Origin of the sequence: Streptomyces sp. NPDC014623, from assembly GCF_043088245.1 — a bacterium.
Classification (GTDB): Bacteria; Actinomycetota; Actinomycetes; order Streptomycetales; family Streptomycetaceae; genus Streptomyces.
On the sequence record NZ_JBIBZU010000006.1, the window covers coordinates 1 to 55,465 of the forward strand.

The following is a 55,465-nucleotide window of genomic DNA, read 5'->3' on the forward strand; positions in this document are numbered from 1 at the left end:
AGGGGGGACCCTGTGGGAGAGTAGGACGCCGCCGAACAATTATTCCGGGAAAGCCCCGTGCCCTTGTGGCACGGGGCTTTTCTGCGTTCTGAGCGTCTAGGCTCGAACCATGCGCTACGAACTGGTCATCTTCGACAACGACGGCGTGCTCGTCGACAGTGAGCCGATCTCCAACACGGTCCTGGCCGGCTACCTCACGGAGCTCGGCCACCCCACCTCGTACGAGGAGTCCCTCCGTGACTACATGGGGGCCGCCGTCCACCGGGTGCACGACCTGGTGGACGAGCGGACAAGCCGGAAACTGCCCGCAGACTTCGACGAGGAGCTGCACCGTCGCACCCTCGCCGCCTTCCAGGAGGAGCAGCTGGCAGCGGTCGACGGGGTCGAGGAACTGCTGGGCGAGCTCGTCGCCGACGGGGTCGCGTACTGCGTCGCCTCGTCGGGAAGCCACCAGAAGATCGCGGCCGGACACCGGAAGGCCGGGCTCGACCAGTGGTTCGAGGAGGAGTGGATCTTCAGCTCCGAGGACGTGGGGCGAGGGAAGCCGGCCCCGGACCTGTTCCTCCACGCCGCCGAGAGGATGGGCGTCGCTCCCGGACGGTGTGTCGTGATCGAGGACAGCCCGCTCGGTGTCGAGGCAGCCCTGGCGGCCGGGATGGAGGTCTACGGATTCACCTCGATGATGCCGGCGGACCGGCTCGTCGGGGTCACCGGGCACTTCTCCGACATGTCGCAGCTCCTCAAACTGCTTGCCTGAGCTTGATCTACCCACCGGTGGGCCGGGGGCTCTACGCTCGCGGCCATGACGGATGCGCGGTTGCGGCACGGCAGAGCCTCCCTCGCCTTGAGCTTCCTGGTGCAAGGGGTGACCTTCGCCCTCCTCGTGACGCGGATTCCCGCCATCCAGGACCGCTACGGGATATCCGACGGACTGTTGCCCCTCTTCCTGGCCGCAGTGCCTGTTCTGGCGGGAGCCGGCAGTGTGGCCACCGAGAAGGTGGTCGCACGGGTGCGGCCGGGGACCGTGCTCAGGTGGGCGCAGCCCGTCGTGCTGCTGGCCCTGCTCGGGGCGGGCGCGGGCAGCGAAGTCTGGCAGGCGGTGTTCGCGCTCGGCGTTTTCGGCCTGGCGGTCGGTGCTCTGGACGCCTCCATGAACATGATGGGCGTCAGTCTTCAGCGGGCGTACGGGCGCAGCATCATGCTGGGGTTCCACGCCGCGTACAGCCTGGGCGGCATCGCCGGCGCGTCGATGGCCTGGGCGGGAGCGCACTGGGACCTGCCCCTGCCGGTGTCCTATCTGCCGGCGGTCGTCGTCCTGCTGCCCGCGGCTCTGATCGGAAGCCGCTGGTACGCGGAGGGGAAGACCGGCGGGGAGCCGGTGACGGCGGTGCCCGGCCAGGACGCGGCCGTGTCGTTCAGGATGCTGCTGCCGCTCTGCCTGGTGATGGCGTTCGCCTACATCGGGGACTCGACGGTCTCGAACTGGAGCGCGAAGTACCTGCAGGACGTGCTGGGCGGCTCGGAGCAGCTGGCGACGGTTCCGTACAACGTCTACATGGTGACGACGCTGCTGGGCCGGGCCGTCGGTGACCTCGGGGTGCGGCGGTTCGGGGCGGTGGCGGTGGTGCGGGGCGGCAGTGTGCTGGCCGCGGCGGGGTTCGCCGTGGTGGCGGTGGCGCCCGGGGCCTGGTGGGGAATGCTCGGCTTCACGTTGCTGGGACTGGGGCTCTGTGTGATCGTGCCGCAGACCTTCGCGGCCGCGGGGAGGATGTTCCCCGCGGCGAGTGATGTGGCGGTGGCCCGGCTGAACGTCTTCAACTACGTGGGCTTCCTCGTCGGGTCGCCGCTCGTGGGGGTGCTCGGCGACGCGTGGAGCTACCGCGGCGCGATGCTCGTGCCCATGGTCCTGGTCCTCGCGACCCTCGCGTACGCCCGGTCGTTCGGCGCGGAACCCGCCCGATACGGTGGCGGGCATGAGCGGGCGCGCGCGGCTGATGTGGGATGAGGCAGTAACGGGATACGACTTCGGGGCCAGTCACCCCATGGACCCGGTCAGACTCGCCCTGACGATGGGGCTGGTGCGGGCGTTCGGGCTGGACGGGTCGGTGGACGTGCGGTCCGCCAGGCCGGCGGGGGACTCCACGCTGCGGCTCGTCCACCGTGAGGACTATGTGGCGGCCGTCCGGGCGGCGTCCGCGGACCCGAGGGCCGCCGACCAGGCCTACGGCCTCGGGACCGTCGACGACCCCGCTTTCGCGGGGATGCACGAGGCGTCCGCGCTCATCGCCGGGCTTTCGGTGGGGGCCGCGGAGGCGGTGTGGCGCGGGGAGAGTGCGCACGCCGTGAATTTCACCGGCGGGCTGCACCACGCGATGCCGGGGGCCGCGTCGGGCTTCTGCGTGTACAACGATCCGGCGCTCGCCGTCGCCAGGCTGCTGGAACTGGGCGCGGAGCGGGTGGCGTACATCGATGTGGACGTCCACCACGGGGACGGGGTGCAGGCCGCCTTCTGGGAGGACCCCAGGGTGCTGACGGTGTCGCTGCACGAGCACCCGCGCACGCTGTTCCCGCAGACAGGGTGGCCGGAGGAGACGGGTGCCGGGGCGGGCGAGGGCGGTGCGGTGAACGTGGCGCTGCCGGCGGGGACGGGTGACGCCGGATGGCTGCGGGCGTTCCATGCTGTGGTCCCGGAGTTGTTGGAGGACTTCCGGCCGCAGGTGCTGGTGACCCAGCACGGTGCCGACACGCACTTCGAGGACCCGCTGGCGCATCTCGCGGTGTCGCTGGACGCCCAGCGGGCCGTCATGACGGCCTGTCACGAGCTTGCCCACGCCTACGTGGAGGGCGGGCGCTGGGTGGCGCTGGGCGGGGGCGGTTATGCGGTGGTGGACGTGGTGCCGCGGTCCTGGACCCATCTCGTGGGGATCGCCGCGCACGCGCCGGTGGACCCGGAATCGGTCATCCCGTCGTCGTGGCGGGACGAGGTCTACGCCCGGACGCGGCAGTCGGGCCCGGCTCGGATGACGGACGGCCGCGCGCCGTCGTGGAAGCCGTGGGAGGACGGGTACGACCCGGCGGACCGGTTGGACCAGGCGGTGCTGGCGACCCGGCGGTCGGCGTTCCCGCTGCGGGGGCTGCTGGCCTGAGGAAGGGTTACGCCAACGGTGGAGTGGTCTCCGGGTTCCGGCCCGGGGGCGCTGCCGGTGCGGGAGCATCGGAGGGTGTTGAGCACCGGAGCGCTGCGCGCTCATCTGCTGGCGGCCCGGCTCGCCGGGCCCGTGGCCACGCCGCGGGAGACCAGTCTGCGGAGTTATCGGCTTTTCGCGGCGAGGGACCCCCGTGTACTGCTCGGACTCGACCCGGACCGGGTGTGGAGAGAGCGTGACCTGCTGCGTCTGATGGCCGACAAATGCGGGGTATCAGACGATCCTGGCCACGTGTCAGGTCCGGATGTGATCGATCCGGAGCGGACCCTGACCGCTCTGGGCGTGTTCGCGGAACGGCTCGCCGGGGCTGCGGAGAGACGGGCTCCGGTGCTGTTCGGCACCGGGCACCCGCACCGGCTGATCGGGTTCTACGCCGGTCTGGCAGACGCTTTGTCGGCGGCCGGGTGCATGGTGCTCACCCCCGCGCAGGGTCGGCGTGTCGACATAACGACCCGGTTCGGCGTACGCACGCACCACCTCGATTACGTACGGCGTGTCGCGCTGGTGCGCGAACCGGGCGTGCGGGCTCCCGGGGATGCGACCGGCGCACACACCCACTCGCCGCTGCCGGTGCGGGCCGTTCTGGAGGAGGCCGTGAAGGCCGGTGGGGCGCTTCCCGAGTTGGTGGTCGGGGACCACGGGTGGGTCTGCGGGGCAGGTCAGCTGGGTATCGAGGCCATCGGGCTGGCGGATACGGATGACCCCGCGTTGTTCGTGGGAGAAGCGGAGGGGCGGGTGTCCGTCGCCGTTCCGCTCGATGACGGCGTGCACTCGGACCACTACCGGCCGCTCGCTCGGTATGTACTCAATCGGGCGCGTCTGTCACGGTAGGCGGCCGATCGCCTCACCTCTTCCCCACTCGCATCACCCGCACCTAATCTGGGGAGTGAGCGCACAACGACGAAGAGTCACCGGAGGGGAAGCCGGTGCGCGTCTCGTGCGGAAGGTACAGGTGGGTCATGGCTGCTGGCAGTGAGAGGCCTCTCAACGAGGTCAAGTTTCTGACCGTGGCGGAAGTCGCCTCGGTCATGAGGGTGTCGAAGATGACCGTGTACCGCTTGGTACACAGCGGTCATCTGCCGGCGATCAGGGTGGGAAGGTCCTTCCGGGTCCCGGAGCAAGCGGTTCACGAGTATCTTCGAGAGTCCTTCGTGGGGGTGGAGTCAGCCTGAGGTTGCCCTCGGATTACGTCCCTCACCCGGTGGCGGGTAGGCTAGGCCGACGTAGGTCGTGTGGGCCCAGACGCCCCGCACCAGTGAAGAAGAAGTGAGCGAGGGTAGTCGTGGGCTCTGTTATCAAGAAGCGGCGTAAGCGGATGGCCAAGAAGAAGCACCGCAAGCTGCTCAAGCGCACGCGCGTTCAGCGTCGCAACAAGAAGTAAGCGAACGCGGTTCGTGAGTCCGAGGCCCTCCCGCCGTCCTGGCGGGAGGGCCTCGGTGCATTTGGGTAAAGCCCGCCAGGGGCCAGCACAGGGCGGCGTTCACCGACTACGGTGACGGCCAGGGGAAGACCCCGTTCGGTGAACGATCGACGGAAGGCGCTGATCTTGGGGAAGATCGTGCTCGTCACAGGTGCGGCCCGGCAGCTGGGTGGCCGTTTCGTGCGGCGTGTCCAGCGCGACCCCGGCGTGGAGCGGGTGATCGCCGTGGACGCGGTCGAGCCCGCCCATGAGCTGGGCGACGCCGAATTCGTCCTGGCGGACATCAGGCAGTCGGCGATCGCCAGGGTCCTCGCCGAGTACTCCGTCGACACGGTCGTCCATCTGGACGTCTCCGCGAAGGCGGCCGGCCCGGGTGGCCGGACGACGGTCAAGGAGACCAACGTCATCGGCACGATGCAGTTGCTCGGTGCCTGCCAGAAGTCTCCGGCCGTGCAGCGGCTCGTGGTCAAGTCCAGTACGAACGTGTACGGCTCCGCGCCCCGCGACCCCGCGGTCTTCACCGAGACGACGCCCCCCAAGTCCCTGTCCAGCGGTGGCTTCGCCAAGGACGCGGTGGAGGTCGAGGGATACGTCCGCGGGTTCGCGCGCCGCAGGCCCGATGTGGCCGTGTGCGTGCTGCGGTTCGCGAACATCCTGGGGCCCGAGCCGGATTCGCCGCTGGCCGACTACCTGTCGCTGCCGGTCCTGCCGACGGTCCTCGGGTACGACCCCCGGTTGCAGTTCGTCCATGAGGACGACGTCGTCGACGTACTGGAGATCGCCTCCCGCGAACCCAGACGCGGCACGTTGAACAGCGGCACGTTCAACATCGCGGGTGACGGTGTCCTGCTGCTCTCGCAGTGCTCGCGCAGGCTGGGGCGGCCGACCGTGCCGTTGTTGCTGCCCGCCGTCACCTGGGTGGGTTCGGCACTCCGTACGATCGGTATGACGGACTTCTCGCCGGAGCAGATCCGGCTCCTCACCCACGGACGGGTCGTCTCGACCGTGCAGATGCGCGAGACGCTGGGTTTCCGGCCGAAGTTCACGACGGCCGAGACGTTCGCGGAGTTCGCGCGGAGCCGGGGGCCGGGGCTGCTGCCTCCCGAGCGGGTGGGCAGGGCGGTCGGGAGGCTGGCCGAGCTGTCGCTCGGCACGGGGCCGGCGGATACGACACATTCGAATCACAGCGCCAGGTAGAGGAGCGCGACCGACGATGGCGGACGCCAAGGTCATTCCCTTCGACGACGACCGTTCGCGCTCCGGTGCGGGGCGGCGCAGAGGTGTGCTGCCGGGCGGGCGGGGCCAGGCGCCCGTACCGGCCGGTCCCGCGCCCGTGAGCGCCCTGCCGGGCGGCCAGGTGCCGGAAGGGGCTGCCGAGGCCCCCGGTGCCCCTCCCCAGGGGGACGGGGGCGGCCCGGGGAGCGGCTGGGACCGGCGGATCGCCGGCGGACTGGCGTTCCTGCGGCGCAGGCTCACGGGCGACTACGACGTCGACGAGTTCGGGTACGACGAGGAGCTGACCGACCAGGTCCTCATGTCGGCGCTCAGGCCGCTCGCGGACAAGTACTTCCGTGTCGAGGTGAAGGGCATCGAGAACGTCCCGTCCGAAGGCGGGGCGCTCGTCGTGGCCAACCACTCCGGGACGCTGCCGCTGGACGGGCTGATGCTCCAGGTCGCGGTGCACGACAACCACCCGGCCCGACGTCACCTGCGGCTGCTCGCGGCCGATCTCGTCTTCATGCTCCCGGTGGTCAACGAGCTGGCGAGGAAGGCCGGTCACACCCTGGCGTGCGCGGAGGACGCGGAGCGGCTGCTGCAGGGCGGTGAGATCGTCGGGGTGATGCCGGAAGGCTTCAAGGGCCTCGGGAAACCGTTCGGCGAGCGGTACAAGCTGCAGCGCTTCGGGCGGGGCGGGTTCGTGTCGACGGCGCTGCGAGCCGGAGTGCCGATCGTCCCGTGCTCGATCGTGGGCGCGGAGGAGATCTACCCGATGATCGGCAACTCGAAGACGCTGGCGAGGATCCTGGGGGTCCCGTACTTCCCGGTCACGCCGACTTTTCCGTGGCTGGGGCCGCTGGGGATGCTGCCGTTGCCGACGAAGTGGACGATCCAGTTCGGGGAGCCCATCCCCACGGACGGGTATCCGCCGGAGGCGGCGGAGGACCCGATGCTGATGTTCAACCTGACGGACCAGGTGCGGGAGCAGATCCAGCACACGCTGTACAAGCTGCTGGTGCAGCGCAGGTCGGTCTTCTTCTGAAGCGTACGGTCACCCGCACGGGGCTCACGGGGGGAGGGGCGCGGTCCGGACCGCGCCCCTCCCCCCGTGAGCCTGCCGTCAGGGCTCGAGGTTCTCGCTGTCGATTCCCAGGCCGGGCAGCAGGCCCGGGAGCAGCGGCGGCAGGGTGACGTCCGGTGCGGCGGGCGCGCCGGAGGCGCCGCCCGGGGACGACGGGGTGGCGCCGTCCCTCGGGAGGTCTTCCAGCAGGCCGTCCGCACCGCCGTTGAGCAGACCGCCGGCCGGGCCGCTGCCGGAGGGCTCCGGTGCGGTGCTGGCGGACGCGCTGCCGTCGGGGGCCGCGGAGGAGGAGGGAGCCTCGCGGCCCGGGGCGGAGGAACCCCGGTTCTCCTGTGTGGAGCCGGCGGTCGGTGTGCCCTGCCCGGTGCCCGGGGTGCGGGGGAGCAGGGACTTCAGCGGTGCGACGTCCTGTTCCATGGCTTCGAAGACGGAGCTGACCTTGTCGCTGATGTCGGTCAGCTGGACGGGCAGCCGGTCGCGGAGACTGCTCCAGCTCGCGCGGTGGGAGCGGGAGAAGGAGTCCAGTGCCTGGATGGGGCCGAGGGCTCCGTCGCGCTGGTAGGCGGTGTGGAGCAGACGGTGGCCCTCGGTGGCGTCGTGCGTCATGCCGTCGAGGGCGCGTTTGACCTCGCCGATCGACTCATGGTCCAGCTCGCCCGAGCGGCCCCGCTCCATCAGCCGGCGGGCTTCGCTGAGGCGGGTGGACGCCTGGTCGAGGTAGACCTCGCCCCGGTCGGCGTCGCTGTCGGCCATGCTGAGACTGATGTCCTCCATGCCGCGCTTGAACGGGTAGAGGGAATCACCCGGCAGGGCGTCGGAACTGGCAGCGGCCACTCCGCCGAATGCTCCCGCGGCCACACCCACGGTGAGCCCGCCCGCGGTGAGGCCCTTCGCCCAGCGGGAGCGGGGACGGAGCCTCTTGATCGGGGAGGCCCGGTGGGCTCCCTTGTTCCGCTGTTCGGGCACCGTAGGGCCCGTGGACGCACCACCTTCGGCGAACAGGGTCTCCATGGCCGCGACGAGCTGGGCTCGCTGCACCACTTTGACCTCGGGATCGAATTCAGGATCCGGTAGCTCGCCGAGGCCGTTCGCCAGGGCCAACAGCGTTCCGTGGTCGGCCGGATGGGCCGGGTCCTCGGGCTGTACGGCCGCCGCGTCCTGGGGGGACTGTTCCTCCAGGGCCTGGGCGAAGGCGTTCGCCCGCCGGTGTGCCGAAACGTTTGCGATCACTGGCGGCACCTCCTCTCGTCATGACGGTCGACTCCCCTGAGGGTCCGGAAGGTTGCCCACCGGAGACGTTTCCACACGATCGAGCGAGTGGAAACGGTCAGGTGTGGCGACAGGGGGCCTGCATCCGGCACAACGAGGGGCGCGGCAGTTGGGTTACGGAAGGAGGATGTTCCGAACGGCATGTCACGAACACGTCACTTATGGTGACCTCAGCGGGCATCGTCCGGCAGAAGTCGTGCGAGTGTTCGCACGGCTCGGTACTGCAAGGTTTTGATCGCGCCCTCGTTCTTTCCCATGACCCGGGCGGTCTCGGCGACCGAGAGCCCCTGCAGGAATCTCAGGGTCACGCACTCCTGCTGCTGCGGGTTGAGCCGGCGTACGGCTTGCAGCAGCGCGGCGTTGGAGAGGGATTCGAGGACGGAGTCCTCCGGGCTCCGCGCGACCTCATTGGCGTCGAGCATTTCGCCCGTGGTCACTTCCAGTCGGAAACGACTGGATTTGAAATGGTCGGCGACCAGGTTCCGGGCGATCGTGACCAGCCAGGCGCCGAAGTCGCGGCCCTGCCAGGTGAAGGTGGAGATGCGGCGGAGTGCGCGCAGGAACGTCTCGCTCGTGAGGTCCTCCGCTGTCGCCTTTCCTCCCACGCGGTAGTAGATGTACCGGTACACGGTGTCGCTGTACTGGTCGTACAGGCGGCCGAAGGCCTCGGCCTCACCGGCCTGGGCGCGTTCGACGAGATCCATCATGCGCGCGCTGTCGCTGTCGGCCGTCGGCCGGCGGACGGCAGGTGTGGTCGCGGCGCCGCGGTTGCTGCGTCTTCCGACGGCCGCGCTGCGTTCGGCCAGTGCGTAGCAAGGTCCGGCAGGTGCAGGGGTGGCGAATTGGGGGACGGCGTACGAGGTGGGGACGAAGCCGCGCAAGTGGTCGAGGACCGTTGCGCGCAGCGTAGCCAGGCCCGAGGTGTCAACCCCGACGTGTGGGTACACGGGACTCCCAGAGGCAGAGCTTCCATCACGTGCAGTTCGAAAACCGTCACTCGTGGTAGCGGGTGGCGGGCTCCTTGTGCGTCTGAGGAGAATAACGCTTCGTACAGACTGCGCTACACCCAGTTGCTAAAATCACCGGTTGCGTCGCTTCCGCATCCTCTAAGTGGCGATTCGAGCAGTGTTTCGCGACTGGTTATTGATCGAATCGTTTCGGGATCTGCCTGCGACCACAGCGGGTTGTGGTCGTGGGGACGCCATGCGGCAGGCCGGAGCGAGGGGTGTCCCCACCCGGCGCTCCGCTCCTGCTCGGGCGTACTTCTCCGGGCGTGCCGTTCCGCCCTCCTCGCGGGGGAGGGGGCGTGGGAAGCCGGGGGGAGGGGTCAGCGGCGGCGGCGGTGGAGCGCCACGGCGGCAGCCGTGCCCCCGGCCAGGGCGCCGACGCCCGCCGCTGCCGGGATGCCGACCTTGGCCGCCTTGCGGCCGGTGCGGTAGTCGCGCAGCCGCCAGTCCAGGGCGCGGGCGTGCTTGCGCAGTTTGGAGTCGGGGTTGATCGCGTACGGGTGGCCGACCAGGGAGAGCATCGGGATGTCGTTGTGCGAGTCGCTGTACGCCGCGCAGCGCTCCAGGTCCAGCCCTTCGGCCGCGGCCAGCGCGCGTACGGCCTCGGCCTTCGCGGGGCCGTGCAGGGGCTCTCCGACCAGCCGGCCGGTGTAGACGCCGTCGACCGACTCGGCGACCGTGCCCAGGGCGCCGGTGAGGCCCAGGCGGCGGGCGATGATCGTGGCCGTCTCCACCGGGGCGGCGGTGACCAGCCAGACCCTCTGGCCCGCGTCGATGTGGGCCTGGGCGAGGGCGCGGGTGCCGGGCCAGATGCGGTCGGCCATGTACTCGTCGTAGATCTCCTCGCCGATGGACATCAGCTCGGAGACGCGGTGGCCCTTGACGATGGACAGGGCACTGTCGCGGGCGTCCTGCATGTGTTCCGGATCCTCGACGCCCGCCAGCCTGAACCAGGCCTGCTGCCAGGCGAACCTGGTCAGCTCCCGGCGCTGGAAGAACTTCCGCTTGTACAGGCCGCGGCCGAAGTGGAAGATCGCGGCGCCCTGCATCACGGTGTTGTCGAGGTCGAAGAAGGCTGCTGCCCGAAGGTCCCCGGCCACCGGGAACACGGGCTCCCGGACCTCTTCGGAGAGAGCGGGCAGCCCGTCGGCGCCGGCCGGGAGGGCCGACTTCCGTGCCGCTTCGGCCGCGGCCTCGCCTGCGAGCACGCTGCGCGCCGTGGCGGGGCGCCTGCGGGGGGTGAGCCATCCAAGAGCGGCCATGTCGTGAGCATAGCCATTTCGTCCGGCTCTTCCCGACGCGGCGGGAGGCGGCGGCGTGAACTCTCCGGGGCCGGGGCGTTGAACGGGTGATTCCGTTCCTTCGCCGCTCCCTCGCCGTTCCGGGGAGGGAGCGGGAGCAGGCGCAGAATGAAGGTATGAGTGTTCTGCTGCGTCGTAGGAAGAAGAAGCCCGCGGACCGGGTGGTGACTCTCGTGGGGAAGCCGGGGTGTCATCTCTGTGAGGACGCCCGGCTGGTGGTGAGCGCGGTCTGCGAGGAGACCGGCGCGTCCTGGGTGGAGAAGGACATCACGCGGGACGAGGCGCTGCACAGGGAGTACTGGGAGCAGATCCCGGTGGTCCTGATCGATGACGAGCAGCACACCTTCTGGCGGGTGGACCCGGAGAGGCTGCGCAGGGCATTGCGTACGTGAGGGGGCTTCGCCGGTGAAACCCGGTTAACATCGTGGGCGTTTTGAGTGGCCTCGGGGGCATGGACATGAGGAGTGTGTACCGTCTTGCCCCCTTCGGGCCCGCAACGGGCTGATGGTGTCCCGGGTTCCGGGATCGCGCAGGGAATATGCGTGACCCCGGTCACTTTGACCGGACAAAACGGACACTATCTTTGTGCACGCGTTCACAAAGACATAGCCTGCTGTCGACGGGGCGGTCATAGGACATACGGCCGCCTGCAGCCCCGCTCATCCCGCAGGAGCACCGTGGCAACTGGCCGAACTCACCGACCGGCGACCCGTAGCCGAGGAATTCCCGAGGCCACCGTCGCCCGGCTTCCGCTGTATCTCCGCGCGCTGACAGCGCTCTCCGAGCGCTCGGTTCCCACGGTCTCCTCCGAGGAACTCGCCGCGGCGGCGGGAGTCAATTCCGCCAAGCTGCGCAAGGACTTCAGCTACCTGGGCTCCTACGGCACACGCGGTGTCGGGTACGACGTCGAGTATCTCGTCTACCAGATCTCCCGCGAGCTCGGGCTCACCCAGGACTGGCCGGTCGCCATCGTCGGCATCGGTAACCTCGGGGCCGCGCTCGCCAACTACGGCGGTTTCGCCTCCCGTGGTTTCCGGGTCGCCGCGCTGATAGACGCCGACCCCGGCATGACAGGTACGCCGGTGGCCGGGATCGCCGTCCAGCACACCGACGAACTGGACCGGATCATCAGTGAGAACGGTGTGTCCATCGGCGTCATCACCACCCCGCCCGGCGCCGCGCAGCAGGTCTGCGACCGGCTCGTCGCGGCGGGCGTGACCTCCATCCTGAACTTCGCGCCGACGGTGCTTTCCGTGCCCGACGGTGTGGACGTGCGCAAGGTCGATCTCTCGATCGAGCTGCAGATCCTCGCCTTCCACGAGCAGCGCAAGGCCGGCGAGGAGGCCGCTGCCGACGGCAGGGCGGGCGCGGTCGACGGTTCCGGCGCCGACGAGGCGCCGCCGGTCCGTGCCACCCCCGCCAGCCGGAAGGGACCTGACGGGGACATGCCCGCCGTGATGCCGGCATGAGTCTCCTGGTCGTAGGACTGAGTCACCGCAGCGCCCCCGTCTCCGTGCTGGAGCGGGCGGCCCTGCCGGCCGATGCCCGGGCGAAGCTGCTCCAGGACACCCTCGCCGCGGAGCCCGCGACCGAGGCCACCGTCCTGGCCACGTGCAACCGCATCGAGCTGTACGCGGACGTGGACAAGTTCCACGCGGGTGTCGCCGAGCTGTCCACCCTGCTCGCGCAGCACAGCGGGGTCGGGCTGGACGAGCTCACTCCTTATCTTTATGTGCACTACGAGGACCGTGCCGTGCACCACCTCTTCTCGGTGGCGTGCGGGCTGGACTCGATGGTCGTCGGCGAGGGCCAGATCCTCGGCCAGATCAAGGACGCGCTGGCGCTGGGGCAGGAGCTCCACACGGCGGGGCGTCTGCTGAACGACCTCTTCCAGCAGGCCCTGCGGGTCGGCAAGCGCGCCCACAGCGAGACCGGGATCGACCGTGCCGGGCAGTCGCTCGTCACCTTCGGCCTGGAGCAGCTGGCCGCCGGTGACGAGGTCACCGAGTGGGCGGCGGGCAAGCGCGCGCTGGTGATCGGGGCGGGCTCGATGTCCTCGCTCGCCGCGGCCACCCTGGCTCGTGCGGGTGTCGAGGAGATCGTCGTCGCCAACCGGACCCGGGCCCGTGCCGACCGGCTCGTCGAGATCCTCGGCCAGGCAGGTGTCCCGACGGCGCGCGCCGTGGAGATGGCCGGGGTCGCGGACGAACTGACACGTGCCGATGTCGTCGTGTCCTGCACGGGAGCGACCGGACTCGTCCTGACGGCGGAGGCCGTGGCCGCCGCGCTCGGTGCCGGCTTCGACACCGCGGTCCGGGAGCCCGAGGCCCGCGCGGCCGCCGCTCCCGGCGCGCTGGACCAGCACGCCGCATGGGTCGAGAACGGTTCCGTCACGACCGCCGCTCAGGAGCGGGCCGTGCGCCGGGTGCCCGTGCGGCCGGCCGTCACCGGCCCGGCCAGGCTCCACCTGCTCGACCTCGCGATGCCGCGTGACATCGACGGAGCGGCCCACCGCGTCGCCGGTGTGCGTCTCGTCGACATCGAGTCGCTCGCCGAGGCGTCCGCGGACGCCCCGATGGCCGCCGATGTGGACAAGGTGCGCACCATCGTCGCCGACGAGGTCGCCGCGTTCGGAGCCGCTCAGCGTGCCGCCCACATCACCCCGACCGTCGTCGCCCTGCGCACGATGGCCGCGGATGTGGTGGCCGGCGAGATCGCACGGCTCGACGGGCGCCTTCCCGGCCTGGACGCGAAGCAGCGCGCCGAGATCACCCAGACCGTGCGCCGCGTCGTCGACAAGCTCCTGCACGCGCCCACCGTGCGGGTCAAGCAGCTCGCGAGCGAGCCCGGGGGCGCCGGGTACGCCGATGCGCTGCGGGAACTCTTCGACCTCGACCCGCAGACGGTGGCCGCCGTCTCACGGGCAGACCTGAACGACCCGAATAGAGGGCGGTCATGACCGACAACTCATCCCTGGGCGGGGAGACCACCACACCGCTCCGGCTAGGCACCCGGCGCAGCAAGCTCGCCATGGCGCAGTCCGGCATGGTCGCTGATGCGGTCCGTGAAGTGACCGGGCGTGCCGTCGAGCTCGTCGAGATCACCACGTACGGGGACGTGTCCCGGGAGCACCTGGCGCAGATCGGCGGGACCGGCGTGTTCGTCGCCGCGCTGCGCGAGGCGCTGCTGAGCGGTGAGGTGGACTTCGCCGTCCACTCGCTCAAGGACCTGCCGACCACGCAGCCCGAGGGTCTCGTACTGGCCGCCGTGCCGGTGCGCGAGGATCCGCGCGACGCACTGGTGGCACGGGACGGGCTGTCCTTCGAGCAGCTGCCGCCCGGTGCCCGCATCGGTACCGGCTCGCCGCGCCGCATGGCGCAGCTCAACGCGTACGCCCGCTCGCACGGCCTCGAGATAGAGACCGTCGCGATCCGCGGCAACGTCGATACGCGTATCGGTTTTGTACGAAGCGGGGAGCTGGACGCGGTGGTACTCGCCGCCGCCGGGCTCAGCCGCCTCGGACGCACGGACGAGGTCACCGGCTTCCTGCCGGTCGACACCGTCCTGCCCGCTCCCGGCCAGGGAGCACTGGCGATCGAGTGCGCTGAAAGCAGCGCCGACCTCGCCGCAGCCCTCGCCGAGCTCGACGACCCGTACACCCGGGTCGCCGTGACCGCCGAGCGCGCCCTGCTCAACGCCCTGGAGGCCGGCTGTTCCGCACCTGTGGGTGCGCTGGCCGACCTCCTGGCCGACGGGCAGGTTGTCAACGAACTGCGCCTGCGCGGTGTCGTCGGTTCGACCGACGGCACTTCCCTGGTGCAGCTGTCCATCACCGGTCCCGTCCCCACGTCGCACGACGACGCGGCGGCCCTCGGTCGCGAGCTCGCGGCCGAGATGCTCGCCAAGGGTGCGGCCGGTCTTATGGGGGAGCGAGCACTTTGAGCCCCACCGGCCCTGTCGTATCCGACTTCCCTGTCCTGTCCTCAGGGCATGTCACCTTCCTCGGCGCCGGTCCCGGCGACCCGGGACTGCTGACTCTGCGCGCCGTCGAGGCGCTTGCGAGCGCGGACGTCCTTGTCGCTGAACCGGAGGTTCTCGACGTCGTTCGCTGCCATGCGCGGGCAGGGGTAAGCACACCTGAGATGACGGTTGTTGACGCCGTGTCAGCACCCGCAGGAGTACCCGTCCTCAGGGATGCCGCCAATCTTGTCATGGAGGCAGCGAAGGGCGGCAGGCGGGTGGTCCGTGCTGTCACGGGCGACCCCGGCCTGGACGGCGACACGGGTGCCGAGATGCTCGCCTGCGCTGCCGCGGGCGTGCCCTTCGAGGTCGTGCCCGGCATCGCGAACGCGGTCGGTGTGCCCGCGTACGCCGGTGTGCCGCTGCGTGACGCGCAGGGCGCCGATGTGCGCTTCGTCGACGCGCGTACCGCTTCGGACCGCTGCTGGTCCGAGGTCGGTGCGAGCGACGCGACGGCCGTCGTGTCCGCTTCGCTCGACTCGGTGGCCGCGGCCGCCGGTGAGCTGGTCTCGGCAGGCCGTAAGCCGGACACCCCGCTCACGGTCACGATCGCGGGGACGACGACCCGCCAGCGCACCTGGACGGCGACCCTCGGGACGATCGCCCAGGTCCTCAAGCAGGCCAAGGTCCTCCCGTCGCCGGACGGGCACCTGCCCGTGATAGCCGTCGTCGGGGAGCGCAGCTCCGCCGCCCAGCGCGACCAGCTCGCGTGGTTCGAGTCCAAGCCGCTGTTCGGCTGGAAGGTACTCGTGCCGCGTACGAAGGAGCAGGCGGCGTCGCTCTCCGACCAGTTGCGTTCGTACGGTGCCGTGCCGCACGAGGTCCCGACGATCGCCGTCGAGCCGCCGCGCACGCCCCAGCAGATGGAGCGCGCGGTCAAGGGGCTGGTCACGGGCCGTTACGAGTGGATCGCGTTCACCTCGGTCAACGCGGTGAAGGCCGTGCGGGAGAAGTTCGAGGAGTACGGGCTCGACGCCCGTGCCTTCGCCGGGATCAAGGTCGCGGCCGTCGGGGAGCAGACCGCCGCCGCGCTGATCGATTTCGGTGTGAAGCCGGATCTCGTGCCGTCCGGCGAGCAGTCGGCCGCCGGGCTGCTGGAGGACTGGCCGCCCTACGACCCGGTCTTCGACCCGATCGACCGGGTGTTCCTGCCGCGTGCCGACATCGCCACGGAGACGCTGGTGGCCGGGCTCATCGAGCTGGGCTGGGAGGTCGACGACGTCACCGCGTACCGCACGGTCCGCGCTTCGCCGCCGCCGGCGGACACGCGCGAGGCGATCAAGGGCGGTGGTTTCGACGCGGTGCTCTTCACCTCGTCCTCGACCGTCCGCAACCTGGTCGGTATCGCGGGCAAGCCGCACAACGTGACGGTGATCGCGTGTATCGGTCCCGCCACGGCGAAGACCGCCGAGGAGCACGGCCTGCGGGTCGACGTCCTGTCCCCGGAGCCGTCGGTCCACAAGCTGGCCCAGGCGCTGGCGGACTTCGGCGCGCAGCGCCGGGACGCGGCCAAGGCGGCCGGTGACCCGGTGACCCGGCCGAGCGAGCGGCGCCCGGGTGCGCGGCGCCGCAGGTCGACGACCTGAGGGCCGTGAACGGATGGACGGGCCCGGCTGCTTCCTCGCGGAGCGGCCGGGCCCCTCCTTTTTCCTCCGGTCCGTGGGTTCGCGCGTCGCGTACGATCCCGGGCGGGACGGGGCTCGTAGCGCAGTGGTCGACGCGCCTTCACCGCATGTGGGAGGACGCCGGTTCGAATCCGGCCGGTCCCGTTCCACCTTCCGGGGGCACGCTTTTCCGGCTCCGCTGTCGGTAAACCGGTGAGGTGTGCGGGTCTAGTCTCGAAGGATGACCGATTACGGAAACTTCCCCGGCTCGCGGCCCCGCCGGCTGCGGACGACCCCCGTCATGCGGCGCATGGTCGCCGAGACCCGGCTCGACCCGGCGAACCTGATCCTGCCCGCGTTCGTGCGCGAGGGCATCGACGCCCCGGTCGCCATCTCGGCCATGCCCGGCGTGCAGCAGCACACCCTGGACACGCTGCGGAAAGCCGCTGTGGACGCGGTCGCCGCGGGCGTTTCGGGGATCATGCTCTTCGGTGTGCCGCTGGACGAGAAGAAGGACGCGCGGGGCACGGCGGGGACCGACCCGGACGGGATTCTCCAGGCCGGACTGCGGGCGGTGCGGGAGGAGGTCGGGGACGACCTCGTGATCATGTCCGACCTCTGTCTGGACGAGTACACCGACCACGGGCACTGCGGGGTGCTGACCGAGGACGGCCGTGTCGACAACGACGCCACGCTGGAGCGGTACGCCGAGATGGCGCAGGTCCAGGCGGACGCGGGCGCCCATGTGGTGGGGCCCAGCGGCATGATGGACGGCCAGGTCGGAGTGATCCGGGACGCGCTGGACCAGACGGGCCACGAGGACGTTTCGATCCTCGCGTACACCGCGAAGTACTCCTCGGCGTTCTACGGCCCGTTCCGTGAGGCGGTGGGCTCCTCGCTGAAGGGCGACCGCAAGACGTACCAGCAGGATCCGGCGAACATCCGGGAGTCGCTGCGCGAGCTGGCGCTGGACCTGGAGGAGGGCGCCGACATGGTCATGGTCAAGCCGGCCGGCCCGTACCTGGACATCCTCGCCAGGGTCGCGGACGCGGTGGACGTGCCGGTCGCGGCGTACCAGATCAGCGGCGAGTACGCGATGATCGAGGCGGCCGCGGAGAAGGGCTGGATCGACCGGGACGCGGCGATCCTGGAGAGCCTGACGGGCATCCGGCGCGCGGGGGCGCGGATGATCCTGACGTACTGGGCGACGGAGGTCGCGCGGAAGCTGGGGCACTGACGCTCTGGGCAGGGTCTTGGAGCGGGTCACGACAGGTCGTGGCCCGCTTCTGGCTGCCGAGAGGCGATGGCGTGAAGCCGGAAGCTCGGGCTTCGGGCGCCGGGGTTCGAGGGTCGAGCTTCGGGAAGGGTGTGGTCACTCTCCCGGGGGACGTCTGCGGGGGTGCGGGTCCGGTGCTTGAGCTTCGGGATTCGGGCGGCGGGATTCGGGCTTCGGGACTCGAGCGCCTTCTTTACCCGGTAGGGAGAAGAGGGTTCGGGTAAACCTCCCCCACCTCCCTGACCCGCCACGATCAGCAAGTATGACTAATCGTGACCAACTTGCAGCGGATTGTGGCGACTGCTTACGGTGCGGAAAACAGAACGACCCCGACGCGGTGCTAGCAACACCAGGCCGGGGTCTTACCTCAAGATCGAAAGCACCGATCCCGTGGCTATCCAGCACCTTAGCTCCGCTCCGAGCACTCCCACCTCCTCGCGCCCGTACCCGATGGCCAGTCCCGGCTACGGCAAGCGATCCGCGCCGGACCAACAGCCGCGTCGCGCCGATGACTTCATGCTGCTGCCGCTGCGGGAGCGGCACATCGCCGGGTTCATCGACCAGCTTCCCGACGGTGCGGCCATGGACGTCAAGGGCCTGGCCAGGCAGTTGCCGCTCTACGGGCAGCAGGCGGTCGGCTCGGCCCTGAAAGCCCTGTCCGTCGCCGGGTACCTGCGACGTGTGCGGTGCCTGGTGACCGGTGAGGGCGGGCAAGTGCGCTGGGTTTTCCGCACGTTCTGGTCCCGCACCGCCCGCGACAACGAGTGGTGGAGCGCGTTCGTCGGCGCCGAGCACGAGCAGCCGACGGTTGCCGAGCCCGTTGTTGTCCAGCCGGAGACCCCCGGCGTACCGCAGCAAAAGACGTACGAACCGGGCCCGCCCGCTGAGGGCCATTCACCCGCCTACGAGGCCCTGGCGCGACTCGGCCGCGTCGATGCCCGCCTGGCGCTCTCGGCCGCCGACTGCGCGGTCCTGGAGCCGCTGGCCGCCGAGTGGTTCACGCGCGGTGTGGACGCCGACTACCTCGTGCAGGCGCTTGTCGCCGGGCTTCCCGCCGGGGTCAACTCACCGGTCGGCCTCGTCCGCCGCCGTCTCACGGACAAGATCCCGCCTCAGGTGTCCGCCGCCCCGGTGCCGCCCGCGCCAGGCACGCCGGTCCGGCGGGTGATGATGGAGTGCACCACGTGCGGTGTGCCCGGCCGCGCGGAGGCCCTTCCCGATGGTCTCTGCCGTGCCTGTCGGGAGCCCGGCCAGGGTGTGCCGGAGGTCTCCGCCGAACTGCCCGCCGACCGGGATGTGCGTACCTACGTCACCGAGCTTCGTGATCTGCTCAAAGCCCCCTGAACGTCTGGACGCCTGGTCAGCTCCGGGCGGTGAACGCGGCGAAGGCCGACCAGGTGGTGGGGGTGACGGTGAAGGTGGGGCCTTTTGGGGTCTTGGAGTCGCGGACATGGATGGCGGTGGGATGTGCCGCGATCTCGAGGCAGGCCCCGCCCTCGTCGCTGCTGTAGCTCGACTTGCGCCAGTCGTAGGCGACTTCGAGGCAGTTACCGCCGTCGCTGCCGCTGTAACTGGACTTGAACCACATCAGTGCGGTGCTCATCAGTCTCCTAGCATCCGGTCCAGCAGGCCCGTGGTGTCTTCGGTGTTGAGGGCTTGCGTCCGCAGCATCGCATATCTCTGAGACAGGATGCTGACCTCGTTAGGGTCGGAAATGAGCTGACTGCCACGCTGGGTCTCGGCGTACCCGAGGTGCTGGTGGTCTTGTGTTTCCAGAAGCACGAATGGGCCGTCGAGCGCGGCGTGCGACTGCCGCCCGACTGGCATGACTTGAATAGTGATGCCCGGCAGATTCGCGCACTGCCGTAGATGGCGCACCGCGTTCCTCCTGACTTCGTTGCCGCCGAGCCTGTCCAGCAACACTGCCTCGGCAATGACGAAGCTGACAGATGGTGGGGTGCTGTTGCGGAGGATGGTCTGTCGTGCCAATCGCGTGGCTACTTGGGTGTCGATCTCATCCTCGGAGAAGGCGGGGACACGGCTGCCGAAGACCGCGCGCGCATAGTCCTCCCTCTGGAGCAGGCCGGGCAGGACTTGGTTCTCGTAGAAGGAGAGGGCGCGGGCTTGACGCTCCAGGTCGATGAACGTCTCCGCCCACGCCGGGATCAGGTCCACCTCCGGCATGTTGTCCACCGCCGTCTCCAGCGCCCCCTTCGTGTCCAACAGCGCGTCCAGGCGCCGGGCCAGGTCGGGGAGCAGCGCGCGGCGGCCCTGTTCGATGGAGGCGATCGTCTCCACCTGTACGGCCGCCCGGTCCGCGAGCTGGGCCTGGGTCAGGCCCGACGCGACGCGGAACAGGCCGACCAGCTTGCCGACGAGCTTCATGGCGGACGCGTTCCTGCGCTGCCGATTCCTGGGGTGCATACGGTGCGGCCTCCCCGCCCTGGTGCGTACTTCACACGTCGGCGACCCGTACAAGAGATCTGTACGTGCTCACCTACTGCTGAACGATAGGCACAGAGAGTGACGCTCGTCTCATGAACGAGACGATGCAACTCTCGCTGCTCCGTGAGCGCTTCTGCCGGCGTGAACGCCGCTCGGTCGCTGCGGTACGGGAGTTCACGCGCGAGGCCGTGACCGACTGGGGGTTCGGGGCACGGCTCGACGACGTGCTGGTGTGCGTGAGTGAGCTGGCGACCAACGCGCTGCTGCACGGCGTGCCGCCGGGGCGCGGGTATCTGGTCCGGCTGAGGCTGGAGGCGGAGGGATGCGCGCTGTCCGTGGAGGTGCACGACAGCGGGGGCGGGGTGCCTGCGGTGCGGCGGCCCGACGGTGAGTCGGGGCGTGGGCTGCTGCTCGTCGACGCGCTCGCCGACCGGTGGGGCGTGGGGGAACGGGATCCCGGCAAGGTCGTGTGGTGCGCGTTCGCGCGGCCTCGTCGGCCGGGCGTGACGTCCTGATGGTTCAGGACACCAGGCCCCGGCGATAGGCGTAGACGACCGCCTGGACGCGGTCGCGGAGGCCCAGCTTGGTGAGGATGCGGGAGACGAAGGTCTTGACCGTCTCCCGGCTGATCACGAGGGACGCGGCGATCTCGTTGTTGGAGAGGCCCTCCGCGATGAGACGCAGGACCTCCAGCTCGCGGGGGGTCAGCGGGATGTCGGGCCCGTCGTCGTCGGTGGGGCGGATCCGGGCGGCGTATCTGCCCACGAGCTGGCGTGTCACGTCGGGGTCCAGCAGGGCCGCGCCCGCCGCCACGGTCCGGATGCCTTGCAGGAGCCGGTCCGGCGGGGCGTCCTTGAGGAGGAAGCCGCTGGCTCCGGCGCGCAGCGCCTCGTAGACGTACTCGTCCAGGTTGAACGTCGTCACCACGAGCACTTTGACGGGCTGCGGCACGCCTGCGCCGGCCAGCAGGCGGGTGGCTGCGATGCCGTCGAGCACCGGCATGCGGATGTCCATCACCACGACGTCCGGGCGTACCTTCCGGGCGAGGTCGACCGCGGTCTGTCCGTCCCCGCACTCGGCCGCGACCTCGAGGTCGGGCTGGGCGTCGACGATCGTCGCCAGCCCGGTGCGGATCAGCACCTGGTCGTCGCAGATCAGGACGCGGATCGGTGCGCTCACGAAGAGCTGCCCACGGGTATACGGCCCCGGACGACGAAACCGCCGTCCGGTCGCCGGCCCGCGCTGAAGTCGCCGCCCAGGACTTCGACCCGTTCGCGGAGACCGGCCAGGCCCCGGCCGCTTCCGCCGGTGCGCGCGGCCTTCGAGCCGGAGCCGTCCGTGCTGACCTCCACGGTGATCTCCCTTTCGCCATGGCGCACCTGGACGGAAGTGCGGCTGCCATGAGCGTACTTGAGGGCGTTCGTCAGGGATTCCTGCACCACCCGGTAGGCCACGAGGTCGGCGCTGCCGGTCGACTCGGCGGGTGTGCCCTCCTCCGTGAACTCCACCGGCTGCCCGGCCCGCCGCGTCTGCTCGACGAGTGTGAGGAGCCTGCCGACGGGCGGTGGCGTGGCCTCGGTGCCGTGGTCGGGGTTGAGCAGGTCGAGCAGGTGCCGCAGGTCGGTGATGGCCCGCCGGCCGGTGTCCGTGACGGCGGTGAGGCTCTGGTCGAGGCGGTCGGGCACGGCGGTCAGATAGCGTGCCGCTTCGGCCTGTACGACCATCGCCGTCACGTGGTGGGTCACGACGTCGTGGAGTTCGCGGGCGATGCGGGTCCGTTCGGCGGTGCGGGTGTCCTCGGCGACGCGGCGGCGGTGTTCGGCTTCCGCGGCGCGGGAGGAGCGAAGCCATGCCCCGACGCCCCACGCGAGGGCCACGGCCAGGTAGAACGTCACGAACTCGCTCGGCGGTTCGCCGGGGCCGAGCTGGTGGAGCGCGACTGCCAGCGGGACGTACGCCGTGGTGAAGGCGAGCGCGGTGGCGCGCCGGTGGTGTTCCAGGAGGGACGCCACGCTGATCAGCGCGATGGGCAGCGCTGTTCCTGCGAACGTGTGGTAGCCGCGGAGCTGGTCGAGGGCGAAGCCGAGCGCCACCAGGGCGAAGCAGGTGACCGGCCACCGCCGGCGTCCGGCGAGCGGGAGGCACTGGAGGGCGACCGCTGCGACGGCCAGGGCGTCGTAGGGACGTGTCGGCAGGCCGCCGAGCTCCGTGCCGTTGCTGTGGTACACCAGCGAGGCGGCGAACAGCACCAGCGCAAGCGGGGCGTACCAGGCTGTGGAGCCTGACCGGCGCCACAGTTCCTGGATCCGCAGAAGTCCGGTCACCGGGGAAGTGTAGGGGTGGCGGTGACCCGGCCGGTGCGGCGACGGCGGGGCACCAGGGTGCCGCGCCGGTGGGCCAGCCACAGGAACGCGAGGGTGATCAGGGCTCCGAACACCACCGAGTACACGCTTCCCTCGGGACCGAAGTCGCCGCCGGTGACCCACGCCGGGCCCGAGGTGACGGTGTCCAGCAGTCCCTGCGGGGTGCCGTTGCCGGAGACCTCGGAGCTGAAGATGCCGGCTGCCGCGAAGTTCCAGCCGAAGTGCAGGCCGATCGGCACCCACAGGTTGCGGGTCGCGGCGTAGGCGGCGGCGAGCATGCCACCGGCCTCGATCGCGATGGCGACGGCGCCCCAGAGGGACGCGTCGGGGTTCAGCAGGTGCGAGGCGCCGAAGAGCACTCCGGTCAGAACCAGCGCGATCCAGGTACCGGTGTGCTCCTCGATGATGCGGAACAGGACGCCGCGGAAGAGCAGTTCCTCCGTCACGGCGGCGGCCGCCATGAAGCCGGCCAGCCCCACGGCGCCTTGCACCGAGCCCAGGCCGTTGATCTCGTAGTGCGCGTTGAAGCAGATGCTCGTGATGACGGCGCCGAACATCGCGACGCCGATCAGCAGCCCCCGGCCGATCGCGGCTTCAGCGCCCTTGCGGGCCACTTCGGTGGACGGGCGGTGCTCGGTCTTCCGTACCACCCACCCGTAGACGAGTACGGCGGACACGGCCGTCAGGAGACCCAGGGCGAGCTGGAGCCATGGGCTGTCCTCCACGGCGGCGACGACCTGACTGCCGATCATGGCGACCACCATGACGGCCAGCAGCTGCCGGACGAACCTCATGAACGCTCCCTCTCCGTTGCGCGGCCGGGAGGCCGCGACACCTCGAACGCTACGGATCCGGCGTGCGCGAAGCGTCACCTCACGGTGGACACCTGCGCGTAGCTCACACGGGGGACAGGCGCCGGGAGCAGACCGGTCCGTGCTCCGTCGCTCCGGGCCCGGTCGCCTCACTCGTTCGAGGGAGTGTGGCGGGGCGCGTCGGCGTCGGCGGACGGGGCGTACGGCGATCTCGTCGGCAGGGCGTCGGGGGCCTCGGCCCCGGTACTCCGGCCGCCGGCCGCCTGAGGAGCGTCGCCCGTTTCCTCGGCTTCGTCTCCGAGAACACGGCCCGAGCGGCCGGGCAGGCCCGTGAGATCCTCCCCACGAAAGTCGGAACGACCCAGGACAGCAGCACCGCCGAACCACGTCCGGACCGCGGAACGCGGGCGTGACACCGGTGCTTCCCGGTGCCACGCCCGCTGCGAGGCGGAGGTCAGTACATGAGGGCGTCCTCCATGCCGTTCTGCCAGTACGTGACGGCCAGTGTGCTGTCGACGTAGACCTCCTTGCCCAGCGGCACACTCACCATCCGGCCGGCCGAGCCCGCGTTCGCGTCCTGGAAGCCGACGGCCAGGTCCTCGGTGGAGTAGCCGCCCGTGCCGCTGCCGTCGGGGGACGAGGTCATGATGCCGGCGTAGGCGGACTCGCCGGGGGCGATGGTGACGACGGCCTGCGGCTTGCTCGCCTCGACGCTGCGGGGGACGGACTGCGCCTCGCCGAACCGCAGGAACGGGTAGGAGTAGGCGTGGCAGGCCTTCGACCCGGTGTTGGTCACCGTGAGAAGCATGTGGTTGACGGGGCGCGGGACGCTCGTGACGGTGAGCTCGGTGTTCGTGCCGGTGCAGGCGGGCAGGGACGCGCTGCTGCCCTTGCCGTCCTGCTGCTTCGCGGCAGCGGCAGGCTTCGGGGCGGCGGAACCGGAATCCTTGGCGGTGCCCGAACCGGAACCGGCGGTAGCGGTGTTTCCGGCCGTCTTCCCGTCCTTGCCCGTGGCCGATACCGGGGCCGCCGAGGTGCCGTCAGCCGGCTGCTGGGACACCGGTGCCCCGGCGTCGTACGCCGCCGGGGCCGGGCTGCTGCCCTGGCAGGCCGTGAGGGACAGGGCGGCGACCAGTGCGGCGGTGCCCAGGACGGACGTGCGGGCGGCGTGGCGGAAGCGAAGGTGACGCATGAGAGGTTCTCCCCGTTCGAAGGTGGCCGGTGCCCGGGGCGCCGTTTGGCGCTCCGGGGCGCGGGCGGATGTACTGGTCGCTGACGTGTGATCAGAGGCGCTACAGGAGTGTGATGACGACTGCGATGCAGATGATCAGCACTCCCGTGGCGACCGCGTCGGTCAGGCTGAGTTCAGGTCGAGTACGCACGGCGGCTCCCGGGACGGGTGAGGAAGGGGTGTACGAGTCGCGGGGAACGCCGCGGTGTGTCCACATCCTTTCCAGGCCCGGAATCCGGTCGCAACGGTTGCCGGGCCATACGGGACGCTGGAACGCTCGCATGCACTCTGACCTGCGCGAACGCCACTTCCCTGGGACGCCGTTCCGGGAAGGAACGGAAGGGAACGGTCGGGGTGGGTACAGAGATCCAGGACTTCGCGGAACTGCTCAGGGGGCTGAAGGAGCGGTCCGGGCTCAGCTACGGGGCGCTCGCCCGGAAGTTGCACATGAGTACCTCGACCGTGCACCGCTACTGCAACGGTGACGCCGTCCCCCACGACTACGCGCCCGTCGAGCGCTTCGCGCGGGTGTGCCGGGCGTCCTCCGACGAGCTGATGGCCCTGCACCGGAAGTGGATCCTGGCCGACGAGGCGAAGCGACGTGGAGCGCGGAAACCGGAGGCGGGTGGGGGCGCCACCGCTCCCGGGCCCGACGCGCCTGAGACCGCCGTTCCCGCGCCCGCCGCGCCTGACCAGGCCGAAGCGGAAGCAGAATCGCGGACGAAAGCGGAGACAGGAACGGAGCCTGCTGCGGGACCCGTGGCGGAGGCCGTGACCGGGTCAGTGGCGGAGCCTGCGGGGGGACCCGTGCCGGAAGCGGTGACGGAGGACGTGACGCCTGACGGGGCCCGGCCCGACGGCGTTCCCCCTCCTCGCCGGCGTACCACCAGGCGGCTGCGCGTCCTGCTCACCGCGGTGGCGGTCGTGGCTCTCACCGTACCCGCGGCCCTCGCCGTGCGCGCCCTCGGCGACGACGGGCCGGCTGACGGCGACCGGCGGACGGACGCGGCGCCCAGTCACGTGCAGGCCGTTCCCAGCGGCCGGGTGAGCGGGCACGGGACCATGAAGCCGAGCAGGAGCGCCAGTGCGTCGGCGTCGGCGTCCGCCGGCGCCAGTGCGTCGGCGCCGGCGGGGAGCGGCCCCACCGCCAAGCCCTCGCCGTCCCCCAAAGGGCCGGTGAGTGGCAGCGCCGTACCCGTGAGCGCGACCATCAGTTCATACAACTGGGAATCGCCCTGCGGGCAGTACTACCTGCTCCACCAGGACCCGGACGACGTCCCGGAGCCCCCGGACCCGCAGGACTCGCGGAGCTGGGCGCGGGCGCGCGGCGGGGTGGACGGTGGAGACCTGAAGCTGGAAGTCACCGTCCAGGGCCTTTCGTCCGCGGCCGTCGTGCTGAAGGAACTGAACGTCCGCGTCGTAGGCCGGAACCCGGCGCTCGACTGGAGCGCGTATTCGATGGGCGAGGGGTGCGGGAGCGGAATCACCCCGCAGTCCTTCGCGATCGACCTCGACGACGGCTTGCCCCTGGCGAAGCCCGTCGCCGGGAAACAGGGCGACACGGTGATCCCGGCGACTTCATTCCCGTACCAGGTGAGCTCCACGGACGTGGAGGTGTTCCGCATCGACGCCCACGTGGAGGAACACGACGTGGCCTGGTACCTGGAACTGCAGTGGACCAGTGCCGGGCAGAGCGGGGTGCTGCGCATCGACGACGGGGGCCGGCCCTTCCGTACGAGCAGTCTCTCCGCCCGGCCGTCGTACTCCTATCAGTGGGACACGGCGCAGTGGAAGCTGCGGGAGCAGTGACGGAGGGGACGACGTAGCGGCCCGTCCGTTCGCCGGTCACATGCGGCGTGATGCTTCGAGCCGTCCGGTATCGGACTTTTGGGCGTCTCACTCACAGGCCGCCGGTGGTTGAGCTGGCTGAAAACTGCTGGATGGCGTGAGGTGTTGATGCGTTAAAGGGTGAGCGCCTCCGCCATATTGACTCCCCATCTTTTCCAAATCTGCGCATCTGGCTGTGACGGGCGGTGAATGGTGCGCCGTTTACCACGGCGGTTTCCGCGAGTGCGGGATTCGCGCCAAATTTGGGTCATGAGCTGACTGCGCAGTCAGTCATATTTTCTTGCCTTGCTTGATGGTTAGCATGAGCCAGTACTCGGTTGGAAGATCACCGTCCCCTTCGACGACGGCCTTCACGACCTGCGGTCGTCGTGTGTCGGCCGTCCCGTTTCTCCTGTTTTTACGGACCGAGGGACCGCGGAATGCCAGTGCCTGCAGCGCCCAGCCAACACCGATCGCCGAGGGTGCCGCACACCTCGTCGGCCGTCCCCTTGACCGCGCTGGCGGTGACCGCTGTGGCCGCCGGCGTGGCGGTCGCCCTGGCGCCGTCCGACGCCCGTACCTGGACCTTGAGCGTGACAGCGGCCGCCTGGGTGTGTGTGGCCGTCGCCGTCCTCGCCGGCCGCCGGCTCGTTCAGCGGGCCGGGCGCACAGTCGCGGCGCAGGATGTGGAGATCGGCGGTCTCAAGGCGCAGGCGGCACGGCTGTCGGCAGAGAGCGCGCACCTGGTCAACGTGACGCTGCCCGCCGTGGCCAAGCGGCTGCAGGACGGCGTGAGCGCCGCCGGGGCGCTGGACAGCGCTCCCGAGCCGGCCGATCCGCAGCTGCGCCGGCTCGCGCACACCTTCGCCACCGCCCTCGAGGAGGGCGCGCACCGCGCGGTCGCGCTGGACAACGAGCGCCGGCAGGCCCGGCACGAGCTGAACCAGATGGCCACCGAGCTGGAACAGCTCACGCGGGGGACGCTGCCCGCGGCGGTCGCCCAACTGCACGAGGGCCGGTCGGCCGCCACGGTGCTCGCCGGACTCGACCTGCCGCAGCAGCCCCTGATCCGCACCCCGACCGAATTGTTCGTCCGTGAACTCGCCCGGAGCGAGCGGCGGGCCGCCGCGGCGCAGGCCGCCTCGGCCAAGGCGCTGGGCCGCGTCCAGGCCAAGGCCGTCAGCATGCTCGCCGACCTGCGGGAGATGCAGGAACGTCACGGCGAGGAGGTCTTCGGCGACCTGCTGAAACTGGACCACAGCACCTCCCAGCTCGGCCTGATGACCGACCGGCTGGCGCTGCTCATGGGCGGCCGGTCCAGCCGTGCCTGGAACAAGCCGATCGTGATGGAAAGCATCCTGCGCGGCGCCGTCGGCCGCATCGCCGCCTACCAGCGGGTGCGACTGCACTGCTCGACCAACGCCGCGATCGCCGGCTTCGCCGCCGAAGGCGTCATGCACCTGCTCGCCGAACTGATGGACAACGCGGCGAACTTCTCCCCGCCCATCGACGTGGTGAACGTCTACGTCGAGCAGCGCAGCGCGGGCATCGTCGTCATCATCGAGGACAGCGGTCTGAAGATGGCCGGTGCGGCGATGCGCCGTGCCGAGGAGGCCGTGGCCGGCCGCACGACCGACCTCGCGTCGCTCCAGGGCACCAGGCTCGGTCTCACCGTGGTCGGGCGACTCGCGGTGAAGCACGGCATCAGCGTCAACTACCGTCCCTCTTCACACGGTGGTACGGGCGTCGTCGTCCTGCTGCCCCCGCAGCTGCTCGCTCAGCAGCGTGACCCGGCACCGCACGAGGTGTCCCGCCGCCCGGCCGTCGCGGCCGCCCCCACGCCGTCCCCCGCCCCCACGCCGTCCCCCGCCCCCGCGGCACCTCCCGCCCCCGCGGCACCTCCCGCCCCCGCGGCACCTCCCGCCCCCACGCCGCCCCCGCCCCCGGCTCCGGCGACCGGCGTCGTCCCGTACCCCGCCGTCGCGGAGCGTCCCGCCGCCCGGCCGGAGCTGCCCGAACAGGGGTGGGACCGGCGACCTGCCCGCTCCACGCCGAACGGACTTCCGGTCCGTCCCCCCGGCCGCACCATGGCCGAGGCGGAGCAGGAGCGCGAGCAGCGCCGGCTGGCGTCCGAAGCGGCGGACAGCGGTCCGCAGCAGCAACGCCAGGAACGGGACGCGGGTTCGCGGTTCGGTGCCTTCCACCGCGGACGACGGTCCGGAAGCGGCACCACCGGCCCCGGCGCCCGGCCCGGGTCCGAACCGCCGGCCGCCCCGTAGCCCGACGCGCTTCCCGTGGTGCGTCCGGGGCCCTGGACGCACACTCCCCCGCTCGAGTTCGTGAGATTGGAGGAACGGGCCGGTGACCGGTCAGCCGGGCACCACCGTCCCGTCACCCAGCATGCAGACCACCGACAACACCCTCACCTGGCTCCTGCAGAGCCTTGTGGAGCGCACACCCGGCACCCGGCACGCCCTGGTCCTGTCGAGGGACGGCCTGAAGCTGTGCTGGACCGAGCACCTGACGCTCGACCGGGCCGACCAGCTGGCGGCGATATGTTCCGGCATCCAGGCCCTCGCCCACGGGGCGTCCATGGAGTTCGGTGACGGCACCGGCGGCGTCCGGCACTCCATGACCGAGTTCCACGGCGGTCTGCTGTTCATCGTGGGAGCCGGGGAAGGGGCACACCTCGCGGTCATCGCGGAGGACGACGCCGACCCCGGCGTGGTGGGGCACCAGATGACGGAGCTGGTCGAGCAGATCGGCGAGCACCTGCGAGCCGAGCCCCGGCAGTTCGTCCGAGAAAGCCCCGCCTCGTGATACGCAAGCCCGTGGACACCGGCGACCCCCACCGGCTGTACACGGTCACGGGCGGGCGGAGCCGCGCCGACGACTTCTTCGACCTGGTCACCCTCGTCGTCAGCGAGTGCCGGCCCGCGCCGGGAATGCAGTCGGAGCACGCCCGGACGCTGGAGTTGTGCGAGCACCCGACGGCGGTGGTCGAGATCGCCGCGGAACTGAAACTGCCGATCACGGTGGTGCGGATCCTGCTCGGCGACCTGCTCGACACGGGCCGCATCACCGCCCGCCACCCGCCTGCGGTACGGTCCGCCGCCTCGCTCCCCGATTCCGACCTTCTGAAGGAGGTGCTCCATGGGCTCCGCAACCTCTGAACTGCCCTCCCACCGCACGCCCCTGGCCGACGCGGCGGAGACCGGGCTGAAGATCGTCGTCGTCGGCGGATTCGGTGTCGGCAAGACGACCCTGGTCCGCTCGGTGAGCGAGATCCGGCCGCTGAACACCGAAGAGGTGATGACGCAGGCGGGCGTCGGCGTCGACGAGACCGGAGGCGTGTCGGCGAAGACGACCACGACGGTGGCGTTCGACTTCGGGCGGATCAGTCTCAACGAACGCATGGTGCTGTACATGTTCGGCGCACCGGGCCAGGAACGTTTCTGGTTCCTGTGGGACAGGCTCTTCTCCGGCACCCTGGGCGCGGTGGTGCTCGTGGACACGCGCCGGATGGACGACTCCTGGTACGCGATAGACCGGCTGGAGCACCACCGGACGCCGTTCGTGGTGGCCGTCAACCGCTTCGACGACGACACCGTCCGGCACTCCCTGGACGAGATCCGGCAGGCGCTCGCACTGCCCGAGCGCGTACCGATGATCGACTGCGACGCGCGGGTCAGGGAGTCCGGCAAGAACGTGCTGATCACCCTCGTGGACCACCTCTACGAACTGGCCATGGCTCAGGAGGCGACACCGTGACCGACCCCGGTTCCTCTACCGCGCACCCGGCTCCGTCGGGCTGTCCCGCCCACGCCACCGACGCATTGCGCCTGGGAGGGCTCGCATACCAGCAGAGCCCGTCGCAGCTGTACCGCGCGCTGCGCCGGGAACACGGCGCGGTGGCGCCGGTGCTTCTCGACGGGGACATCCCGGCCTGGCTGGTGCTCGGTTATTCCGAGGTCATGTACGTGACCGACCATGACGAGCTGTTCGCCCGGGATTCCCGGCGCTGGCACCAGTGGGAGAACATCCCGGCGGACTGGCCGCTGATGCCGTTCGTCGGATACCAGCCCTCGGTGCTGTTCACCGAGGGTGACGAGCACCGGCGGCGGAGCGGGGTGATCACCCAGGCACTGGAGGAGGTCGACCAGTTCGAGCTGGCCCGTGAATGCCAGGTGATCGCCGACCTGCTCATCGCCGAATTCGCGGGCAGCGGCAGGGCGGAGCTGATGTCCGGTTTCGCGCATGCCCTGCCGATGCGGGCCGTGGTGCAGATGTGCGGGATGCCCCTCTCGGGCGCGGACACCCTGCAGCTCGTCGACGACCTGCGGATCTCGCTGGACGCGGCGGAGGGCGACGACCCGGTGGCGGCGTACGCGCGCGTGGGCGAGCGGCTGCGGCAGCTGGTGAAGGACAAGCGGGCCAGCCCCGGCCCGGACATCACCTCGCACATGCTGATGAATCCGGCGGGGCTGACGGACGAGGAGGTCGTCCAGGACCTGACCTCGGTGATCGCCGCCGCCCAGCAGCCGACGGCGAACTGGATCTGCAACACTCTGCGACTGCTGCTGACGGACGAACGCTTCGCCCTGAACGTGTCGGGCGGCCGGCTCAGCGTGGGTGAGGCGCTCAACGAGACGCTGTGGCTGGACACGCCGACGCAGAATTTCATCGGCCGCTGGGCCGCGCGGGACACCCAGCTCGGCGGGCGGCAGATCCGGGCCGGGGACTGCCTGGTGCTGGGGCTGGCCGGGGCCAACACCGATCCGCAGATCTGGCCGGAGGCGCACGTGGGCGCGGAGAACGCCGCGCACCTGTCGTTCAGCAACGGTGAGCACCGCTGCCCCTACCCGGCCCCGCTGCTGGCGGACGTGATGGCCCGGACGGCGGTCGAGACGCTGCTGGACCGGCTGCCGGACCTGGTTCTGGCAGTGGAGCCGGAGGAACTGGCCTGGCGTCCGTCGATCTGGATGCGCGGGCTGACAGCGCTCCCGGTGCAGTTCACGCCGGTGGTGCAGTAGGCCGGGCACGTGGGCCCTCGGCAGGGGGCCCACCACCTCGGCGTGGCGCGGCTCAGGCGGTCACGGGGGTGAACCGCACCGGCAGGGACTGCGGCCCACGGGTGAAGACACCCTCCTCGACGGGGGCGAAGCCGTCGGCGAGACGCGCGTCGGGCATGGCGTCGAGCAGATGATCGACACCGATCTCGACCTCGGACTTGGCGAGCAGGGCGCCGACACAGAAATGGCGGCCGAGCGCGAAGGCCAGATGGTCGGCGGCGGCGGAGAAGGCGGTCGTGGTGGTGAGGTCGTCGCGGAAGATGTCGAACCGGTCGGGGTCGAGGTAGCGGTTCTCGTCCCGGTTGGCCGCGCCGATCAGACAGGTGACGGTGGCGCCCGGGGGAATGGTGCCGCTGCTGAGCGTCACCTCGGTCGCGGTCTGACGCATGATCATGTGGACCGGCGGGGTGTAGCGCAGGGTCTCGGCGAAGGCCTGCGGGATCAGGCTGCGGTCCGCGCGGACGGCGGCGAGCTGGTCGGGGTGGAGCAGCAGGTTCGTGAAGATGCCGGCGATCGCCTTGTCGGTGGTCTCGCCGCCGGCGGCGAGCAGCAGGCTGCAGAACGCCTTGATGTCCTCGTCGCTCATCCGCACACCGTCGACCTCGGCGGCGCACAGAGTGGAGAGCAGGTCGTCGCCCGGGTTCTCACGGCGTTCACGGATGATCGGCAGCATGTACTCGGCGAACTCCACGCGGGTGCGTTCACCCGCCGAGGCCACGGCGGGGTCGCCCGAGAGATTGCCGAGGAAGGCGATGACAGCCGTGTACCAGCCGTGGAAGCGGGTGTGGTCGGCCTTGTCGAGACCCAGCATGTCGGCGATCACGTTGACCGGGAAACGGGTGGCGTAGTCGGCGACCAGGTCGGCGGAACCGGTGTGCCGGAAGGTGTCGACGAGTTCGCGCGAGTTGCGCTCGATGACCGGCAGGAACTTCTCCCGCAGGTCGCTGCCGCGGAACGCGGGGGCGACGAGGGCGCGGCGCACGGCGTGGTCACGGCCGCTGAGCTGGAGGATCGTCTTCCCGTGCACGGGCTCGATCTGCCAGTCGTAGTTGTCGGTGGTGAACTCGCTGTTCCTGTCCTTGAAGACGCGTGCGACGTCCTCGTAGCGCGAGATGATGTAACTCCGTGTGGCTTCGTGCCAGAAGAGGGGCGCGGTGTCGCGCATCGCACGGTAGGCCGCATAGGGGTCCGCTGCGAACTCGGGCGAAAGAATGTCGGGCACGTGCTGCAGGGTGGACATGGGGCTCCCTCGGATCAGCAGCTGATCTACCGCACCAGGCTATTGATCAACTGCCGGACAGGACAGCCCCGTCAGTGCCCCGGCTGGCCGAAAACCGCTCTCGTCCGACGGGTTTCACGGCGCCCGGCGCCCGCGCGTCGCAGGTACGCGGAGGACGGCCGTGCACCCCACCGAAGAGGTGTGATGCGGGGCCTTCGTCCGTGCGCGGGCGGCCGGAGCCACCCGGGCGTACCGGTGTCGAGCAACCTCGTGCCGTGCTCCGGACCGCGGGTGGTGGGGACGAGGGGGAACAGCCGGTTCTCGACGACCGCGGCCGGCCGGTCCGTACGAGCGGCCTGACCGCCCGGGCCCCGGGCCCGGTCTCAGCGGCGCAGTGCGGTCTCCTCCTGCATGCGTGACAGTTTCTCGGGGTTGCGTACGGCGTAGAGCCCGGTGATGAGGCCGTGGTCGACGCGCACCGCCATGACGGTGTCGAGGGCACCGTCGAGCTGGAGGACGAGCGCGGGCCACGCGTTGACCTGGGCCGGCCGGAACGACGGCGCGGTGGTCCTGCCCAGCCCGCCGATCAACAGCCGGGCCACCTTGTCGGCCCCCACGACAGGCCTGGGGACGACCGGCCTGATCCCGCCGCCGTCGCCCATGAGGACGGCATCCGGAGCGAGGATGTCGAGCAGGCCCTGGAGATCACCGGTCTCGACCGCCCGCCCGAACGCGTCGAGCGCTTTTCGGACCTCGGCCGGGGAGGCGGTGCCGCGCGGCCGGCGCGCCGTGACGTGGGACCGTGCCCGGTGGGCGAGCTGGCGGACCGCGGCAGGGCTCTTGCCGATGGCTTCGGCGATCTCCTCGTAGGCGAAGGCGAACACCTCGCGCAGCACGAACACCGCCCGCTCGCTCGGCGTGAGGGTCTCCATCACCAGCAGCATCGCCATCGAGACGCTGTCGGCCAGCTCGACGTCCTCGGCCACATCGGGTGCGGTGAGCAACGGCTCGGGCAGCCAGGTGCCGACGTAGGACTCCTTGCGGCGGCCGAGCGTGCGCAGCCGGGTCAGCGCCTGGCGCGTGGTGATCCGGACCAGATACGCACGCCGGTCCCGTACCCTCCCGAGATCGACGTCCGACCACCGCAGCCAGGCCTCCTGCAGGACGTCCTCCGCGTCGGCAGCCGAGCCGAGCATTTCGTAGGCGACGGTGAACAGCAGGTTGCGGTGGGCGACGAACGTCTCGGTGGCGGCGTCCGGGCGGCCGTCGCCGGTGAGCTGCCCAGGTCTGCCCTCGGTGTGCGTGCGCTCGCTCTTCACCGGCGGCTCCTGCCCGTTCGCTGTCGAAGGTGCCATGCGCACAAGACGCCGGTCATCGCCGCTCCGTGACACCCGCGAGAGGTGACGCACGTCACGCCGTCACCCTGTCACGGGGCGCGGGCGCCCGGCATCTGGTGTGTGTCCGGTGCGACGGCACCACCACGAGTGAGGACGATGTCATGGACGCACGGTTCACCTTGTTCGAGAACGAGACCGGCATCAGGTTCGCCAAGCGGTTCGCCGGCATGAGTCTGCTGCTCCAGCAGTCGACGCTGCCGAAGTCCACCCAGGAGCTGGTGTCGCTCCGCGCCAGCCAGATCAACGGCTGCGGCCATTGCATCGACATGCACGTCAAGGAGGCGGCGGCGGCCGGTGAGACCGCGGTCCGGCTGCATCTGGTCGCCGCCTGGCGCGAGTCCACCGTGTTCACCGAGGCCGAGCGGGCCGCGCTGGCGCTCGCCGAGGAGGGCACCCGGCTCGCCGACGCCCACGACGGCGTGTGCGACGGGACCTGGGCCCAGGTGCGCACGCACTACGACGACGACCAGATCGCCGCACTGGTCTCCCTGGTCGCCCTGATCAACGCGGCCAACCGGCTCGCCGTGATCCTGCACCAGAAGGGCGGTTCCTACGAAGCCGGCGCGCTCGCCGCCGCCTTCGGCTGAGCCGGCGGAACACACGCGGGCCCGGCCGGGATCACGCGATCCGGGCCGGGCCCGTGCGGCTGCCGAGGAGCCAGGGGTCAGAGGCGCTCGGGTGTCCTGATACCGAGCAGCTTCATGCCCTGGTGCAGGGTGCGGGCGGTGAGCTCGACGAGGAACAGCCGGTTCTCGACGACCTCCGGGGCGTTCTCGTCGCTCAGCACCTGGCACTGGTCGTAGAACGTGGTCAGGTGCGAGGCCAGCTGGTAGAGGTACGCGGCCAGCTTGTGCGGCTCGTACCCCTCGGCGACCTCGTCCAGGACCGCGCCGAACTGGTCCAGGTGCAGGCCCAGGGCGCGCTCGGCCGGGGCCAGCTCCAGCTCCGGGTGCGCGGCGGGCTTCGCGTCGCCCGCCTTGCGCAGGATGGAGCGGATGCGTGCGTAGGCGTACTGGAGGTAGACCGAGGTGTCGCCGTTGAGCGACACCATCTGGTCCAGGTCGAACTTGTAGTCCCGCACGGCGGACGTCGACAGGTCGGCGTACTTCACGGCGCCGACGCCGACGTACCGGCCGTTCCCGACGATCTCCTCCTCGGACAGGCCCACCTTCCCGGCCTTCTCCCGGACCACCGCGGTGGCCCGCTCGACCGCCTCGTCCAGCAGGTCCTCCAGCCGGACGGTGGTGCCCTCACGGGTCTTGAACGGCTTGCCGTCCTTGCCGAGGACCGTGCCGAAGGCCAGCTGGTGCGCCTTGACCTCGTCGTTCAGCCAGCCGGCACGCCTGGCCGTCTCGAAGACCATCTTGAAGTGCAGGGACTGCCGGGCGTCCACCACGTACAGCAACGTGTCGGCCTCGAGGTCCTGGACGCGGTTGCGGATCGCGGAGAGGTCGGTGGCCGCGTAGCCGTAGCCGCCGTTGGTCTTCTTGACGATCAGCGGGACCGGGTTGCCGTCCGGGCCCTTCACGTCGTCGAAGAACACGCACAGCGCACCCTCGGAGCGGACGGCGACACCCGTCTCCTCCAGGATCCGGCAGGTCTCCTCGAGCATGTCGTTGTATCCGGACTCGCCGACGATGTCGGGATCGTCGATCCGCATGTCGAGCTTGTCGAAGACGGAGTAGAAGTAGATCTTCGACTCGTCGACGAAGCGCTGCCAGTGCGCCAGGGTCTCCGGGTCGCCGGCCTGGAGGGCCACCACCCGGTCACGGGCGCGCGCCTTGAACTCCTCGTCGGAGTCGAAAAGGACCCGTGACGCCTTGTAGACGCGGTTCAGCGACGACATCGCCGCCTCGCCGTCGGCCTTGTCGCCTTCGTGCTTCAGCTCGTCCGGGTGCTCGAGGAGGTACTGGATGAGCATGCCGAACTGGGTGCCCCAGTCGCCGATGTGGTGGCGCCGGACGACGTGCTCCCCGGTGAACTCCAGGATCTGGACCATCGCGTCACCGATGACCGCCGACCGCAGGTGGCCGACGTGCATCTCCTTGGCCACGTTCGGCTGGGCGTAGTCGATCACGGTCGTGCCGGGGGCGGTCTTCGGCGGGACGCCGAGCCGGTCGCCGTCGGCCGCCCGCGCGGCGAGCGTGCCGATGATCGCCCGGTCGGTGAGCGTGACGTTCAGGAAGCCGGGCCCGGACACCTCGATGTCCTTGATCAGCTCACCCGCCGGAAGGGCCGCGGTGACCTGGGAGGCCAGCTCGCGCGGGTTGCCCTTGAGCTTCTTGGCGAGCGCGAGGATGCCGTTGGCCTGGAAGTCGGCCCGGTCGCTTCGGCGCAGCAGCGGGTCCGCGGTGCCGGCTTCCGGCAGCGCTGCCGTCAGGGCGTCCGCCAGCTGCTGCTGGAGCGTGGAAGCGAGGGAAGGGACCGAAGCCATGAGCCGGCTGCCGTTTCCGTAGGAGACAAAGGATCACTCCAGTATCCCACGGGGCGTAAAGCCGTTTTCGCGCTGCGGGTGGTACCTGGGAGAATGGGTGTGCCCCTGCCGGGGGACGCCCCTACGAGTCCTACACGAGAGAAGGACGTGCCGACCGTGGCTTCGAGTCAGAGCAGCACCGAGACCGACTGGGTCTCCCGCTTCGCGGACGATGTCATCGCCGAATCGGAGCGACGTGCGCCTGGCAAACCGGTCGTCGTCGCGTCCGGCCTCTCCCCGTCGGGCCCGATCCACCTGGGGAACCTGCGCGAGGTCATGACCCCGCACCTGGTCGCGGACGAGATCCGCCGCCGCGGTCACACCGTGCGCCACCTGATCTCCTGGGACGACTACGACCGCTACCGCAAGGTGCCGAACGGCGTCGAGGGCGTCGACGACTCCTGGCAGGCGCACATCGGCAAGCCGCTGACCTCGGTGCCCGCCCCGGCCGGGTCGGCGTACCCGAACTGGGCCGAGCACTTCAAGGCCGCGATGACCGCGGCGCTGGACGAGCTCGGCGTCGAGTACGACGGCATCAGCCAGACCGAGCAGTACCTGGCGGGCACCTATCGCGAGCAGGTCCTGCACGCGATGAGGCACCGGGCCGACATCGATGCCGTCCTGGACCGCTACCGCACCAAGAAGGACGGTGCGGCGGGCGCCAAGGGCGGGAAGAAGCCGCAGCAGAAGAAGGCCGACGAGGCCGAGCTGGAGGCCGCCGAGGGCTCCGGCGCGGCGGACGAGGACGACGGCAGCTCCGGCTCCGCCGGCTACTTCCCGTACAAGCCCTACTGCGGCAACTGCGAGAAGGACCTCACCGTCGTCACCTCCTACGACGACGAGACGACCGAGCTGAACTACACCTGTTCGGCCTGCGGTTTCGCCGAGACGGTGCGGCTCAACGAGTTCAACCGCGGCAAGCTGGTCTGGAAGGTCGACTGGCCGATGCGCTGGGCCTACGAGGGCGTGATCTTCGAGCCCAGTGGCGTGGACCACTCCTCGCCGGGCTCCTCCTTCGTCGTCGGCGGCCAGATCGTGCGCGAGGTGTTCGACGGCGTCCAGCCGATCGGACCGATGTACGCGTTCGTCGGGATCTCCGGCATGGCGAAGATGTCCTCCAGCAAGGGCGGCGTGCCGACCCCGGCCGACGCGTTGAAGATCATGGAGGCGCCCCTGCTGCGCTGGCTGTACGCACGCCGCAAGCCGAACCAGTCCTTCAAGATCGCCTTCGACCAGGAGATCCAGCGGCTGTACGACGAGTGGGACTCGCTGGCCCGCAAGGTGGCCGACGGCACGGTGCTGCCCGCCGACGCCGCCGCCTACGCACGGGCCGTCGGCACGGCCGCCGGGGAGCTGCCCAGCACCCCCCGCCCGCTTCCGTACCGCACGCTCGCCTCGGTCGCCGACATCACCGCCGGCGCGGAGGACCAGACGCTGCGCATCCTCAGCGAGCTCGACCCGGAGAACCCGCTGACCTCGCTCGACGAGGTACGGCCCCGGCTCGACCGCGCCGAGAGCTGGATCAGCACCCAGGTGCCGGCCGAGGCCCGCACCGTCGTCCGCGACGAGCCGGACAAGGAGCTGCTCGGCTCGCTGGACGAGCAGGGCCGCGAGTCGCTGCGGCTGCTGGCGGAAGGGCTCGACTCGCACTGGTCGCTGGACGGCCTGACCACGCTCGTCTACGGCGTGCCGAAGGTGCTGGAGGGTCTGGCGCCGGACGCCAGGCCGACGCCCGAGCTGAAGGTGGCCCAGCGCTCCTTCTTCGCGCTGCTGTACCGGCTGCTCGTCGGCCGCGACACCGGACCGCGCCTGCCCACACTCCTCCTCGCGGTCGGGGCGGACCGGGTGCGGACGCTGCTCGGGGCGTAGCCCCACGGAGGTGAGGACGGGCGGGCCGCTCAGCGGCCCGCCCGTTCCCTTCTGTCCGCTTCCGGCCCCTACGCGATGTGGTCGGCGGCCTCGTCCATGTTGAAGCGCTGCTTGAAGCCGGGCAGCAGCTTGCGCAGCAGAGCGGCGCTGCGCGGGTGCCGGACGTTGTGGCCGTCCGAGAGGTGTATGTCGAGCACCTCGGCGCTCGGGTAGTCCTGGTGCTGATGCGTGTACGCGGTGAACACGTCGTACGCGATCTCGCTGAACTCGATCTCGTCCTCGGCCCATTCGGCCGGGTCGGCCTCCTGGGCAGCGTCCTGCTGCTGCGGCTGTCCGGGTTCCGGTTCTGCCGTGCGGGGGTGCGGGAAGGCACCGACCGTACCCACGTCGCCGAGCGGGCGGGACCGGCCGGGGCCCGACGGGACCATCACCGGGGCGGGGCCCAAGCCCTCGTCGTACGTCGGGTCGTACGCGCCCTCGTACACGTCGTCCGGGTCCTTGACGGCAGCGAACCAGGGGCTGCCCTGCGGACCGGGGTCGTCCTGGGGGCCCTCCTGGGGGTACTGCTGGCCGGGTGGTTCGTACTGTTCCTGCCGCGGGTGCTGCTGTTCCTGCTGTTCCTGCTGGTTCTGCGGCTGTGGGACGTACGGGAGTTGGGGGTGCTGCTGTTCGGTCTCCACGGCCGCCGGGGCCGGCGGAAGCAGAGCCGGCTCGATGCCCGCGGCGGCGAGGCCCGCCGGGGCGGTCTCGGCGAGCGGGACCCCGTACTTCGCCAGGCGCAGCGGCATCATCGACTCGACGGGCGCCTTGCGGCGCCAGTTGCGGCCGAAGCGGGCCTGGAGGCGGGCCTGGTAGATCAGCCGGTCCTGTTCGAGCTTGATGACCTGCTCGTAGCTGCGCAGCTCCCACAGCTTCATCCGGCGCCACAGCTTGAAGGTGGGGACGGGGGAGAGCAGCCAGCGGGTGAGGCGGACGCCTTCCATGTGCTTGTCGGCCGTGATGTCCGCGATCCGGCCCACGGCGTGCCGTGCGGCCTCGACGGCGACGACGAACAGGACGGGGATCACCGCGTGCATGCCGGTGCCCAGCGGGTCGGGCCAGGCGGCGGCGCCGTTGAAGGCGATCGTCGCGGCGGTCAGCAGCCAGGCGGTCTGACGCAGCAGCGGGAAGGGGATGCGCATCCACGTCAGCAGGAGGTCCAGCGCGAGCAGGACGCAGATGCCCGCGTCGATGCCGATCGGGAAGACGACCGAGAACCGGCCGAAGCCCTTCTCCTCCGCGAGTTCGCGGACGGCGGCGTAGGAGCCGGCGAATCCGATCGCGGCGATGAGCACGGCGCCGGCGACGACGACCCCGATGAGTACGCGGTGTGTGCGTGTCAGCTGCATTGCGGCCACCCGCGATCCCCTCCCGACTTCGATGAACCGGCTTCACTTCGGCGTCCGGCGCGGGCACAGCCTGGCACATGCCGGACGGGTGTGCTGCGTGGGGAGGGGGGCGGAGCCCGGTACTCGCGGAAGTACCGGGCTCCGCCGAGGCGCCTTCGGTCAGGGGGATCCGTGCCCCTGCCGGACGCGGGTCACGACTTGGCGGTGGCCTTCGCGGATGCCTTGCCCGACGCCTCGGCGGCCGTCTTCGCCGACGCCTCGGCGGACGGGGAGGACGATGCCCCGGTGGAGGGGGGAGCAGAGGACTTCGCCCCGCCCCCCTCGGCGCCGACCGCGGCGACGGCCTCCTTGGCGGCCTTCTGGGCGTCCTTGAGGATGTCGGCGGCGGCGGGCGACTTGGCGCCGGCGAACCCGGCGCCGTTGTAGGTGACGCTGACGACGACATTCCCCGTGCGGGCCACGACGACGGCGTACTCGAAGTCCTCGCTCGACTTGTCGAGGCCGTACGTGACGGAAGTCGCCTGCTCACCGATACCGGTGGCGGGCTTGGCGGACACCTTCTCGGCACCCTCGGTCGCCTGGGCCTTGGAGACCTGCTTCGTGTACTCGGCCGTCGCACGCTCGGCACCGCTGCCCAGGGCCCGGTCGGAGTCGAAACGGGTGAAGCCGACGTCCAGCCAGCGGTACTGGGAGCCCTTGACGCCGTTGTCGTCCAGGCCGTTCCAGGAACAGCCGCCGCGGCTCGCCGTGTTGCTGGACTTGCTGGGGACGCCGCCCTTGTTCTTGGTCTTCGGGACCAGGTCCTCGATCGTCTTCTTACCGATCGACGTGCAGGCGTCGGGCAGCGTGGCGAACTTCGCGGGCTCGACGGCCGGCTCGGACTTCTTCGCGCTCGGAGAGGCCGAGGAGCCCGGCTCCTTCGCGTCGCCGGAGTCCGACGAGCAGCCGGCGACGACGAGCATCACCGGAACGGCGGCGCAGGCGAGTATGCGGGACAGTCGCGGGGCTGATCGGTGCATGGTTCCTTCACTCGGACGGCACGGCGGTCTCGGTCGTGCGGGCGGTCGGGCGGTGCGTCGGGCGGTGCGTCGGTCGTGCGGTGCGTCGGCCGGGTGGTACGTCGGCCGGGGGCCACGGTACGACGGACCGCGGCCGGATGCCGCCTTCGGCCGGAGGCCCCGGGAGTGCGGGGGCCTCCGGGCGGCGGTCGCCGGGCCCCGGTCAGTCGCTGAGGGTGTCCGCCAGGTTCCGCGCCAGGGCCTGGGCCTTCTCCTGCAGTTCCCTGCTGTCGGGGACCTCGGTGACGCGGGCCGGCTGCTCGGTGTACTGGACGGTCACGATGACGTTCGATGTGCGGAAGACCACGCTCACGGTGCGGTGCTGTGCGGTGGAACCCGCCCGGGTGAGCGCGTCGTCCAGGAACGCGGCGTCCCCGAGCCCGTCGAGCAGCCGCGGCCGGAGGTCCTCGTCGGGGTCGGCGCCGGTGGTGCTGCCGGACGGGTCGGCGGAGGGCGAGGCGGAGGCCTTGCCGCCGGGGGAGCCGGACGGTGTGCTGCCGGCCGACGCGGAGGCGGAGCCGCTGGGCGTCTCGCTGGGGGTGACACCGGCCGACGTGGGGAGGGCGGCGGCTTCCTGCTTCTTCGCGTACACCTCCCGGGTGCGGTCGTCGTCGCTCACCGAGGGGTCGTACGACACGACGCGCTCGAAGTCGATGGACAGGTTCCGGGAGGCGTCCGGGGCGTCCGACTTCCAGCGGCAGCCGACCTTGCGGTCGGTGTCGTAGGTGACGGTGGCCGTGCCCTCGTACACCTTCTCCCGTTGCTCCTCGGTCAGCCCGGCGGCGCCGGGCAGCAGGTCCTCGAGGGTGGAACGCGGCACGGCACGGCAGGACTCGGGCAAGGTCCGGTACTTCCCGGGAGGCGCGGCCGTGACCGTCGGGCTGCCGGGCTTGCTGTCGGCGTCGGGCTCGTCGGCGCCGGAGCCGGCGCTGCAGCCGGCGACGAGCGCCACGAGAAGCGCGACGCCGGGTACGTACGCCATGTGTCGCACGGTCCCAGGCTCCCTTCGGTACGAAAACAGGTTGCCGCTCGATGGCGGCCGATGGACACAATGTGTATCGCACGCGCCGCTGTGAATGCCGGTCGGCCGACCTTTATGCCGACCTCGGCACCGGTTTTGCGCTTTCAGTCTTTTTCGGGGGAATCGAGGAGTTATGTCGTATGTAGAGGTGCCGGGTGCGCAGGTTCCCATCCGTATGTGGGCGGATCCGGCGTCGGTCGAGGACGGCGCGATGCAGCAGCTGCGGAACGTGTCCACCCTGCCCTGGATCAAGGGCCTCGCTGTCATGCCGGACGTCCACTTCGGCAAGGGCGCGACCGTCGGCTCGGTGATCGCGATGCACGGCGCGGTCTGCCCGGCCGCGGTGGGTGTGGACATCGGCTGCGGGATGTCGGCAGTGAAGACGTCGCTCACGGCCAACGACCTGCCGGGAGACCTCTCGCGGCTCCGGTCGAAGATCGAACAGGCGATTCCGGTGGGCCGGGGTATGCACGACGACACGGTCGACCCGGGAAAACTCCACGGCTTCCCGACCAGCGGCTGGGACGACTTCTGGTCGCGGTTCGACGGGATCGCCGACGCGGTCAGATTCCGTCAGGAGCGGGCCACCAAGCAGATGGGAACGCTCGGGAGCGGAAATCACTTCATCGAGTTCTGCCTCGATGAGGCCGGATCGGTGTGGCTGATGCTGCACTCCGGTTCCCGGAACATCGGCAAGGAGCTCGCCGACTTCCACATCGGGCAGGCCCGGAAACTTCCGCACAACCAGGGCCTCGTCGACCGCGACCTGGCGGTCTTCATCGCCGGCACCCCGCAGATGGCGGCGTACCGCAATGACCTGTTCTGGGCTCAGGAGTACGCCAAGTACAACCGGGCGATCATGATGGGCCTCTTCCAGGACGTGGTCCGGAAGGAGTTCAAGAAGGCCATGGTCACCTTCGAGCCGGTCATCTCCTGCCACCACAACTACGTGGCGGAGGAGCGGTACGACGGTATGGACCTGCTGGTCACCCGCAAGGGCGCGATCCGGGCGGGCTCGGGGGACTTCGGGATCATCCCCGGGTCGATGGGGACCGGGTCGTACATCGTGAAGGGCCTCGGGAACGCGAAGTCCTTCAACTCGGCCTCGCACGGCGCGGGCCGGCGGATGAGCAGGAGCGCGGCCAAGCGGAGGTTCTCGACGCAGGACCTGGAGGACCAGACGCGGGGCGTCGAGTGCCGCAAGGACTCCGGTGTGGTGGACGAGATCCCGGCGGCGTACAAGCCGATCGAGCAGGTCATCGACCAGCAGCGGGACCTGGTCGAGGTGGTCGCGAAGCTCAAGCAGGTCGTGTGTGTGAAGGGCTGAGGCCGGCACCGCGCGCGTCCCGGGCGTGACCCGGGCCGGCTGCGGTCCGGGTCACGCCCGGGACGGGCCGTGAGCTGTGGGCGACGGTCCTCAGGAGACCGGGCCGGCCGTTCCTCCGCCGCCGGTGGCCACGCCGCCACTCGGCTTGGGGGCGGGGGCGGAGAAGGGGGGCGTGTCCTGGCGGCACGTCGTTCCGGCCGGGGGGAGGGTGCCGTCGATGAAGTAACGGCTCTCGTGGTCCTGGACGCAGCTGCTGGGGTTGAGCAGGGCGGTGTGCCCGTACCCCTCGTTGGTGAGCAGACGGGCGTCGGCCAGCTCTTCGGCCATGGCCCGTGAGTTCGGGTAGGCGGTGGAGGGGTCGTAGGTGGTGCCGACGACGAGGACGGGGTTCGCGGTCGGCCTGTTCCAGGGGCCGGTGTAGCGGCCGGGGGAGGCCGGCCAGGCGGCACACCCCGCGGCCGCCCAGGTCCAGAAGCGTCCGGCGTCGCCCGCGCGGGCCGCGCCGGCCTCCTCCAGGGCGTGATAGGCGCCGGGACCGCGCGGATTGGGGCTGTCACCGCAGAGCACAGCGGCGGCCTGCTCCTCGCCCAGGTACGGATTCGGCTCCGGGACAGGCGGCGCGGGCGGGAAGGGGGCCTGCTCCGGTCCGCGGCCCTGCCACAGCTCCTGCAGCCTGCCGGCGAGGTCCGCCCACCCGCTGACGAGGTAGAGGCCGTTCACCACGTCGGCGACCGTGCGGGCGTAGGTCCACGTGTCCACGGGCGTCTCGCGGAGGCGCCGGGTCAGCCGGCCGAACTTGTCCCGGGTGGCTTCCGGGGTGCCGGCGGAGAAGGCGCAGCGGGTGGTGGCCGCGGAACCGCACAGGTCGAGGAACGTGCCCAGGGTCGCGGCGGCGCCGCGGTCGGAGCCCATGCGCAGGAACGTCGTGAGCCGGGTGTCGTCGGACGCGTCGTCCGTCCAGGCATCCGGGCCGATGTTGCTGTCGAGGGCCATGGCCCGGACCTTGCCGGGGAAGAGGTTGGCGTAGGTGGCGCCCAGGATCGTGCCGTAGGAGATCCCGAGGTAGTTGAGCTGCGGCTCGCCCACCGCCCGGCGGAGGTGGTCGAGGTCGCGGGCGGTGTCGGCGGTCGACACGTGGCGCAGGAGTTCGGGGTCCCGCTGTTCGCAGCGCCGGACCAGATCCTCGTACGCGTCGGTGTGGGCCGTCCGCTCCTTCTCGCCCACCGGGAAGCCCGCCGCTTTGCCCGCGCTCCAGTCCGCGGCCTCCTCGGGACTCGCGAAGCAGTTGACCGCGGTGCTGCTGCCGATGCCGCGGGGGTCCCAGCTGACGATGTCGAACCGCTCCCGCACCTCGCGTGGGAAGAACTCGTAGTTCTGCGGCATCTGGACCGTGCCGGGCCCGCCGGGGCCGCCGGGGTTGAAGAACAGGGTGCCGATGCGCCGCCCGGGGTCGGCCGCCTTCCGTTTGACCACGGCCAGCTCGATGGTGCGGCCGCCGGGACGCCTGTGGTCCAGGGGCACCTTCGCGGTGGCACAGTCGAAGGGACTGCCCTGCACGCAGGGCCTCCAGTCCAGCCGCGGGACCGCCACCGAGGGGGTGGGGGCCCCGGCGGCGACGTCGCCCTGCCCGGTCAGTACTGCCGAACAGGTCATCACAGCGGCGACGGCCGCAGTGTGACGTCGCCGGCCCGCTATGGATCCGCGCAAGGGGTGTACGGGCATGCTCCGGCCTTCCCTCTTGGTGACTGGGCGCCCGGGAGAACCGATGACCTGGACCTGGGCACGCTTCCGTGTCAACGACACAGCGGTCCGCCACGGCGCGCGAGGCGACCGCAGCCGAATGGCCGATCCGGTGCGCTCCGGCCGTGTGCGCGGCCCGGCACCGGGATCCCGGGGCCCTTTCGCGACCTCTGCGGGAGCGGGACGCACGTGAGCCCCGGGCCCAGCGACGGGTCCGGGGCTCGCGTGCGTCCCGTTCGGCCGGCCGTCGGCCTTCAGAGGGTGCGGTGGACCTTGGAGTTGGAGGCCTGGGCGCGGGGGCGGACCACCAGGAGGTCGATGTTGACGTGGCTGGGGCGGGTGACGGCCCAGGTGACCGTGTCGGCCACGTCGTCGGCCGAGAGCGGGGCGTCCACACCCGCGTAGACCTTGGCGGCCTTCTCGGTGTCACCGCGGAAGCGGGTGGTGGCGAACTCCTCGGTCTTGACCATGCCGGGCGCGATCTCGATCACACGGACCGGAGTGCCGACGATCTCCAGGCGCAGGGTCTCCGCCAGCACGTGTTCGCCGTGCTTCGCGGCGACGTAACCGCCGCCGCCCTCGTAGGTGGAGAGGCCGGCCGTGGAGGACAGGACCACGATCGTGCCGTCCCTGCTCGCGGTGAGGGCGGGGAGCAGGGCCTGGGTGACATTCAGGGTGCCGATGACGTTGGTCTCGTACATCTGACGCCAGTCGGCCGGGTCGCCCGTGGCGACGGGGTCGGCGCCCAGCGCCCCGCCCGCGTTGTTGACCAGGACGGCCAGCGACCGGAACGCGGAGGCGAATTCGTCGACCGCCGCGCGGTCGGTGACGTCCAGGGCGTAGGCCGTCGCCTGGTGGCCCGCTTCCGTGAGCTCGGCGGCCAGTGCCTCTATGCGGTCCTTACGGCGCGCGGTGAGCACCACGCGGTACCCGGCAGCGGCCAGCTGCCTGGCGGTCGCGGCGCCGATGCCGCTGCTCGCGCCGGTGATGACGGCGATGGGGGTGGCGGCCATACGAACTCCTCGGGCGGCTGATCGGTACGCGGCCAGGATAGGCGGGCCCCTTGGGAGCGGGTCTCAGTGGTTGCGGGGGGCGTACATGATCAACGCCATGCCGGCCAGGCAGATCAGTGCGCCGGTCACGTCCCAGCGGTCCGGACGGTAGCCGTCGGCGACCATGCCCCAAGCGATCGAGCCCGCGACGAACACCCCGCCGTACGCCGCGAGGATGCGGCCGAAGTCACCGTCGGGCTGGAGCGTGGCCACGAATCCGTAGGCGCCGAGGGCGATGACGCCCGCGCCGATCCAGATCCAGCCGCGGTGCTCGCGCACGCCCTGCCAGACGAGCCAGGCACCCCCGATCTCGAAGAGCGCGGCGACGGTGAAGAGGGCGACGGAACGGGCGACGAGCATGCGGCCAGCGTGTCATGGGACGCGGGGAGCGGGTGTGCGGGGCGGGTGCTCAGGCCCTCCGGGGCCGGGTCCTGACCGGGTCCTTGCGGGAGTCACCGGCCGAGGGCCCGGCGCAGGGCGTCGGGGCCTGGGCGTCCGCCCGCCCAGGCGATGTATCCGTCGGGGCGGATGAGCAGGGTGGTTTTGCGGTCACCCGTCCAGTGGGCGTGGACGAGCGGGGCCGGCCCGGCGGGAGAGGGGGTGTCCCGGGGCGTGACCAGGACGAAGGAGCCGTCGCGCAGGAGCTCCAGCAGGCGGCCTTCGGCGAGCCGCAGGTCGGGGGCGCGGGTGCCCGTGAGGCGGTGGCTGCCCTTGGGGGCGGTGTAGGAGACCCCGACTCCGGAGATCCTTCCGATGACCCTGTCCGAGGCCGGCCGCACCAAGGACAGCACATGGGCGAGGGCTGCCCGCGCGAGTCGCTGCGACGGGGTCCTGGCCATGGCCAGGCGGATGATCGCCCCGCTGGCACGCAGGACCTGGGCGCCGACCGGATGCCTCTCGGAGTGGTAGCTGTCGAGCAGTGCTTCGGGGTCGGCGGAATGCCCCCGCAGGACGGCCGCGAGCTTCCAGGAGAGGTTCGCCGCGTCCTGGAGCCCGGTGTTCATGCCCTGACCGCCCGCCGGGGAGTGGACGTGGGCGGCGTCGCCGGCGAGGAAGACCCGGCCGGTGCGGTAGGCGGGTACCTGGCGCTCGTCGCTGTGGAAGCGTGAGACCCAGCGGGCATCGTGCATCCCGTAGTCGGTGCCGAGTGCGGTACGGGCGATCTCGCGCAGCTCGTCGAGCTCCACGGGGTCGCTGTCGTCGGCCTGGCGGGTGCGGCTCCAGCCCATGACGCGGTACCAGCCGTCGCCGAAAGGGGCGACGAAGGCGAAGGCGTCTCCCGCGCCGCTGACCGTGAGCAGCTCTGAGGGTGTCTCGGTGAGCCGGACATCGGCCAGGACGACGGACTTGATCACGGCCTCACCGGGGAAGGGGAGGCCGAGGGCCTGGCGGACGGAACTCCGCACCCCGTCCGTTCCCACGAGGTAGCGGGCCCCGACGGTGGAGCGGGCGCCGTCGGACCCGCGTATCTCGGCGGTGACCGTGTCGCCGGCGGCGGACCGGCTCAGGCCGGTCAGCTCCGTCTCGTACCGGAAATCCACGCCCGCATCGAGGGCGCGGTCCCTCAGCAGGTGTTCGACCTCGTACTGCGGGGTGATGAGGAGGAAGGGGAAGCGGGACCGCAGCCGGGTGAGGTCGAGTGAGAGCCGGCCGAAGAGCCGCATCCGGGTGAGGGGGGTGCCGGTCGCGACCAGTGTGTCGGCGAGCCCCCGTGCGTCCAGCAGCTCCAGGGTCCGGGCGTGCACGGCGAAGGCCCGGGTCACATTGCTCGTCCCGCGCGGGCGGCGCTCGACGAGGGTGACCGAAAGACCCCGGGCGGCGAGGTCGCCCGCCAGGAGCATGCCGGTGGGGCCTGCGCCGACGACCACGACGTCGGTGGCGGAGTCGCAGGGATCGCTGGATTCGATGCGGGATGTGCCGGTCATGGTGGCCTCCGGACAGCAATTGCCAACGCTTGTTGGCCAACACCTGCTGGTCAACGGTTGTTGGCAACGGTAGGGCGGGGGTGTGTGGATTGTCAACGACCGTTGGCCTACATTTGTTGGCATGACAGCGCACGCCTCCTCCGCCCCGCGACGTTCGGATGTCACCAAGGCGGCGATCCTCGAAGCCGCCCGCGAACGGTTCGCCGCCGACGGGTACGAGCGCGCCACCATCAGGGCCATCGCCCGCGACGCGGGCATCGACCCCTCCATGGTGATGCGCTATTTCGGTTCCAAGGAGGGACTGTTCGCCGCCGCCTCCGCGATCGAACTGCGGTTGCCCGCCCTGGGCGCGCTTCCGGGCAAGCACGTCGGCGCCGTTCTCGTCGGCCACTTCCTGGACCGCTGGGAGCAGGACGACGTGCTCACGGCCCTGCTCAAGGTCGGCGTCACCAATGACGCGGGGGCCGAGCGGATGCGGGCCGTCTTCGCCGAGCAGCTGGGACCGGTGACCGCCGGTGTCTGCCCCGACCCCGCCGACGCCCCCCGTCGTGCGGCGCTCGTCGCGTCGCAGATCCTGGGCATGGCGCTCGCGCGGTACGTCCTGCGTATCGAGCCCGCCGTCGCGATGTCCCGGGAGGAGATCATCAGCTGGCTCGCGCCCACGGTGCAGCGCTATCTGACGGCCGTGCAGCCCTGACGGCCGAGCGGTTTCGAGGCCTGGCAGCCCCAGGGCCCTGACGACCCGGAGGGGAGAGCGGCCCCTGGAGGCGGTGTCTCCTGGGCCCTTTCAGGCCGTCGGGGCCTGCCTCCCCGCCCCGCCGAACTCGCGCACGGCGTCCGCCACGATGGTTTCCAGGTGGGCGTGGTGGGCGCCCCGCCAGTACACCCGGCCGCAGGCGGTGCACTGCGCGAACACGTCGTACGACGCCTGTGTGCCCTGCTCCAGGCGGGCGCTCACGGAGTCCTTGTCCGCCTCCGCGAGCTCTCCGTTGCAGGCGGTGCAGCGGGTCCACGGCGCGAGTGCGGGCGAGAAGCGGCCCAGGACGTCGCGGAGCTGTTCCTCGGGCCGGTCGCTGTAGACGTACGCCCCCGCCCACAGCTCCCTGCGCCGGAGCAGCCCCCGGTCGCGGGAGAGCATGACGCGTCGTTGCTCCGCCGAGAGTGCGGCGAGCGCGGGGTCGCCGATGTCCTCGCTCTCGTATGCGGCGTCCACACCCAGGAGCCGCAACCGCCGGGCGAGCGTGCCCAGGTGTACGTCGAGCAGGAAGCGCAGTGGGGCACCCGGGACCTGCTGAGGGCGCCGCACGGCCCGCACCTCGACCTGTTCGCCCGCGCCGGGGACGTGGGAGACGGGTACGGGGCGGCCGTCGACGAGGAGCTGTCCGGCCTCGGTGAGCGGGACGCCGAGCGACTCCACGACGTGCCCCAGGGTCGACGAGCCGTCCGTGGTGACGGCCGTGCGTCCGCGGCGGCGCTCATGGGCGACGAACAGGTGCAGTTCAGGGGCCACTTCGAGGGTGATCTCGGGTCCGTTCACCTGGTCAGGATGTCATTGTGCGCGGCGCGGCAGCGAGAGGTTTCCGATGGCCGGAGGCGTCAGCGCTGGGCGAAGGCGGACGGGGGCGCCGGCCGCCGCTGTGAAGTCCCTGACGAGGTGTGCCTGGTCGCTGTGGCCGAAACCGGCGGTGAGTTCCGCCCGGTCGGGTTCGGGGCCGGCCCCGGCACGCTGCGGCGCCTCGTGGACGCGGTGGCGGAGGACGACCCGCTTCGGCCCCGCTCCCACGCGCGGAGGAGGGGAAGCCCGGAGGCGTGCAGATGCCGGCCAGGGCGGTGGGACTGATGGTGCTGGGAGATCTGACCGTGCACGCCTGGGACCTGGCCCGGGCGACGGGCCAGGACTTCGTGCCCGGCCCCGCCGTGGTGCCGGAACTGGAACCGGCCCTGGCCGCGATGGCTCCGCAGGCCCGGAGGGTGAAGGTGTTCGGCCAGCCGTTCCCCGTGCCGCCCGGCGCCACGGCCTTCGAACGGGTCCTGACCGTGACGGGCCGCGATCCGGGCTGGTTCCCGCCCTGCGGCTGACGGCGGCGGCGTTCTCCGGGTCCTCCGGGTCCTCCGCGGTGCGGGGCGTCCGGGTCGGTGCAGAGGCCGCCGAGGGCGGAGTACGCGTTGCCGGCGACGGCCTCGGCCAGGACCGGTACGCCGCGTGTCGCGAGACGGGCCGCCCGGCGGGTGTGGGACAGCGGCGGGTCCCGGCGTCGCCGACGGCAGTCGCAGACGGCGTGCCCCCGCTTGCGGCCGGCACCGCCGGGACGGACGGGGCCCGTGGCAGACCGCCCCTGCGGGGCCCTCCTCAGGAGTGGCGCTCCTCGCCTCGGCGGATCGGGCGGTGCGACTGGACATCACTCTTCGGCCGGAGAACGGCCGAAGGACACCCCTGCCGCCGGGGTGGCCCGGGTGCCGAGAGGGCCGTGAAGCGGCTCCGACGAGCTCTTGCCCGACGTGGAAGCCGTCCGCGCGGAATGTGCGCTTTCCATGAAGGACCCCTGGTGGAGTGGTGTACGTAGCGCCCGGGGAGCACCCCTTGACGGAGGGAGTGGGTTGCCATCCACTCCCCGGCTGGGCAATGGTTGTCGGAGGGAAAGTAATTTTCGTCCAGTTGGAAGGTGGTGCGACTCGCCCCAGGCGGGTCCCCCCTCATGGCCCGTCAGAAGGAACAGATCGCATCGAGATCTCAGCTCGCAACGACCGAACTGTGGGCCTCGGCCCCGTACCCCGTGATCCTCGTCGACAGGGCGGGCACGGTCGCCGACCTCAACCCGGCCGCCGCCTCGCTCCTCGAAGGCGCGGCCCGTGGCAGCGTGCTGTCGGAGACGGCGCCGTCCTGGCTGGCACGCGCCCACCAGGAGACGGCGGACCCCGCCGGACACCCCACCGGTGACGAGCCGGCCTTCGCGCCCCGCCCCGTCTTCCGGGGCCGGATCGGTACGCGGACCTTCGCGGCGCGTCCGGCACCGCACCCTGACGGCTGCGTGGCCTGGTGGCTGGTCGACGACACCGACAGGCGGCTCGTCGAAGAGGAACTGGCCGCGGAGCGTGAGCGCACCGCCCTCCTGGCCGAGGCGTCGAGCGTCATGCTGGCATCGCTGAACACCGACCGCTGCATGCAGATCACCACCCAGCTCGCCTCCCAGCACCTCGCCGAGGCCGCCGTCGTCATCCTGCCTGCCGCGGGACGGCAGATGCCCATGGCCTGTGCGGTCGGAGGCCGGGCGGCGGCCCGCGGAACGGTGGCGGCGGACCCCGCCCAGGTCCCCGGCCTGAGCGAGGCGCTCCAGGGCTTCCCGCCCGTACCGTCCCGGTGGATCGACCCCGGGGCACTGCCCGGCTGGCTCCTGCCGGAAGACTTCTCCGGCACGGTCGGGGCGGCCGCTGTCATCCCTCTGCCCGGCCTCGGGGTCCCGGCAGGTGTCCTGGTCCTGCTGCGCCGCACCGGTTCCGCCGAGTTCGACGAGCGCGAGGAGGAGTTCGCCCGGCTGTTCGCCGCGCGGGCCGGCGCCGCACTGTCCGCCGCGCGGCTGTACGCCGAGCAGAGCGACATAACCCGGACCCTGATGCGGGACCTGCTGCCGCCCCGGCTGGACCGGGTGAACGGAGTCGAGTTCTCCGGCGGCTACCAGCCCGCCACCGCGCGGGACCGGGTGGGCGGCGACTTCTACGACGTGCACCCCGGCAGTGCGCCTGAGGAGGCGTCGCTGGCGGTCCTCGGCGATGTGTGCGGAAAGGGCCTGGACGCGGCGGTCCTCACCGGCAAGATCCGCAACACGCTCCAGGCACTGACGCCGATGGCGGACGACCACGAACGGATGCTGCGGCTGCTCAACGGCGCCCTCCTCAACTCGCACCACACCCGGTTCGCGACCCTGGTGCTGGCCTCGGTCCGGCGCGAGGAGAACCGGGTGCGTCTGCGCCTCACGTCGGCGGGGCACCCCGCCCCCCTGGTGATCCGCCACGACGGCGGTGTCGAGGAGATCGACACCCGGGGGACCCTGGTCGGGGCGCTGCCCCGCGTCGAGGCCCGCACCGTGGAGACCGACCTCCGTCCGGGCGAGACGTGTCTGCTCTACACCGACGGGGTCACCGAGGCCCGTGGCGGCCCCCTCGGCGACGAACTCTTCGGTGAGGAGCGGCTGAAGCGCGCCCTGGAGGAGTGCGCGGGCATGCCGGGCACGGCGGTGGTCGAGCGGGTCCAGATGCTCGTGTCCCAATGGCTGCACGACGGCCGGCACGACGACATGGCGCTTCTCACGATCACCGCCCCGCCGACCACCCACCTGAGCGCGGTGGACGGCCACACCCGGGGCAGGTACACGGCGTGAGCACACACACCTCTGCCGCGCCCCGGATACGCGTCCTCCAGGACCGGCTGTGGGACGCGGTGACCGACCGGGACGAACACGCCGCCGCCGCAGTGGTCTTCGCCGCCCTGGACGACGGAATCGACGTGGAGACCGCGCTGCTGGACGTCATCGCCCCCGTGCAGGAACGGGTCGGCACCGAGTGGGCGGCCAACCGCCTCAGTGTGGCGCAGGAGCACGCGGCGAGCGCCATCGCCGAACGGGTCATCGCCGCGCTCGCCCACCACCCGGCCGGGCGCACCACGCCGCGGCTCGGCCGGGTCACCGTGGCCTGCGTGGACCAGGAATGGCACGTGCTGCCGGCCCGTCTGCTGGCCGAGGTCCTCGCACTGCGCGGCTGGCAGGTCGACTTCCTCGGGGCCCAGGTGCCCACGCCGCATCTCATCGAGCACCTGCACACCAACGGTGCGGACGTGGTCGCGCTGTCCTCCTCCGTCCCCACCCGGCTGCCCGCCGCGCACGCGGCGATCACCGCTGTCCAGGCGGCGGGAGTACCCGTACTGGCCGGCGGGGCGGCATTCGGGCCCGACGGCCGGTACGCGCGCAGGCTGGGCGCCGACGCCTGGGAGCCCGATGCGCGATCCGCGGCGCGCCGTGTCGCGGACGGCATCCCGGTACCGCTGCCTGCCGTCGGCAGACAGCAGATAGACGACCTTCCGCACCTCGCCGACCAGGAGTACACGCTCGTCGTCCGCAGCAGGCCGCAGCTCGTACGGGAGGTGCTGAGCCAGTTGGAGAGCCGCTTCCCCGCGGCAGCGGCCTACACGGAGCAGCAGCGCGAGCACACGGCACAGGACATCGCCCACATCGTCGAGCACCTGGGCGTCGCCCTCTACACGGACGACGACGAGCTCTTCACCGGCTTCCTGGGGTGGACCGCGGGAATCCTCGAAGCCCGGCAGGTCCCGGCCGCGTCCTTGGGGCCGGTCCTCGACGTCCTGTCGACCGAACTCAAGGACTTCCCACGGGCCTCCCGACTGCTCGACCGGGCACGTACCGTCCTGGACGCCCTCCCGCCCCCTGCCGGCCACGACCCCGGAGCCTCGGATGACCGAACGTCCCCGTCCGCCCCTCACCCTGGCAGTTGAAGCCGGCCCTGGTGCCGTACGCCTGCGTCTCACCGGTGATCTGGACTACGACACCAACGAACAGCTCGTGGAGCGGGCCCAGGCATGCCTCGCCGCGGACCCCGGCCTCCGTGATCTCTTCCTGGACTGTTCCGGACTGCGGCTGTGCGACTCGATGGGTGTTTCCGGACTTCTGCTGATCCACCGCGGCACGACGTCCCGGGGCGTGGTGCTGCACCTGGAGCATCCGCCGGCCTTCCTCCGCAGGATCCTGGACATCACCGGGACCCTGCAGCTCTTCGTCCTCGACGGGGCCGAGCCGGAGGAGAGCGGCCGGCCGCCCGCAGGCGCCCGGTACGACCCCGCTCCGCCGCCCGTGCCTTCCGGCTGACGCGACGGGCGCGTCAGCCGGCCGGGTCAGGGAGTGGGCGGCGGCGGGGCGATGGCCGCGTCGAGCGTGGGATAGGTCCGGAGCACCCCGTCGACCCCCGCGATCCGCAGGAGCCGCGTCAGGGCCGTGCCCGGTGCGGCGATGCGCAACTCCGTCCGCTGGTGCACCTCGATGAGGAGGCTGAGGAACGACGAGTCCGCGAAGGTGACCGCGGACGCGTCCAGTACGACGACCTCATGCCCGGCCACTGCCTGCCACATGGCGATGAACAGCGGGTCGACGGTCTCGGAGTCGAGCTCACCCTGAGCCCGGACGACCCAGTAACCGTTGATCTCTCCTTCGGCCGCCACCACGGGCGAGGGGACCGGCACGGAGTTGTCGAAGGGCTCGCGGACCATGCGGAAATTATGCCAACCGCCCACGCCGGAGGGTACGGACGGCCCCTGCTCCGGGACGGTCCGCGGCACCGTCGCGCCGTCCAGGGACTCTCGGCCGGGTCATGCCGCGCGCGGGGCCGGTGCCGCACCTCGCGGTGCCGTCGTCACCCGCCATGGCTCCCTCCCCGGGTTCCCGGCTGCGCCGGCCGGAGCGGGGAAGACCCCGGCCGGCTCCCTCCTCCGCCTCGCGGCGCCGGATCCCGCTCCCTGATCCGGCCCGGTCCGAGCGCTAGACGAGAGCGACCAGCGCGACGATCTGCTTGCCGTCGGGGAGGTACGTGACGGACACCCGTTCGGTCAGGCGGCGCACCAGGGGCCAGCCGTAACCGCCGGCAGGGGTGGAGCCCGGACCGCGCTCCGTCGTGACCGGCGCCCGCGTACTGGCGTCGGCGACGGTGAGGAGGAGGCCCTCGTCGACGATCTCCGCCGAGAACCCGGTGAGGCCGCCGCCGTGCCTGACGGCGTTGGTCACCAGTTCCGAGGTCACCAGCAACGCGTCGGCCACCACGACATCGGCCGGTCCCTCCCCGCCCAGCCCGCAGAACCGCTCTTCCAGGAGCCGGGTGACGACGGCGCGCGCGGCAGCCGCGTTCTGCGGCACGGCGGGCATGCCGTCCGTGCTCACCGGCTCCTCCGGAGCGGGTGAGCCGACGGCCTCCGTCGGGCCTCTGCCGTCCCCGGGCGCTTCTCGTTCCCCGTTCATTACCTTCTGCACCTGCCCGGACGGACTCCGGTCACACTCCCTGCCGGGGAGCAGACGCACGGGGGGCGGCGCGGCACGGGGCCGGTCAGCATGCCAGCGCCGCGTCCACCGTCTCGGCGAACGTGAAGGCACCACTGGTGCCCGAGACCTCGAAGAGCCTGCGCACTCCCGTCGCCAGCGGACCCGCGAGCACCAGAGGCACCCCCGTCTCGGCATGGCTCTGCTGTGCGTTCAGCAGGGCGTGCAGCCCCGTCGAGTCCGCGAACAGCAGTCCGGACAGGTCGGCCACGGTCAGCCGTCCGCCGCTCCCGGCCGCGTCCTCCAGCGCCTCGACCAGTTCGGAACGGCCCGACCACCCGTCCAGGGTCCCCCGGACACGGATCACGACGACACCGTCGTCCGTGGGCTCCACCACCACATGAAGTTCATCCGCCGTCATGTGTCACATGTTCCTACACCGGCGGGGCGGCGCCGGAAGCGGCTGTGCGTCAGGGCCAGACCAGGCAGTAGGGCTGGTGCCCGGCGTCGTGCAGCCGGTGCGAGAAGTCCTGCCACTCGTGGAGCAGTTGGTAGACGTTGAACGCGTCGCGCGGTCCGCCGCGGTCCGGGACCGTGGACCAGATGAAGGCCGCCGCGCCCACGGTCTCCTCGCCGACGCCCCGCAGCGGGTCGACCACCGTCATCGGCAGCTTGACCACCGCGTAGTCGGGGTGGAGCACGACCAGCTCCAGCGGAGGGACCTGGTGCAGGGGTATGCCCTGTATGCCGGTGAGGACCATGGCCGCCACGGTCTCGGGCTTGATCTTGCTGAACATGCCGCCCATGCCGAGC

General features: G+C 71.1%; 54 protein-coding genes, 1 tRNA gene and 1 pseudogene (1 of these 56 cut by a window edge). 31 read left to right on the plus strand and 25 right to left on the minus strand.

The features are described from left to right. The first annotated feature begins 109 nt into the window (after positions 1–109). From ACF1FZ_RS12105 to ACF1FZ_RS12140, 8 genes are all read left to right on the plus strand, one after another. The gene (locus tag ACF1FZ_RS12105) at positions 110–757 is read left to right on the plus strand and encodes an HAD family hydrolase (protein WP_391773267.1); all 648 of its coding nucleotides are present in this window, start codon (positions 110–112) and stop codon (positions 755–757) included. A gap of 45 nt (positions 758–802) precedes the next feature. Beyond that, complete coding sequence (locus ACF1FZ_RS12110) at positions 803–2,005, plus strand: MFS transporter (protein ID WP_391773268.1); 1,203 nt, start codon at positions 803–805, stop codon at positions 2,003–2,005. Continuing rightward, the gene (locus tag ACF1FZ_RS12115; protein ID WP_391773269.1) at positions 1,974–3,146 is read left to right on the plus strand and encodes an acetoin utilization protein AcuC; all 1,173 of its coding nucleotides are present in this window, start codon (positions 1,974–1,976) and stop codon (positions 3,144–3,146) included. The genes ACF1FZ_RS12110 and ACF1FZ_RS12115 overlap by 32 nt, the downstream gene beginning before the upstream one ends. 75 nt (positions 3,147–3,221) lie before the next feature. Further along, positions 3,222–4,037 carry a phosphatase gene (locus tag ACF1FZ_RS12120; protein ID WP_391773270.1) on the plus strand — a complete coding sequence of 272 codons (816 nt, stop codon included), beginning with the start codon at positions 3,222–3,224 and terminating at the stop codon, positions 4,035–4,037. A 128-nt stretch (positions 4,038–4,165) separates the two neighbouring features. After that, complete coding sequence (locus ACF1FZ_RS12125) at positions 4,166–4,378, plus strand: helix-turn-helix domain-containing protein (protein ID WP_014046653.1); 213 nt, start codon at positions 4,166–4,168, stop codon at positions 4,376–4,378. A gap of 110 nt (positions 4,379–4,488) precedes the next feature. Further along, entirely contained in the window at positions 4,489–4,587 is a 99-nt protein-coding gene (locus ACF1FZ_RS12130; RefSeq protein ID WP_003948845.1) for a 30S ribosomal protein bS22, read from the plus strand. A gap of 165 nt (positions 4,588–4,752) precedes the next feature. Continuing rightward, the gene (locus ACF1FZ_RS12135) at positions 4,753–5,823 is read left to right on the plus strand and encodes an NAD-dependent epimerase/dehydratase family protein (protein WP_391773541.1); all 1,071 of its coding nucleotides are present in this window, start codon (positions 4,753–4,755) and stop codon (positions 5,821–5,823) included. Between the two features lie 16 nt (positions 5,824–5,839). Then, complete coding sequence (locus ACF1FZ_RS12140; RefSeq protein WP_391773271.1) at positions 5,840–6,886, plus strand: lysophospholipid acyltransferase family protein; 1,047 nt, start codon at positions 5,840–5,842, stop codon at positions 6,884–6,886. Between the two features lie 78 nt (positions 6,887–6,964). On the opposite strand, the gene ACF1FZ_RS12145 is transcribed toward ACF1FZ_RS12140, so the two are convergent. The 3 genes from ACF1FZ_RS12145 to ACF1FZ_RS12155 all read right to left on the minus strand — a co-directional run bounded on the left by ACF1FZ_RS12145 (position 6,965) and on the right by ACF1FZ_RS12155 (position 10,463). Then, positions 6,965–8,155 (minus strand): DUF5667 domain-containing protein, encoded by a 1,191-nt coding sequence (locus tag ACF1FZ_RS12145; RefSeq protein ID WP_391773272.1) that lies wholly within the window; start codon positions 8,153–8,155, stop codon positions 6,965–6,967. Positions 8,156–8,364: 209 nt separating this feature from the next. After that, the gene (locus ACF1FZ_RS12150) at positions 8,365–9,141 is read right to left on the minus strand and encodes an ECF subfamily RNA polymerase sigma factor, BldN family (protein ID WP_391773273.1); all 777 of its coding nucleotides are present in this window, start codon (positions 9,139–9,141) and stop codon (positions 8,365–8,367) included. 380 nt (positions 9,142–9,521) lie between these two features. Next, positions 9,522–10,463: an HAD family hydrolase gene (locus ACF1FZ_RS12155; RefSeq protein WP_391773274.1), complete on the minus strand. Its 942-nt coding sequence runs from the start codon at positions 10,461–10,463 to the stop codon at positions 9,522–9,524. Between the two features lie 155 nt (positions 10,464–10,618). Between ACF1FZ_RS12155 and ACF1FZ_RS12160 the strand changes: the two genes are divergently transcribed. The 8 genes from ACF1FZ_RS12160 to ACF1FZ_RS12195 all read left to right on the plus strand — a co-directional run bounded on the left by ACF1FZ_RS12160 (position 10,619) and on the right by ACF1FZ_RS12195 (position 18,746). After that, on the plus strand, positions 10,619–10,894 hold the full coding sequence (locus ACF1FZ_RS12160) for a glutaredoxin family protein (RefSeq protein ID WP_391773275.1): 276 nt from the start codon (positions 10,619–10,621) through the stop codon (positions 10,892–10,894). 285 nt (positions 10,895–11,179) lie between these two features. After that, positions 11,180–11,971, plus strand: coding sequence for a redox-sensing transcriptional repressor Rex (locus tag ACF1FZ_RS12165; RefSeq protein WP_391773276.1), 792 nt, complete (start codon positions 11,180–11,182; stop codon positions 11,969–11,971). Next, positions 11,968–13,461, plus strand: a complete 1,494-nt coding sequence (locus tag ACF1FZ_RS12170) for a glutamyl-tRNA reductase (protein ID WP_391773277.1) — start codon at positions 11,968–11,970, stop codon at positions 13,459–13,461. The genes ACF1FZ_RS12165 and ACF1FZ_RS12170 overlap by 4 nt, the downstream gene beginning before the upstream one ends. Further along, on the plus strand, positions 13,458–14,444 hold the full coding sequence (gene hemC / locus ACF1FZ_RS12175) for a hydroxymethylbilane synthase (RefSeq protein WP_391773278.1): 987 nt from the start codon (positions 13,458–13,460) through the stop codon (positions 14,442–14,444). The genes ACF1FZ_RS12170 and hemC overlap by 4 nt, the downstream gene beginning before the upstream one ends. Next, a complete protein-coding gene (locus tag ACF1FZ_RS12180) occupies positions 14,441–16,108 on the plus strand; it encodes a uroporphyrinogen-III synthase (protein ID WP_391773279.1) in 1,668 nt (555 codons plus the stop codon). Before hemC ends, ACF1FZ_RS12180 begins: the two co-directional genes overlap by 4 nt. 109 nt (positions 16,109–16,217) lie before the next feature. Beyond that, a tRNA-Ala gene (locus tag ACF1FZ_RS12185) sits at positions 16,218–16,291 on the plus strand. A 76-nt stretch (positions 16,292–16,367) separates the two neighbouring features. Further along, entirely contained in the window at positions 16,368–17,363 is a 996-nt protein-coding gene (gene hemB, locus ACF1FZ_RS12190) for a porphobilinogen synthase (protein WP_391773280.1), read from the plus strand. A 429-nt stretch (positions 17,364–17,792) separates the two neighbouring features. Beyond that, on the plus strand, positions 17,793–18,746 hold the full coding sequence (locus ACF1FZ_RS12195; protein ID WP_391773281.1) for a MarR family transcriptional regulator: 954 nt from the start codon (positions 17,793–17,795) through the stop codon (positions 18,744–18,746). A 16-nt stretch (positions 18,747–18,762) separates the two neighbouring features. Here ACF1FZ_RS12195 and ACF1FZ_RS12200 read toward each other — a convergent pair whose 3' ends face one another. Next, a complete protein-coding gene (locus ACF1FZ_RS12200) occupies positions 18,763–19,005 on the minus strand; it encodes a DUF397 domain-containing protein (RefSeq protein WP_391773282.1) in 243 nt (80 codons plus the stop codon). Continuing rightward, positions 19,005–19,787, minus strand: a complete 783-nt coding sequence (locus ACF1FZ_RS12205) for a Scr1 family TA system antitoxin-like transcriptional regulator (protein WP_391773283.1) — start codon at positions 19,785–19,787, stop codon at positions 19,005–19,007. Before ACF1FZ_RS12205 ends, ACF1FZ_RS12200 begins: the two co-directional genes overlap by 1 nt. Before the next feature lie 152 nt (positions 19,788–19,939). Between ACF1FZ_RS12205 and ACF1FZ_RS12210 the strand changes: the two genes are divergently transcribed. Next, the gene (locus ACF1FZ_RS12210; protein ID WP_391773284.1) at positions 19,940–20,362 is read left to right on the plus strand and encodes an ATP-binding protein; all 423 of its coding nucleotides are present in this window, start codon (positions 19,940–19,942) and stop codon (positions 20,360–20,362) included. A gap of 4 nt (positions 20,363–20,366) precedes the next feature. On the opposite strand, the gene ACF1FZ_RS12215 is transcribed toward ACF1FZ_RS12210, so the two are convergent. The 4 genes from ACF1FZ_RS12215 to ACF1FZ_RS12230 all read right to left on the minus strand — a co-directional run bounded on the left by ACF1FZ_RS12215 (position 20,367) and on the right by ACF1FZ_RS12230 (position 24,214). Next, positions 20,367–21,026: a response regulator gene (locus ACF1FZ_RS12215; protein ID WP_391773285.1), complete on the minus strand. Its 660-nt coding sequence runs from the start codon at positions 21,024–21,026 to the stop codon at positions 20,367–20,369. After that, positions 21,023–22,171: a sensor histidine kinase gene (locus ACF1FZ_RS12220; protein WP_391773286.1), complete on the minus strand. Its 1,149-nt coding sequence runs from the start codon at positions 22,169–22,171 to the stop codon at positions 21,023–21,025. Before ACF1FZ_RS12220 ends, ACF1FZ_RS12215 begins: the two co-directional genes overlap by 4 nt. Next, entirely contained in the window at positions 22,168–23,004 is an 837-nt protein-coding gene (locus ACF1FZ_RS12225; RefSeq protein ID WP_391773287.1) for a CPBP family intramembrane glutamic endopeptidase, read from the minus strand. Before ACF1FZ_RS12225 ends, ACF1FZ_RS12220 begins: the two co-directional genes overlap by 4 nt. Positions 23,005–23,476: 472 nt before the next feature. Then, positions 23,477–24,214 (minus strand): DUF4232 domain-containing protein, encoded by a 738-nt coding sequence (locus tag ACF1FZ_RS12230; protein WP_391773288.1) that lies wholly within the window; start codon positions 24,212–24,214, stop codon positions 23,477–23,479. Positions 24,215–24,607: 393 nt separating this feature from the next. Here ACF1FZ_RS12230 and ACF1FZ_RS12235 point away from each other — a divergent pair, with 393 nt between their 5' ends. The 6 genes from ACF1FZ_RS12235 (at position 24,608) to ACF1FZ_RS12260 (ending at position 31,113) form a co-directional block, all read left to right on the plus strand. Continuing rightward, positions 24,608–26,062, plus strand: a complete 1,455-nt coding sequence (locus ACF1FZ_RS12235; protein ID WP_391773289.1) for a helix-turn-helix domain-containing protein — start codon at positions 24,608–24,610, stop codon at positions 26,060–26,062. A 458-nt stretch (positions 26,063–26,520) separates the two neighbouring features. Then, positions 26,521–28,359 (plus strand): ATP-binding protein, encoded by a 1,839-nt coding sequence (locus tag ACF1FZ_RS12240; RefSeq protein WP_391773290.1) that lies wholly within the window; start codon positions 26,521–26,523, stop codon positions 28,357–28,359. Between the two features lie 121 nt (positions 28,360–28,480). Then, positions 28,481–28,900 (plus strand): roadblock/LC7 domain-containing protein, encoded by a 420-nt coding sequence (locus ACF1FZ_RS12245; RefSeq protein ID WP_391773542.1) that lies wholly within the window; start codon positions 28,481–28,483, stop codon positions 28,898–28,900. Beyond that, positions 28,897–29,253: a DUF742 domain-containing protein gene (locus ACF1FZ_RS12250; protein WP_391773291.1), complete on the plus strand. Its 357-nt coding sequence runs from the start codon at positions 28,897–28,899 to the stop codon at positions 29,251–29,253. The genes ACF1FZ_RS12245 and ACF1FZ_RS12250 overlap by 4 nt, the downstream gene beginning before the upstream one ends. Next, entirely contained in the window at positions 29,234–29,851 is a 618-nt protein-coding gene (locus ACF1FZ_RS12255; RefSeq protein ID WP_391773292.1) for an ATP/GTP-binding protein, read from the plus strand. Before ACF1FZ_RS12250 ends, ACF1FZ_RS12255 begins: the two co-directional genes overlap by 20 nt. Continuing rightward, positions 29,848–31,113 (plus strand): cytochrome P450, encoded by a 1,266-nt coding sequence (locus tag ACF1FZ_RS12260; protein WP_391773293.1) that lies wholly within the window; start codon positions 29,848–29,850, stop codon positions 31,111–31,113. Before ACF1FZ_RS12255 ends, ACF1FZ_RS12260 begins: the two co-directional genes overlap by 4 nt. Before the next feature lie 52 nt (positions 31,114–31,165). Here the strand turns inward: ACF1FZ_RS12260 and ACF1FZ_RS12265 are convergent, their stop codons facing one another. Together ACF1FZ_RS12265 and ACF1FZ_RS12270 are read right to left on the minus strand one after the other, a co-directional pair. Continuing rightward, entirely contained in the window at positions 31,166–32,392 is a 1,227-nt protein-coding gene (locus ACF1FZ_RS12265; RefSeq protein WP_391773294.1) for a cytochrome P450, read from the minus strand. 362 nt (positions 32,393–32,754) lie between these two features. Beyond that, complete coding sequence (locus tag ACF1FZ_RS12270) at positions 32,755–33,726, minus strand: RNA polymerase sigma-70 factor (RefSeq protein ID WP_391773295.1); 972 nt, start codon at positions 33,724–33,726, stop codon at positions 32,755–32,757. Between the two features lie 143 nt (positions 33,727–33,869). Between ACF1FZ_RS12270 and ACF1FZ_RS12275 the strand changes: the two genes are divergently transcribed. Next, on the plus strand, positions 33,870–34,355 hold the full coding sequence (locus tag ACF1FZ_RS12275; RefSeq protein ID WP_391773296.1) for a carboxymuconolactone decarboxylase family protein: 486 nt from the start codon (positions 33,870–33,872) through the stop codon (positions 34,353–34,355). 77 nt (positions 34,356–34,432) lie between these two features. On the opposite strand, the gene argS is transcribed toward ACF1FZ_RS12275, so the two are convergent. Next, positions 34,433–36,202, minus strand: coding sequence for an arginine--tRNA ligase (gene argS, locus ACF1FZ_RS12280; protein ID WP_391773297.1), 1,770 nt, complete (start codon positions 36,200–36,202; stop codon positions 34,433–34,435). 147 nt (positions 36,203–36,349) lie between these two features. Here argS and lysS point away from each other — a divergent pair, with 147 nt between their 5' ends. Beyond that, a complete protein-coding gene (gene lysS, locus ACF1FZ_RS12285) occupies positions 36,350–38,110 on the plus strand; it encodes a lysine--tRNA ligase (protein ID WP_391773298.1) in 1,761 nt (586 codons plus the stop codon). A gap of 68 nt (positions 38,111–38,178) precedes the next feature. Here the strand turns inward: lysS and ACF1FZ_RS12290 are convergent, their stop codons facing one another. From ACF1FZ_RS12290 to ACF1FZ_RS12300, 3 genes are all read right to left on the minus strand, one after another. Then, the gene (locus ACF1FZ_RS12290) at positions 38,179–39,507 is read right to left on the minus strand and encodes a DUF2637 domain-containing protein (RefSeq protein ID WP_391773299.1); all 1,329 of its coding nucleotides are present in this window, start codon (positions 39,505–39,507) and stop codon (positions 38,179–38,181) included. Positions 39,508–39,689: 182 nt separating this feature from the next. Next, the gene (locus ACF1FZ_RS12295) at positions 39,690–40,517 is read right to left on the minus strand and encodes a DUF3558 domain-containing protein (RefSeq protein ID WP_391773300.1); all 828 of its coding nucleotides are present in this window, start codon (positions 40,515–40,517) and stop codon (positions 39,690–39,692) included. A 202-nt stretch (positions 40,518–40,719) separates the two neighbouring features. Further along, positions 40,720–41,538 carry a DUF3558 domain-containing protein gene (locus ACF1FZ_RS12300; protein WP_391773301.1) on the minus strand — a complete coding sequence of 273 codons (819 nt, stop codon included), beginning with the start codon at positions 41,536–41,538 and terminating at the stop codon, positions 40,720–40,722. Positions 41,539–41,710: 172 nt separating this feature from the next. Between ACF1FZ_RS12300 and ACF1FZ_RS12305 the strand changes: the two genes are divergently transcribed. Further along, positions 41,711–42,904: an RtcB family protein gene (locus ACF1FZ_RS12305; RefSeq protein WP_391773302.1), complete on the plus strand. Its 1,194-nt coding sequence runs from the start codon at positions 41,711–41,713 to the stop codon at positions 42,902–42,904. Positions 42,905–42,994: 90 nt separating this feature from the next. On the opposite strand, the gene ACF1FZ_RS12310 is transcribed toward ACF1FZ_RS12305, so the two are convergent. The 4 genes from ACF1FZ_RS12310 to ACF1FZ_RS12325 all read right to left on the minus strand — a co-directional run bounded on the left by ACF1FZ_RS12310 (position 42,995) and on the right by ACF1FZ_RS12325 (position 47,621). Then, positions 42,995–44,626 (minus strand): alpha/beta hydrolase, encoded by a 1,632-nt coding sequence (locus tag ACF1FZ_RS12310; protein WP_391773303.1) that lies wholly within the window; start codon positions 44,624–44,626, stop codon positions 42,995–42,997. Positions 44,627–44,898: 272 nt separating this feature from the next. Then, positions 44,899–45,657, minus strand: a complete 759-nt coding sequence (locus tag ACF1FZ_RS12315) for an SDR family NAD(P)-dependent oxidoreductase (RefSeq protein WP_391773304.1) — start codon at positions 45,655–45,657, stop codon at positions 44,899–44,901. 63 nt (positions 45,658–45,720) lie between these two features. Continuing rightward, positions 45,721–46,056: a YnfA family protein gene (locus ACF1FZ_RS12320; protein WP_391773305.1), complete on the minus strand. Its 336-nt coding sequence runs from the start codon at positions 46,054–46,056 to the stop codon at positions 45,721–45,723. Between the two features lie 92 nt (positions 46,057–46,148). Beyond that, positions 46,149–47,621 carry an FAD-dependent oxidoreductase gene (locus ACF1FZ_RS12325; protein ID WP_391773306.1) on the minus strand — a complete coding sequence of 491 codons (1,473 nt, stop codon included), beginning with the start codon at positions 47,619–47,621 and terminating at the stop codon, positions 46,149–46,151. A 121-nt stretch (positions 47,622–47,742) separates the two neighbouring features. On the opposite strand from ACF1FZ_RS12325, the gene ACF1FZ_RS12330 reads away from it, so the two are divergent. Continuing rightward, positions 47,743–48,318 (plus strand): TetR family transcriptional regulator, encoded by a 576-nt coding sequence (locus ACF1FZ_RS12330; RefSeq protein ID WP_391773307.1) that lies wholly within the window; start codon positions 47,743–47,745, stop codon positions 48,316–48,318. A 90-nt stretch (positions 48,319–48,408) separates the two neighbouring features. Here ACF1FZ_RS12330 and ACF1FZ_RS12335 read toward each other — a convergent pair whose 3' ends face one another. Together ACF1FZ_RS12335 and ACF1FZ_RS12340 are read right to left on the minus strand one after the other, a co-directional pair. Further along, complete coding sequence (locus ACF1FZ_RS12335; RefSeq protein ID WP_391773308.1) at positions 48,409–49,158, minus strand: Mut7-C RNAse domain-containing protein; 750 nt, start codon at positions 49,156–49,158, stop codon at positions 48,409–48,411. A gap of 12 nt (positions 49,159–49,170) precedes the next feature. Continuing rightward, positions 49,171–49,404, minus strand: coding sequence for a hypothetical protein (locus tag ACF1FZ_RS12340; protein ID WP_391773309.1), 234 nt, complete (start codon positions 49,402–49,404; stop codon positions 49,171–49,173). On the opposite strand from ACF1FZ_RS12340, the pseudogene ACF1FZ_RS12345 reads away from it, so the two are divergent. The 4 genes and pseudogenes from ACF1FZ_RS12345 to ACF1FZ_RS12360 all read left to right on the plus strand — a co-directional run. Beyond that, positions 49,398–49,700: pseudogene (locus ACF1FZ_RS12345) on the plus strand (TIGR03086 family protein); the annotation flags it as partial. The gene ACF1FZ_RS12340 and the pseudogene ACF1FZ_RS12345 overlap by 7 nt on opposite strands. A gap of 617 nt (positions 49,701–50,317) precedes the next feature. Beyond that, positions 50,318–51,997, plus strand: coding sequence for a SpoIIE family protein phosphatase (locus ACF1FZ_RS12350; RefSeq protein ID WP_391773310.1), 1,680 nt, complete (start codon positions 50,318–50,320; stop codon positions 51,995–51,997). Further along, entirely contained in the window at positions 51,994–53,124 is a 1,131-nt protein-coding gene (locus tag ACF1FZ_RS12355) for a B12-binding domain-containing protein (protein ID WP_391773311.1), read from the plus strand. The genes ACF1FZ_RS12350 and ACF1FZ_RS12355 overlap by 4 nt, the downstream gene beginning before the upstream one ends. After that, the gene (locus ACF1FZ_RS12360; RefSeq protein ID WP_391773312.1) at positions 53,084–53,494 is read left to right on the plus strand and encodes an STAS domain-containing protein; all 411 of its coding nucleotides are present in this window, start codon (positions 53,084–53,086) and stop codon (positions 53,492–53,494) included. Before ACF1FZ_RS12355 ends, ACF1FZ_RS12360 begins: the two co-directional genes overlap by 41 nt. A 26-nt stretch (positions 53,495–53,520) precedes the next feature. Here ACF1FZ_RS12360 and ACF1FZ_RS12365 read toward each other — a convergent pair whose 3' ends face one another. The 4 genes from ACF1FZ_RS12365 to ACF1FZ_RS12380 all read right to left on the minus strand — a co-directional run. After that, complete coding sequence (locus ACF1FZ_RS12365) at positions 53,521–53,892, minus strand: STAS domain-containing protein (RefSeq protein WP_391773313.1); 372 nt, start codon at positions 53,890–53,892, stop codon at positions 53,521–53,523. Positions 53,893–54,160: 268 nt separating this feature from the next. Then, the gene (locus ACF1FZ_RS12370) at positions 54,161–54,634 is read right to left on the minus strand and encodes an ATP-binding protein (protein WP_391773314.1); all 474 of its coding nucleotides are present in this window, start codon (positions 54,632–54,634) and stop codon (positions 54,161–54,163) included. Between the two features lie 85 nt (positions 54,635–54,719). Next, positions 54,720–55,073 (minus strand): STAS domain-containing protein, encoded by a 354-nt coding sequence (locus ACF1FZ_RS12375; protein ID WP_391773315.1) that lies wholly within the window; start codon positions 55,071–55,073, stop codon positions 54,720–54,722. Positions 55,074–55,122: 49 nt separating this feature from the next. Then, positions 55,123–55,465 carry the 3' portion of a hypothetical protein gene (locus tag ACF1FZ_RS12380; RefSeq protein WP_391773316.1) on the minus strand. Its footprint extends 242 nt past the window's final position, so only the last 343 of its 585 coding nucleotides appear in the window; its start codon lies off the right edge, out of view — the gene reads right to left on this strand; its stop codon occupies positions 55,123–55,125.

Coding starts and splice junctions, on each gene's coding strand:
- ACF1FZ_RS12105 (WP_391773267.1), top strand. CDS start 110: ATGCGCTACGAACTGGTCATCTTCGACAACGACGGCGTGCTCGTCGAC.
- ACF1FZ_RS12110 (WP_391773268.1), top strand. CDS start 803: ATGACGGATGCGCGGTTGCGGCACGGCAGAGCCTCCCTCGCCTTGAGC.
- ACF1FZ_RS12115 (WP_391773269.1), top strand. CDS start 1,974: ATGAGCGGGCGCGCGCGGCTGATGTGGGATGAGGCAGTAACGGGATAC.
- ACF1FZ_RS12125 (WP_014046653.1), top strand. CDS start 4,166: ATGGCTGCTGGCAGTGAGAGGCCTCTCAACGAGGTCAAGTTTCTGACC.
- ACF1FZ_RS12140 (WP_391773271.1), top strand. CDS start 5,840: ATGGCGGACGCCAAGGTCATTCCCTTCGACGACGACCGTTCGCGCTCC.
- ACF1FZ_RS12155 (WP_391773274.1), bottom strand. CDS start 10,463: ATGGCCGCTCTTGGATGGCTCACCCCCCGCAGGCGCCCCGCCACGGCG.
- ACF1FZ_RS12160 (WP_391773275.1), top strand. CDS start 10,619: ATGAGTGTTCTGCTGCGTCGTAGGAAGAAGAAGCCCGCGGACCGGGTG.
- ACF1FZ_RS12170 (WP_391773277.1), top strand. CDS start 11,968: ATGAGTCTCCTGGTCGTAGGACTGAGTCACCGCAGCGCCCCCGTCTCC.
- hemC (WP_391773278.1), top strand. CDS start 13,458: ATGACCGACAACTCATCCCTGGGCGGGGAGACCACCACACCGCTCCGG.
- hemB (WP_391773280.1), top strand. CDS start 16,368: ATGACCGATTACGGAAACTTCCCCGGCTCGCGGCCCCGCCGGCTGCGG.
- ACF1FZ_RS12200 (WP_391773282.1), bottom strand. CDS start 19,005: ATGAGCACCGCACTGATGTGGTTCAAGTCCAGTTACAGCGGCAGCGAC.
- ACF1FZ_RS12205 (WP_391773283.1), bottom strand. CDS start 19,787: ATGAAGCTCGTCGGCAAGCTGGTCGGCCTGTTCCGCGTCGCGTCGGGC.
- ACF1FZ_RS12210 (WP_391773284.1), top strand. CDS start 19,940: ATGAACGAGACGATGCAACTCTCGCTGCTCCGTGAGCGCTTCTGCCGG.
- ACF1FZ_RS12225 (WP_391773287.1), bottom strand. CDS start 23,004: ATGAGGTTCGTCCGGCAGCTGCTGGCCGTCATGGTGGTCGCCATGATC.
- ACF1FZ_RS12230 (WP_391773288.1), bottom strand. CDS start 24,214: ATGCGTCACCTTCGCTTCCGCCACGCCGCCCGCACGTCCGTCCTGGGC.
- ACF1FZ_RS12240 (WP_391773290.1), top strand. CDS start 26,521: ATGCCAGTGCCTGCAGCGCCCAGCCAACACCGATCGCCGAGGGTGCCG.
- ACF1FZ_RS12245 (WP_391773542.1), top strand. CDS start 28,481: ATGCAGACCACCGACAACACCCTCACCTGGCTCCTGCAGAGCCTTGTG.
- ACF1FZ_RS12255 (WP_391773292.1), top strand. CDS start 29,234: ATGGGCTCCGCAACCTCTGAACTGCCCTCCCACCGCACGCCCCTGGCC.
- ACF1FZ_RS12265 (WP_391773294.1), bottom strand. CDS start 32,392: ATGTCCACCCTGCAGCACGTGCCCGACATTCTTTCGCCCGAGTTCGCA.
- ACF1FZ_RS12270 (WP_391773295.1), bottom strand. CDS start 33,726: ATGGCACCTTCGACAGCGAACGGGCAGGAGCCGCCGGTGAAGAGCGAG.
- ACF1FZ_RS12275 (WP_391773296.1), top strand. CDS start 33,870: ATGGACGCACGGTTCACCTTGTTCGAGAACGAGACCGGCATCAGGTTC.
- argS (WP_391773297.1), bottom strand. CDS start 36,202: ATGGCTTCGGTCCCTTCCCTCGCTTCCACGCTCCAGCAGCAGCTGGCG.
- ACF1FZ_RS12295 (WP_391773300.1), bottom strand. CDS start 40,517: ATGCACCGATCAGCCCCGCGACTGTCCCGCATACTCGCCTGCGCCGCC.
- ACF1FZ_RS12300 (WP_391773301.1), bottom strand. CDS start 41,538: ATGGCGTACGTACCCGGCGTCGCGCTTCTCGTGGCGCTCGTCGCCGGC.
- ACF1FZ_RS12305 (WP_391773302.1), top strand. CDS start 41,711: ATGTCGTATGTAGAGGTGCCGGGTGCGCAGGTTCCCATCCGTATGTGG.
- ACF1FZ_RS12310 (WP_391773303.1), bottom strand. CDS start 44,626: ATGCCCGTACACCCCTTGCGCGGATCCATAGCGGGCCGGCGACGTCAC.
- ACF1FZ_RS12315 (WP_391773304.1), bottom strand. CDS start 45,657: ATGGCCGCCACCCCCATCGCCGTCATCACCGGCGCGAGCAGCGGCATC.
- ACF1FZ_RS12320 (WP_391773305.1), bottom strand. CDS start 46,056: ATGCTCGTCGCCCGTTCCGTCGCCCTCTTCACCGTCGCCGCGCTCTTC.
- ACF1FZ_RS12325 (WP_391773306.1), bottom strand. CDS start 47,621: ATGACCGGCACATCCCGCATCGAATCCAGCGATCCCTGCGACTCCGCC.
- ACF1FZ_RS12330 (WP_391773307.1), top strand. CDS start 47,743: ATGACAGCGCACGCCTCCTCCGCCCCGCGACGTTCGGATGTCACCAAG.
- ACF1FZ_RS12350 (WP_391773310.1), top strand. CDS start 50,318: ATGGCCCGTCAGAAGGAACAGATCGCATCGAGATCTCAGCTCGCAACG.
- ACF1FZ_RS12360 (WP_391773312.1), top strand. CDS start 53,084: ATGACCGAACGTCCCCGTCCGCCCCTCACCCTGGCAGTTGAAGCCGGC.
- ACF1FZ_RS12365 (WP_391773313.1), bottom strand. CDS start 53,892: ATGGTCCGCGAGCCCTTCGACAACTCCGTGCCGGTCCCCTCGCCCGTG.
- ACF1FZ_RS12370 (WP_391773314.1), bottom strand. CDS start 54,634: ATGAACGGGGAACGAGAAGCGCCCGGGGACGGCAGAGGCCCGACGGAG.
- ACF1FZ_RS12375 (WP_391773315.1), bottom strand. CDS start 55,073: ATGACGGCGGATGAACTTCATGTGGTGGTGGAGCCCACGGACGACGGT.